We start from the raw sequence: 44,030 nt of genomic DNA, 5'->3' as shown, positions 1-44,030 counted from the left end.
TCAAGCGCGTGGTTTATCGCCATCTGAGCCGTTGAAGGGGGAGGCGCCCAGCCTCCCCATTCATCCTGCGACCGATTCCTGACTTGTCCGTCAAAGGGTGGCAAAGCGGACGGGCATCACCAGAGGAAGCGATCCGATCGGAGTGAAGGCCGTTGGTTGGGGATATCGCGAAAAGGAGGCGTCAGCAGTCTGCCGAAGCCGCTGAGCGTGCCGTTGCCGGTTGTTTCTCGCCGGTTGCTTCTCGACATGATGGGCAAGTTTATGCTTAGGGATGTGTTGTAGCGGTTAGAACATCCTATAAAATTGTGGGTGACTGCTGTCTCAGCCGAATAGGCGCAGATTCGGTCCGAGCCGCGCCATCGCTCACCCTGTCGCTTTTCCCGGTTTGCCGCCCGGCGGCGCGCCGTCGAGCAGGTTGACCAGATTTCGGCGGCGTTCCGGGACGTCGTGGCCGTAGATCATCACGGAACTGGCGTCGAGCCAGCCGCCTTGCGCCATCACGGATCGGATGTCGGCGCCCTTGGCCAGCATGTTGGTGGCGAGCAGGTGGCGGAACCAATGCTGCGTCACCTGATGGCGGAACAGCGGCTCACGCTGTCCGGCTTCAGGCCGGGTGTGCCGACCGATTGGCGGGTCACGTCGGTGGAACACAAGCTGGACAAAGGCGACCACACCTGTTCGCTGGACGCCGAACAATTCAACGAGGGGCAGCGGAACGCCGCCGCCAACGCCGCAAAGCTGGCCAAGGTCGGCGCGGATGGGTCTGTCCCGGACGCGGACGTGGTCCGATTCTGACCGCGACAACAATCCAGACCGCTTATCACTTTCATATAGGAGGATCTACTGTGGGAATCGATGAACTGTCGCAGACGCTTGGCCGGTTGGAGGCTGGTCAAGACCGCGTAGGCGGTCAGCCCTTATGCCGACATCTTATTCCATCGCTACTCGCTCCCCTAGAGCAGATCGCGTTAAATCAGGATCGATTTAACGCGTGAATCTGCTCGATAAATCAAAGATTAGAGCGCCGCACTGTTTCAGATTTAGCGCGCGGCGCTCTAAACCCAGAGGGGGAGCTTTCGCGGATCCAAAGCCCAGCTTTTCAGCAGCTTCCGCTTCCTGGCGTCATCTCATATATGGATGCCGATGTGGAAAATACCCATATTGCCGCAGAAGGGAACGCTGCAATCCTGGGTTTCTCTTGAACGGGGCGCGGCCATGAACCCAGACTGAATTGTTCAAAATCAGCATGGAACCAACCGGAAGCGGCTCCACCACGATGGCTTCACAGTCTTCGAGAGCGGCATGAACCTTCTCGATGAAGGTCGCCTCCGCAATCGTTTCGGGAAGGATGAACTGGTCGACAAACTTGATGCGCCGTTGGCCGCCGACTGTGTCGAGGATGCGCGAACGCCCCCTCTCCATGCTGCTGACCTTCGAAAAAATTTCATACCGGCGATCTTTCTCGTCGAGGCCGAATGAGAAGATCGTGTTGCTGCCATCAAGACGGCAGAGACGCTCAAAAGCGTCGAAGTCGGCCATGTGGAGAAGGCGCGATTCTCCACCGATGGCGTTCTGCTCCTCCAATTTCATCATCATCAACCAATCGACCGGATTGTCCGCAAAGACGCCGTCCGTGTGCAGGCTGAAATAGCGATAAGGATCCAGAATCTTGAGCGATGGCGCGTCATCATGCACGACCGTCGTGATGCCGAAATAACCGCCCGAGGGTTCTGGAATCGGTTTGCTGAGAAGGTGGCTGACGGCGGTCGCGATCAAAACGCAATCCTGCTGGTTGCTCAACTCCCCGAAATGGAGCGCCAAGCATCCTGTTTCATAGTCATCCAAAACCGCGCGCAGGCGATCACCGAAATCATCGCCAAAAGCCGCCAACATTTCGCGCGCGCAAATATACCGCTTGTAGGGAATGCGCTTCAGATCATCGATGGTGATCGCCTCAACCCGTTGCAGAAAGGTCTGAACGGCGCTGGCGGTTGGCCGAATATGAACCATCCGTCCCCGCCGCTCCTCACGCGTGAGCGGATCATGCGCGACCGGCGCCATAGCAAGTGACATCAAAATTCCCCCTCAATTCGCGTATTCGACTGGCGCAAAAATCGTCATGGCGGCGTAGGCGTGATCGACGAAATCCCGGTCGCCGCCGCACAGGACCGTCGTTGTGAAGTCAAGGTTGGATCGGCAGCCTTCGTGCCAATCTCCCTTTGTCGTGTGAGAGCGCATGTCAAGCCGGCCAACCAGATCGTCAGGCGGCGACCGAACCCCCGTCACCCACCCGTGGCCACGGGGATAAACAAGATAGAAGGCGTCTTGCAAAAGCGGTGGTCGGGCGACAGCGGGCGGCATGATGACCGACGCCAAGGCTCCCCCCACATTGGCGGCAAGCGCGAGCGTTAAGATGTTGAGGCCAAAAGCGCGCTCGTACATCTGGGCGACGAGCATGCCGGGCGGGCGGGCGCCGCTTTCGATGAAGGTGATCGCGCCATCGGGGCCGACCATCAACTCGGTGTGTTGGGCGACGCTGGCCACGCCAAGGGCGCGGACGGCGTCCACAGCAAAGTCAATCAGGCGCGAAGACAGCGTGGAATGGGGATTCATCGCCCGTCCGCCAAGCGGAAAACCATTCTGAAATTCGATGGTGGGCGCGACATATTCCGTGCAGGCGGTGAACAGCAACTCATCGCCCGACCAAATTGTGTCGCAGTGATACAGCTTTCCTTCCGCGAAGGTCTCTATTTCATAATCCAGGCTGAGCTGCTGGGATCTCTTGACGGCGTGGGTGAACGCGTCTTCGTCGGCAACAATATGAACGGCGTTCGTGCCTGCGGAATCCACAGGTTTTATCACCATCCGAGGACCGAAACGCGCCGCCAGAGCGGTGTAGGATGGCCAGTCGCCGGGTTGCGGCAGCCGATCCGCCTCGGGGGTTTTCAAACCGGCGGCGCGCACGTGGCGCTTCATCAGCAACTTGTCGCGATAACGCAGAATTTCGTCGGGACGAGCGCCGGGAACGTCGAGTTGAGCGCGCAGATTAGCCGCGAGAAGCGTCGCCCCTTCGTCAAACGTCACGATGGCGGTCGGTTTGCCCGGCAAGGCGCGAATAAGCGCCAGGGCTTCCATCTCATCATATTGCCAGAGAACGCCGTCGTTCGAAGCGATCGGGACATGCTCCACCCGGCTCAACCACGCGCGCGTGGATGGGGGCAAAGCCTCCGCCTCCGCCTTCGACATGATCGCGACAAAATCGACGGTGTGACGGATCTCCGGCGGAATGTTCAGAAAACCCAATTGACGAGACGATAAAAGGACGACCGTGACCATGATCCACACTCACGCGGCTTCGGTGTGTTGACGGATGGAGTCGACGCCGCGCGGAAGAATGGCCTTGAGGCCTTGCGCGCTGCGAACGGATGAATAGAGAAAATTTGGCGTGTAGATCGCGCCCTGCGCGACGGGGCCAAGGGCGTAAATCGGCAACGCCGATTTGACCCTGCCGGTCGCGGCGTCAACATCCACGCCGCCGTCGGCGTTGATTCTCACCAGACGCTTGCGGGCAAGTTCCGCAAGGAAGGGATCGTCGGCGGGACGTCCCAAGCCGGTGGCGTTGATGATGACGTCAAATTGGTTTGGCGCGCCGGGCGGCGGCGCGTCATCGAAACTCGGCCGCCCCGCCTGGTCAAGACCACCGGCGGCAAGCCTCAATTGTCCGGTCGCCAACATCCCCGCCAGAATGCGCGCGTTGCGCAGCGGCATGGCGGAGATGAAGCGCCCAAGCCGGGCGCCGATCCGCTGCTGAAAATCGCCGCGCTCGGCTGCGGGCGTCAAAGGCCATTCCGTGTTGAGGGCGTCGATGGCGAACATCATCAGACGTTCCCACGGGGCCGGCCCAGCCTCGCTTTCCTGCCAAGCGGCCATGAATTCGTCCGCGCCATCCCGAAAGGAAGCGGAGCCGTTCAGGGCCTTCGCCATGGAGGCGCCGCCCTGTTGCGCCAAAACCGGCGCCAGACATTGCAGGCGCTTCACGCCCTGTCGCGCGGCGGCGTTGACGACGGCGCGCTCAGCGTCCCGACCTGCGTCGCTGTGCAACAGGGACCGGCGAACCGCCGGCAGCCTTCCCGAACGGCTGAGGAGCGTGATGGGTCCTCGGTGCTCCTTTGAATGCAGCCACACGCAGGCGTCGATGGCGCTGAGATGAGAGCCAAGAATCAGAACCGCGTCGTCCTGCTCCACATCGTCCAACTGGCAGACGGGATAAGGGCTGACGCATCGCACGGCGGACGCCGTCTCAAGGGTTCGGAACGGAGCGCCCATCGCCAGCACGAGGGCGTCGAACAGAAAACGACTGCCTTCACTCCGAACGGCAAGGTCGGCCTCGGGAGTTTCCTCGACGCATCGGACCTCCATCTGACGCACGCGCAACCGCGAGAACCGGCCGCCAAGACCATTCATCGTCTGTTGCAGATACGCTGCGGCTTCGGTTCGCGCGACAAAATCAGCCGGGTTCGTCGGTCGATGAGTGGCCAGAAAGGAAACAAAGTCGTTGGGGTTTTCGGCGCGAACCGACGTGACGCCCGCGCTGGTGTTGAGGAGCAGGACGGGATCGCCCGTGTTGAAGGTGCGGCCCTTGTAAGGGGCCTGTTTCTCGAAGACGGTCACGTCCACCGGGCTGTGATGAGCCTCGGCGGCGGAGCAGAGGGCGACGGCGGCGGCGCAGCCCGATGGGCCGCCGCCGACGACGCCGATGCGAACAGTCATCGTCAATCTCCTTTGCGCCCATTGGTCGGGCGATGAACAGCAATCAGCATGGCGATCGTCGCCGCCGTCACGATGGCGAGATCCGCCAGCGAAGGAGCGACCGGCGCCGCGACAAAGGACAGAAACGCGCACAAAAGCGGAATCAACGGCATCAGGCGCGCGGTGCGTTCCGGGCCAATCCATTCATTGGATTTCTGCAAAAGGTAGAGGGGGATCACGCTGCCGACGAGGGCGATAAACGCATAGGTCAACCAGGCGCCAAGAGTCAAAACAGGACGAGCGGGTTCTTGGAAAACCAAGGCGCCCGCGAATATTATCGTGCCGATAAAGCGCAGGGCCAGAATATCCGACGTTCCCAAATTGGTTTTGACTTGAAAATCTTTGGAAACGTCAAGATAGCTTGCTCCGGCGATCGCCGAAACGATGCTGAGTCCGACGCCGGTCAGCGACGCCGAAAGCGACGTTTGGGAGGAAACGCAGGCGGCCAGACCAATGCCCCCCGCAAGCCCAACATGCGTGAACCGCCAGGAATCCGCCTTTCCCAAACACTTTCGCAGCACGGCGACGCAAGCGGGCAGCGTGCCGAAAAAAACCAGCACATAGGTGAAGGCCGATACGTTCAGCAGGATGACGTAAACCAGAAACGTGTTGGCGATCGTCAAGCCGTTGATCAGAAGCAGACCCCGCGCGTCCCGTCCGGCGGAGTTGATCCAGTTTGGCGCGCGGCGCAGACCGATGGCGATGAAAAAGGCGCTGGTCATGCCGTAGGTCATCAACGTCGCCAAGGCTGGTCCATCGTGACGCACGATGCCCGACATGACGATGAAAGCGATGGCGAAGGCCAGGCAGAAACCCGCTCCGGGCAGATAGTGGGCAAATGCCGGCCACGCGGCCAGGCTGTCACGTCGCCAAGGGCGGTCAGTGGTGTGTGGCGTCACAAGACATTCCTATTTGGTTGCGCGTCTGCGCATGGGCCAGCCGCCATTCGCGACATGACGCCCATCGACGCTGGGAGGCTTACGCTCTCCAAAGGGGTGTTTGATTTGGTTTTTGCGCGCGATATCCCACAAATCTTAGGCGAAGAAGGAGAGGAAGACGCCAAGCAGGTCTGTCATAATGATGTCTCGTCAATGAAACAACAGGGTTGGAGCGGGGTTTCTGCCAGATTTTGCGGTTTTAGAATTTACAACCATGATAAAAAGATACGCACAAAATAAACAAAAGTTCTTTTATTCTACAATCATAATATTCACCATTATAATTAGATATCTAACTAAATTTATTCTCACGACTACCAGATTGTGATGTCACGGCGATATATAGGAAAAATTTTCCATGATCAATCCAATATTCACTGATAATATCAATGTATGTCTTTCCTTTTCGTTATAGGTGATAAAGCCAATTGGATATGATGAATGGAGGTGCTTCGTAATTGCTCGGAGGGCTGGCGTCGCGAACGTTTAAGCGACGACGAAGGAGCCGTCGACGAGATCGCGGATGGCTCAGCGGAGATGATCGCGGGTTTTGGGCGCGCCTCTATGCTCGGCGCCCCCGATGCCGCCAACTCTCAACGGATTTATGCGCCAACGTCCCTGAGATATCGCCCTGCGCCGGAAGCCCACCGCCATGGCGTCCGCCCCCCGATCCCTGCCATAGTTGAACCTGCGAGCGAAAGCATGGGGGGAGAGGGGGGCATCACGATGGCGGGCAGCGCGGCGCGGCAGGGCGAGTCACCGATCCCGGTGCTGTCGCTCACCCCGGAGGGGATGGCCGGAGAGGCCAGCTTCGTCCAGTGGAGGGAGATCCTGTCGATCTTCTTCGATGTCGAACCGCTCCACCGAGGGGATGAGTCGGTCTTCACCGGGTCGATGACGACCTTTCATCTGGGCGGCCTGCTGATGACGCGCATCGCCGGGTCCGCCGTGTCGTTGCGGCGGACCAGCGCCACCATCGCCCGCAGCGCGGTCGAACATTATCTGGTGCAGGTCCATCTGACCGGCGGCTGCGCCGGACTGGCGGCCGGGCGGGAGTTCGAGCTGCAAGCGGGCGACGTCGGCGTGCTGGACTTGACCCGGCTGCTGGCGGTCGAGACCACCGATTTCGAAACCCTCGCCCTGGTGGTCCCCCGCGAAAGCTTGGCGCCGCTCGTCACCGCGCCGGATGCCCTGCATGGACTGGTCCTGCCTGCGTCCTCCGCCGTCGGCGAACTGCTGGCCGACCATGTGCGCGCCCTCTACGCCCAGCTTCCGGGGCTAAACGTCAGGGCGGCGGCGGCGGTGGCGAGCGGGACCGCCGGGCTGATCGCCGCCTGCGTCGGACCGGCGCTCGATGCCCGCGCCCAGGCCGGGGACCTGCACGGCGCGTTGCTCGACCGCATCAAGCTGTTCATCGAGGACCAGCTCGACAGCCCCGATCTCGGCGCCGATGCGATCTGCGCCGGGTTCGGCCTGTCGCGGTCGAATCTCTACCGCCTGTTCGTGCCGCTGGGCGGGGTGGCCAAGCATGTGCGGGACCGCAGGCTGGTGCGGGCGCTGGAGGATCTGGTCACGCCCCGGCCGGATCGTCCCCGGATCGCCGACATCGCCTATCACTGGGGTTTCGGATCGGAAGCCTCGTTCAGCCGGGCGTTCCGGGTCGCCTACGGCATGGCGCCGGGGGAGGCGCGGGACACGGCGGAGGGCATGCGGCGGCTGCCGACGCAGGACGACGGCGCGGTCGACCGCGTCCTCCGGCGCTGGATCCGCTCCCTGACCGCCCGCTGACCGCACACCGATCAAAGAACGTCAGGCCCGTTTGTCCTCCAGCAATTGGCGGCTTGCCAGGGCACGGAACGGACCGTCCTGGTCCATCAGGTCGCGGTAGGATCCGGACTGCACGATGCGACCGCGTTCCATCACGCAGATCCGGTCAGCCTGGACCACGGTGCTGAGCCGGTGGGCGATGACGATCCGCGTGGCGTTCAGCCGGGCCAGGCTGTCGGCGACGATCGCCTGGGTGCGGTTGTCGAGCGCGCTGGTCGCCTCGTCCAGCAGCAGGACGCGCGGATGGCGGACGATGGCGCGGGCGATCATCAGCCGCTGGCGCTGGCCGCCCGACAGGGTTGCCGCCCCATCCGACAGCAGCGTGTGCATGCCCATCGGCATCGCCCGGACATCCTCCTCCAGCCCGGCCATCCGGGCGGCCTCCCACGCGTCGTCAATCCCGAGCGGGGCGGAGCCGAGGATGTTCTCCAGGATGCTGCCGGGCAGCAGCGCGCCGCGCTGGAGCACCACGCCGAGTTGGCGGCGGACCGAGGCGGGATCGACGTCGGCCAGCGACTGCCCGTCGAACGACACAGTTCCCCGCTCCGGCGTCTCGAACCCCAGCAGCAGGCGGAACAGGGTCGATTTGCCCGATCCCGAGGGGCCGACCACCGCGACGAAGGATCCGGGATCCGCCGTCAGGCTGACATCGTTCAGCACCGGCGGGCCGTCGCCGTAGCGGAAGGTGAGGCCAGTCACCGCGACCGCCCCCTGGAGCGGGGCCACCTCCGGCTTGTCGTCGGTGGTCTCCGGCGTCGCGTCCAGGATCGGCCGCATGCGCTTGAGGATCGGCGCCGCGTCGAGCGAGGCGGTCAGCGCCGTCACCACCTGGAGAGCGGAGCCGAGGAACTGGCCGAAAGCGGCGTTGAAGGCGACGAAGTCGCCGACCGCAACCGGCTTGGCCGCCGAGGCGATGATGAGGAAGAACACCAGCGTCGCCAGCAGCGGCGCCAGCGCGTTCAGCACCGCGAACGCGGCCCCGGCCAGCCCGACCCGATACCCCTCCCGCCGCTGGGCGGAGAACAGGTGCAGCCAGCGGGCGAACAGCCGGTCCTCCGCCCCGTTCACCCGGATGGTCGGCAGCGCGGTCAGCAGGTCGAGCAGCGCCGACGAGGTTTCCGCCGACCGCTCGACCGAGCGCCGCTCGTAGCGAAGCTGGACCAGGCCGGTCGCGGTCAGCAGCAGGGTGGCGACCAGCGCCACCCCCAATGCGGCGACCGCCAGCCGGGCGTCGTAGGTCAGCATCAGCGCGAAATTGACCAGCGAGAACACGCCGGACAGACCGGCGGACAGCAGCGTGTCGGCCACCACCCGGCGAAGCTGGGTCGGGGCCAGCGCCCGCATCAGCAGGTCGCCGGTGTGGAAGCGGCGGAAGAAGGTCGCGGGCAGCCGCAGCAGCCGGTCCCAGATGGCGGCCTGAAGCTGGGCGTCGGCCCGCCCCTCGAACCGCAACAGCAGGAGGGAGCGGACCAGGGCGAACATCGCCCCGCCCACCGCGATGGCGGCAAGCCCCAGCGCCATGTGGACGATGCCCAGGGTCTCGGCGAACGGCACCGCCTCGTTGACCAGAATCCCGGTGGCGACCGGGGTCAGCAGGCCGAGCAGGACCATGGTCACGGTCAACAGAACGGCGACGCCGACGTCCCTCCCCGACCCGGTGAAGGCGGCGGTCAGGATGTCGCGCGGCGACAGCGGGCGGGCGGGCAGCGGACGGTAGAGCGCGATGCCGTCGCGGGCGAGGCCAGCGGCGTACGGCGCCGTCACCGCATGACGGCGGCCATCGGCCTCCACCGCCTCGAACCGACCGGGACCACGGCGCAGCACCGCGCAGGGCGCCCGCGTGTCGGCCCGCCATCCGACGAAGGATGGCGGATCGCGCCGCCACCAGCCGTCCGGCAGGGTGACGACGCGGCAGCGGAAGCCGCTGGCGCGGGCATGACGCTGCGCCACCGCCAGCAGATCGCCGTCCCCCTCCGCGTCCGTCACCGGGCGCAGCGCAATGCCGAGGTCTCGGGCCACCCGGTGCAGCGCGGCGGCGGCGGCTTCATCCGGAACCACGGTCTCGACGGTGGAAAGCCCGCTCAGCAGCCCGGCGGCGTCGCGCACCGCCCCGTCCACCGCAGCGCGGTCCCGGTCCCCGCGCAACCCGATGCGCTCGCGGGCGTCCAACGCGCCGAGGCCCATCTCGGCGGCAAGCCACGGCAGCGCGTCGGCGCACACCGCGTCGAGCGGCCCCCAGCCGTGGCGGGCGAGAATCTCGGCGGTGGACAGGCCGCGAACGCTGCGGTTCGCCGCCACCCTATGCCAGGAGCGCGGCGTCAGCAGATGGGGAACCTCGTCACCCTCGACCACCGCCCAGGCGACGCGATGGCCGACCACCGGCTGGGGATGGTCGAAGCGGCGGACCTCTCCCGGCTGGAGCAGCAGGGCCTCCGTCGGCACGTCGGCCGGGTCGCGCGCGGCGCCGAAGGCGGCGAGCACGGGGTCGAGGCCCGCCGCCGCCGCCGGATCCAGCCGGTCACGGTCGAGCGACACGGCGCGGACCAATCCGACCGCGACGGCGAACAGGCCGACGCCGACTCCCCGCTGCGGCCAGCCGCAGACCGCTTCGCCCTCGCCGATGGTGGCGAGGTGCAGACGGCTGCCGCCCGACCGCCCGGCCGCATCCAACCGCACCGCGAAGACCGACAGGTGGCCTTCGGTCACTCGCAGGAACCGGGGCGTCCCGTCCAGCCGCAGCGGATGGTTGCCCGTCAGGGTCAACGCCTCGGCGTCGATCAAGGCGAGGTCGTCCGGCATTCTCGTCATTCCGCCCCCATCAGGCGGCGATAGTGGCCGTCACGGGCGATCAGCGCGTCATGGCTGCCGCGCTCCACCACCCGGCCACGGTCGAGCACGATGATTTCGTCGGCGTCGCGCACCGTGCTGAGACGATGGGCGACGACGATGCAGGTGCAGCCGCGCCGCCGGATCGCCTCGTCGATGCGCTGCTCGGTCAGGGGATCCAGCGCCGACATCGCCTCGTCCAGGATCAGGATGGAGGGGTTGCGCGCCAGCGCCCGGGCGATGGCCAGCCGTTGCGCCTGCCCGCCGCTGAAGTTGGCGCCAGCCTCGTCCACCAGACCGGACAGGCCGCGCGGGCGCGCGGCGACCGCCTCCATCATCGCCGCATCGGCAAGCGCGGCGGACAGGGCGCGGTCGGACACCGTGCCGTCCCACATCGACAGATTCTCGCGCACGCTGCCCGCCATCAGATGGATTTCCTGACCGACCACACCGACCGAGGCGACCAGCGAGGATCGCGGCGCCGCGTCCATCGGGACCCCGTCGAAGCGGATGGCGCCGCTCCATGGCTGGTGCAGTCCGGCGATCAGCTTCGCCACCGTCGATTTGCCGCTGCCCGAACCGCCGACCAGGGCGACGCGGGCGCCCGGCGCCACCTCCAGGCTGAAATCCTCGATCAACGGCGGGCCGTGGCGCTGGTAGCCGAAACTGATCCCCTCCAACGTCACCCGCCCCGCCAGCCGCCCCGCCAGCCGCCCCGCCAGCCGCCCCGCCAGCCGCCCCTCCAGCCGCCCCCCGCCAGCCGCTTGGCCGGACCGTCTTCGGCCGGTTGGGCGAAAGAATGCGCGCGGGGATGTCGCATCACGTCGCCGACGCGGGCGAGATCGGCCTTGGCCTCGACCAGCGCGCCGAACGCGCCGACCAGCGCCGCCAGCGGCCCCATGAGGCTCTGCACCAGCATTTGGAAGGCGATCAGCGTGCCGACCGTCATGTCGCCCTCGACCACCCGCAGGCCGCCGATGCCGAGAATCGCCGCCGTGGTCAGGCCGGCGATCAGCGGCTCCACCCCGCTGGTGACCAGCCCGTAACCGGCAAGCTGGCGCTGGTTGACGTTGTGGTTGGCCTGCAAACCGGCCCAGCGGGCGAAATAATCATCGTCGGTGGCGGTCGCCTTCAGCGTCTCGATCGCCAGGATGCCGGTGACGGTGGCGCTCTCGAACCGGCCGAGATCCTGGGCGAGCCGACGACCGGCATCCTCGCGCCGACGGGCGACCAGCTTCCACACCGCCAGATTGACCGTCGCCAGCCCGATGCAGGCCAGCGCCAGCGGCACGTCCAAGGACAGCATCACCAGCGCGTAAAAGACCGCAGTCGCCGCATCGACCGCAGCGCCGCCGAGTTGCCCGGCGGCGATTGCGGCCAGCCGGTCGTTGGCCGTCATCCGGTTGGCGACGTCGCCGGGATGCCGCTGGGTGAAGAACTCCACCGGCAGGCGCAGCAGGTGCCAGAGGAAACGCGCCGATCCGCTGATGGCCAGCGCCGTCTGCGCCCGCAGCAGGACCAGCCGCTGGATCCAGGTGAGGACGCCGTAGACCAGCGCGGTCGCGATCATGATGGCGATCATCGGGCGCAGCCAGTCGGTTTTCTCCTGGATCAGCACCTCGTCCACGAAGATCTTGGTGAAGGCGGGGATCAGCAAGCCCGGCACGATCAGCAACAGCCCGATCAGCGCCGACAGCGGCGCCGCCGATCCGGCCTGCCGCAGCAGCGGAATGAACTGGCGCAGGGCGCCGGCGGGCGGCGCGTCGCGGCGGAACTCCGGGCCGGGGGTGACGATCAGGGCGATGCCGGTGAAGGCGGCGTCGAACTCCGCCAGGGTGACGCCGCGCGGGCCGGTCGCCGGATCGTTGAGGAAGACGGTGCGGCCCCGCACCCCCTCCACCACCAGGAAATGGTTGAAGTTCCAATGCGCGATGAAGGGGACGGCAAGCCTGAGCGCGGCGACCGGCTCCAGCCGCATGCCCTTGGCGTCGCAGCCATAGCGGCGGGCGGCGCGCAGGATGTCGCTGGCCTTGCTGCCGTCGCGCGACACGCCGCATTCGACGCGCAACTCCTCCAGCGGCGGATGGCGGCCGTGATGATGCAGCACGATGCCCAGCGCCGCCGCGCCGCATTCCACCGCTTCCATCTGGAGCAGGGTCGGCGTCTGCACCCGCCGCCCCAGCAGCCGGCGCCTCAGGTCGGCGAGCATCCCGACCGCCATGTCACGCCCCGATCAGGGAGCGCAGGAAAGGCAGCACCAGCGAGGCTGGCGATTGTTCGCGCACCGACACGGTCAGCCGGGCCAGCGTCCCCGGCTCGATCCGAAAGTCGGGTCCGTGACCGCCGAGCCAGCGCAGACCGGACACGCCGTCCGGCGAGGCTTCCAGATCGGCGCGCACGATCACCGGCGGCCCGTCCTTCATGAACAGGCGGACCAGCTCGTCGTTGTGCAGCATGGCGGCCAGCGCCTCGCGCGAGGCTGGCAGGTCGGACACCGTGCGCACCCGGCCCAGCACCGCGCCATACTCCTCCTTCTTCGCCACGCCGGGTTCGACCTGCACCACCATGCCGGGGCGGACCTGCTTGGCTTTCAGCGGCGGCAGGAAGACCAGCGCGTCCAACGCGTCCGCCTCCTGCACGATGCGGATGACGGGCGCGCCAGCGGCGACGAGGTCGCCCAGCGACGCGGCCAGTTCGGTGACGACGCCGTCCACCGGCGCCTCCACCGCCGAATTGGCGCGCAGTTCCAGCTCCATCGTCTTCAGCTTGTCCTGCTGGCGCTTGATGTCGTTCTCGTGGTCGAGAAGCTTCAGCCGCCAATCGGCCTGCCGCGACAGCTCGTCGGAGACCAGCGACAGCGATTTCTGCTCCAGCCCGTCGATGCGCTCGGCGAGGTCGTTCAGCTCCCGTTCGATGTCGAGGACGCGGGCGCGGGTGGTGAAGCCGCGCTCCATCAGGGCGCGCTGGTCGGCGGCCTGGATGCGCACCGCCTGCTTCCGCTCCTGCGCGCGGTGGAGCTGGTCCGCCAGCGCCGCCTTCTGGGTGTCCAGAATCTCGGCGCGGCGGAGGCGCTGCTCGCGCTCCTCGGCGACCAGACCTGTGTGGCGGGCCTCCATCAGGGACAGCGTGGCGGCCTCCCCGTCGCGGCGGCGGCGGGTCAGGGTCTGGTCGATCACCGCCAGCGCTTGGCCCGCCGTCACCCGCTGGCCGGGCTGCACCTTGAACTCCAGCAGCGAGCCGGCCCCACGGGCGGGGGCGGAGAACACCTCGCCCCGCGCGCTCAGCAGGATGCCGTCGCCCGCCACCCGCGTCGGCAGCCGTCCGACGACCGACCACGCGATTGCGGCGCCGACCAGCAGGGCGACGGCAAGAAAGGCGATCCAATAGCCGGGCGATGCGGCGACGAAGACGGTGTCGAGCCGTTCGGGGCTGGACAGGCGGTCGAGCGCGCTTTTGCGGAACAGGGACATGCGCTAACCGATCACATGATCTCCAACCATCAGCCGATCTTCACGCCCGCCTTTGTCCGACGACCGACCACGCGATTGCGGCGCCGACCAGCAGGGCGACGGCAAGAAAGGCGATCCAATAGCCGGGCGATGCGGCGACGAAGACGGTGTCGAGCCGTTCGGGGCTGGACAGGCGGTCGAGCGCGCTTTTGCGGAACAGGGACATGCGCTAACCGATCACATGATCTCCAACCATCAGCCGATCTTCACGCCCGCCTTTTGCGCGGCGACCAGCCCGACCGCCACGGCGCCGCTGACCAGCGCCGGAATGGCGCAGAAGGCCGCCACCCCCAACCCGATCCCGACCGTCAGCAGAACGCCGCCCGACACCCGATCAAGGTCGGCGTCGGACAGCTCCGCGCTGCGCTCCAGCCCGCAGCGAAGCGAGGCCTCCACATCCGCCGCCGTGATGTCGTAGCCAGCGGCTTGCAGGCGTGCCGCCATCTCGACGGGAGTGCGGACGTCCATGTGGGGCGCCAGCAACGACGGCGTCGCTTCCACAGCGGCGGTGAAACGGTCCACTTCAGCCTGACTCATCCCAGATCCTCCCGGTTTTTCACAATTGTTTGCGCATATGCGCGAAGATCGCGTCGAGGTTGGCGCGGCCGACCAGCGGCGACGGCCTGGGCAGGGCGAGGCGCAGGCCGACGCCGATGGCGACCACGGTCGCCATGCCGCCATAGCGGTCGAGCGGCACGGGGGCCTTTCCGGCCTCCTCGGCGAATCTCTGGAGTTCGCTGCGGCTCAACCCCGTCCCTCCCCCGCGCGTCAGCTCGGGATCTTGCCGGGGGTCTCGCCGCGAACGCGGCTGACGATGCCGAGCACCGCGACGGCGCCCAGCGTCGCCACCGCCCCGACCGCGATCAGCCCGCCCAGGATCACGCCGATCGATCCGCCCGTGACCTGATCGAGCTGATCGTCGGACAGGTCGCGTCCCTGCTCCGCCGCCGCCGCGATCTCGGTGTCGGTGACGTCGTAACCGTCGCGGCGCAGCAGGGCGGCAAGCTCCGCCGGGGTCGTCGCGTCCTTGTAGGCGTCGAGCAGCGATGGCGCCGCCTGTATCGCGGCGGCGAAACGCTCAAGCCCGGATCCGCTCATGATGGGGTCCTTCCAGTTATGACGGGCTGGTTCCCGGGAGGGGGGACTCACCGCTATACCTGCGCGACAGCGAAGCCCTGAGCGACTCATAACCTGCGCGACAGCGCAGCCCTGAGCGACTCATAGAAGCCGGGGGGCAGGAAGCCTCCGGCGACGCCGTCGAGCTGTTCGTCGGACAACTCCCCAGTGGACGCCGCAGCCTGGCGCAATCCGTCCTGCACCTCGGCCTCGGTAACGTCATAGCCGTCGGCCCGCAGACGGCCTGCCAGATCCGCTGGCGTGGCGGCCGTGCTGTAGGTTTCGGCCAGGGCAGGCGTCGCCTGCATCGCTGTCACGAAACGCTGGAATTCCGTTTGGCTCATGGTTCGGGATCCTTGTCGGTTGGGAACGTCGAGAGAGCGGTCGGCGCTCAGGGAGGATCAGGAGATCGATTCCGCCGGACAGGAACCGCCGCATTCCTGTCGGCTGATTGTGGAGGTCAGTCCCTTATGCGGAACAGAGGCCGCCAGCGCGCGCCGCCGGCGACGCCGTCGAGATCCTCGTCGGACAGTTCGGCGCCATCGGCGGCCTGGTCGGTGATGTCGGCCTCGGTGACGTCATAGCCGTCGGCCCGCAAACGGCCTGCCAGATCCGCTGGCGTGGCGGCCGTGTTGTAGGTTTCGGCCAGGGCAGGCGTCGCCTGCATCGCTGTCACGAAACGCTGGAATTCCGTTTGGCTCATGGTTCGGGATCCTTGTCGGTTGGGAACGTCGAGAGCGGTCGGCGCTCAGGGAGGATCAGGAGATCGATTCCGCCGGACAGGAACCGCCGCATTCCTGTTGGTGGATTGCGGAGGTCAGTTGAAACTCCATCGGATGATCTCCCGCATCGAGCGCACGCGGGAGCCGCCAGCGACGCCGTCGAGATCCTCGTCGGACAGTTCGGCGCCATCGGCGCCATCGGCGAGCCGACCGATGATGTCGGCCTCGGAGATGTCGTAGCCGTCGGCCCGCAGACGCTGCGCCAGTTCCGCCGCATCGGCGGCGGTGTGATAGGAGGCGATCAGATCCGGCGTGGACGTCACGGCGGCGAGGAGCCGCTCAATTTCGCTCTGGCTCATGCGGCGCTCCAGTTGGGCGTTGTACGGCGCTTGGGGGGTGATGCTTGCGGGCAGCTTATCGGCCCGCGCGATCTGCGGCCTGTCGCCGCGTCCCAAAAACTTGCCCTGGCGTCTCAAAGCGACGGAGAGACACCGGCGGCGCTTCTTGCTGCAATTAAAGGGATGAAATATTTTAAGAAATTCCACCAATGAAACAGGGTGCGTTTCCTGTGGTTCATCATGAGAGTCCGACTCAGAATCGGAATGGTTGGATCAAGCCCTGGCGATTTTCCTGGAAAGCAGTTTGACGCTTGCGACCATGAGCCAAGCGGAATATGCCGACAACCTCGGTGCGTCGCTTGATCTCGCCCTTGAGACGTTTGGAGTTGCCCTGGAAAAGTGGAGAGCCTTTGGCTTTGGGCTATGCCGCAGCCTCGAAATCGCATGGGCTTTTGTAACTGAGCGCCGAATGTCGCCGCACAGGATTATAGAACCCGTCGATGTAGCATCCAATGGCGATTTTGGCCGCTGATCTGGAAAGAAAAATTGTTCTCCAGATAAGTTCAGCCTTCAGCGTCTTGAACACCGTTTCAACCATGGCGTTGTCGTAGCAATTCCCCTTTCCGCTCATTGATAGGACAAAGCCGCCATCTTTCAGTATTTTCTGATAATCTGCTGAGCAATATTGGCTTCCACGATCCGAGTGATGGATAACGTCCTTCGGGGGCTGCGCAAAGCGATGGCTCTTCGCAGCGCCCTCATCGCCAAATCTTTCTTCATTCGGTCGCTCGTGGCCCAACCGATGATTCGGCGGGAATGCAGATCCACCACGATGGCGAGATACAGCCAGCCTTCGACCGTCCAAATGTAGGAGATGTCGGCTCCCCATTTTTGGTTCGGCGCGTCGGCGCTGAAATCCTGATCCAGAACATTCGGCGCGACCAAGCCCACATGGTCGCTGTCGGTCGTCTTCTTGTATCGTCTTTTTTGCAGCGCTTTCATGCCGTTGTCCCGCATCAGGCGGGCGATCCGATGGCGACCGCCGCTCACACCGTCAGCCTTCAACTCAGCATGCATTCGGGGGGATCCGTAGGTTTCATGCGATAGAGCAAAATGGTTTCGGACATGAGCGAGCAAGATCATGTCGTCGTATTGACGACGACTGGGCTGGCGACGTTTCCAGGCATAATATCCGCTCATGCTCACCCCAAAAAAGACGGCAACCGCAATGGACGGGTGTTTCAGCCTTCTTCGCGTCGATGGCTTCATAAATCATCGACTTGTTTCCTTGGCGAAGAAGGCCGCCGCGTTTTTTAAGAAATCTCGTTCCTGACGGAGAATTTTATTTTCAAGCCGAAGTCGCGTCAGTTCTTTTTGCACGTCGTCGTGAGGACCAGACAGAATATCGGCTTCTTTGAATTGGGTTTTCCACCGCGTCAGCGTCGATTTGCCGATCCCCAGATCACTGGCGACCTGCGCCACAGTCCGACCGCTCGTCTCGGTCAGCCGCACCGCTTCACGCTTGAACTCTTCCGTAACTTTCCGCTGTTTGGGTGTGCTCATGGTGGCCTCCTGATCCGCCTTGTTGTCTCAAAAGGCTCTCCACTTTTCCAGGGCAACTCCACCAACACCCTGCCCCGCCAAACCACGCTCGACCAGCGGGCCGCTTCCCCTGTTGCGCGGCTGTTACCGGAGCGGGACGCGCTGGGCCAGCGCGAAGCAGGCGCGTTCAAATTCGCGCGCAAAGGCGGGCGCGTTGCACAGGCGCGCGTTCCGCATCGTCGGGCGCAGGCTCTTGCGGTCGTCGGCGAGCCTGCGGGGATCGGCGGCCAGTGCGATGGCCTTGCGGACGAAATCCTCCTCGTCCGCAGCGATCAGGTCGGGCCGGCCGATCACGGTGAGCAGCGAGGCCCCGACACGCGCGGCATGGCGGTCGCCGGGCAGGGTCAGCAGCGGAACGCCCATCCACAGCGCCTCGCAGCTGGTCGTCGTCCCGTTGTAGGGAAACGGGTCGAGCGCCACGTCCATCAGACCGTAGGCGTTGAGGTGGCCGTTGTTGTCGGGAAGCCGCGCCCGCAGAACCACCCGGCCGGGTTCCAGCCCATGGGCGGCGAACAGCGCGTGCAGACGCTTGCGGACGCTGGAGTCGGCCAGCGGGCCGGCCTTCAGCAGCAGACGGCTCTCCGGGATGGCGTTCAGGACCCGCGCCCACAGGGCGGCGACCGCCGGGGTCAGCTTGTTCAGCGTGTTGAAGGAGCCGAAGGTGACGAAGCCGTTCGTCAGGCAAGGGGGCGCCGCCGGGTCCGGCGCCGGGCTGAGCGGGCGGTAGCACAGAAAACCACCGTCGAGCCTGACCAGACGCTCGCTGTGATGGCCGTCGCTGGCTCCCGGCGGGTCGGCGACGGCGTCGGTGAAACGGGCGTCGATCGTCGCCAGCCCGGTGGTCGCCGGATAGCCGAGCCATGAAACCTGCACCGGCGCCGGTTTGCGCGCGAAGACCTCCAGCCGGTTGCGCGCGGTGTGGCCGGTGAGGTCGACCAGCAGGTCGATGGCGTCGGCCCTGATCCGCGCGGCCAGCTCGTCGTCCGAGAGATGGCGGCAGTCCCGCCACCAATCGACCGATCGCCGGACATGGTCGGTGACGGCATCCGGCGTCTCTACGTTGGAATAGGCGAACAGCTCGACTTGGCTGCGGTCATGGGCCTCCAGCAGCGGCAGCAGGAACATCGCCACCGAATGCAGACGGAAATCCGGCGACACGTAGCCAATCCGCAACCGGCGTCCGTCCAGCGGCGACCGCTGCGGGGTGGCCGCCGCGACCGGAACCGTGGCGGCCACTCTGGCCTCCGTCCGGCGCCCCCAGTCGCGATGGGCGCCGAACAGCGCAGCGGCCGACAGCTCCGCGCGGTAGTTGAGCATCATCAGCCGGTTGCTGTCGTTGCCGGGATCGTCGGGGCGCAGGTCCGCCGCCGTGCGATACGCCTCCAGCGCCGCTTGGGAATCCCCCTGCGCGTCCAGCGCGGCGGCCAGCCCGAACCAGGCCTCGGCATAATCCGCCCGGATCGTGATCGCCTGACGGAACATGTGGACGGACTCGCCGATCCGGCCCATCCGGTTCAGCGCGAGGCCCAGATTGTTCAGGATGCCGGGGTCGCGCGGGGTGCGCAGCAAGGCCTGCCGCAGCAGCCGGTCGGCCTCCTCCAGGATATCGGCGGTCAGCGCGGCGGTGCCGGCGAGGAACTGGAAGCGTGGATTGTGCGGGTGGCGGTCCAGCACGTCGCGGTAGACCGCGAAAGCCGCCTGCGGCCGGTTGTTCGCGCCGAGGGTGGCGGCGAGGTTCAACCACGCCTCCACCCAGTCCGGCCGCTCCTCCACGGCACGCTGGAAGGCGGCGGCGGCGTCCTCGCCCCGGCCGCCAGCCGCAAGGGTCACGCCCAGGCTGTGATAGGCCTCGGCGAAGCGGGGGGCGCGCAGGATGGCGGCGACGAAGCCGCGCTCCGCCTCCACCAGATCGCCGGTCTGGTGGAGGGCCAGACCCAGATTGTGGAGCAGCTCGGGCGTGGCGCCGCCGCTGGCGATGCTGCGGCGGAACAGCGGGATCGCTTCGGCCGGCGAACCCGAAAGGGCGGCGGCGCTGCCCAGGACGAACAGCGCCCTCGGCTCGCCGGACGCCACCGCCAGCACCCCTTCGGCCAGACCGCGCGCCCGGTTCAGATCGCCGACGGCCAGACAGCGGGTGGCCTCGTCCAGCACATCCGTGCTCATGGAACGCTCCCCAGGTCCGACAGCCGCCGCGCTGCCTCGGCGACCACGCCATCCCAATCGCCAGCCCGCCGCTGACGGAACAGGGTCATGCCGGGATACCAGGGGCTGTCGTCGCGGTCGAGCAGCCAGCGCCAGTCCGGGCTGAACGGCAGCAGCACCCAGACCGGACGCCCCATGGCGCCGGCCAGATGGGCGACGGCGGTGTCCACGGCGATGACGAGGTCGAGGTTGGCCAGCACCGCCGCCGTCTCGGAGAAGTCGTGCAGCATCCCGTCCAGCGGAACGATGCCGGGAGGCGCTTCGCCCGGCGGATGACCGCCGTCGTTCTTGTGCAGGCTGAAGAACTGGATGTCTGGAACCTCCAGAAGCGGCGCCAGGGCCGCCGCCGGCATGGAGCGCTCGCGGTCGCGGGTGTGCAAGGGCCGCCCGCGCCACGCCAGCCCGACCCGGCGTCGCGGGCCGGCGGCGGCGGCCAGCCGGTCGGCCCACAGCGCCTGACGGGTCGGCTCGGCGAACAGGTAGGGTTGCTGTCCCGGAAGGTCCGCCAAGGTGGAGCCGAACCGTTCGGGCAAGCTCATCAGTGGGATGTGGTGGGCGAAGGGCAGGTCGTCATGGACGCGGGTCGGCGATTCCGTGCGCGGCGCCACCCGCACGCCATGGCGCCCCAGGCTGTGCCACAACAGGGTGAACAGCGGCGCCTGCGCCTCGAACACCACGTCATGGCCCTGTTCGGCCAGCAGCGGCAGATAACGGGCGAACTGGATGGTGTCGCCGAACCCCTGCTCGGCGGTCACCAGCAGGGTTCCGCCGGTCGCCGACGGCGGCCCGCCCTGCCAGACCGGCTGGGTGAATGGCCGGTGGACCTCGCCGAAACCGTCCCACCGCCAGCGCCATTCATACTCCTTCCAGCCCTGCCGGAGATCGCCTTGCAGCAGCAGGCAGAGTCCCAGATTCCAATGCGCCGCCGGGAAGTTCGGCCGCAGGATCAGCGCCTTCTCGTAGCAGTCGCGGACGCTGGGCGGAGGGGCCGGGCGCGACGGGGCCGGACTGGCGGAGTCCTCAACAATCCCGTCGGGCCGGCGCATCGCCAGGGCAAGGCCAAGGTTGCTGTAGGCCTCGAAATAATCCGGGCCGAGGGCGATCGCCCGCCGGTAGCTGGCGATGGACTCCTCGACGGCGCCGCCCCCCATCTGGGCGTTGCCCAGATTGTTGTGGGCTTCCATTTCGCCGGGACTGGCCGTCAGCAGCGCGGTCAGCCGCTCGACCGCCTCGCGATGGCGGCCAAGCGACTGGAGCGTGGCGCCCAGGTTGGCCCCGGCTCCCAGATGGCCGGGGAGGATCGCCAGCGCCTTCCCGAACAGCGGGACGGCGTCGTCGTGGCGACCGGCGGCGTACATCTGCGTGCCGAAGCGGTTCCAGACCTCCGCCGCGTCCGGCAACCGTCCGGCCAGCTCCAGCGCGGTCGCCAGATTGTTCAGGGTTTCCGGGCTGTCGGGCGCCAGCCGGTCGGCCTGGGACAGGAAGACGATGGCCTCCTCCAGCCGACCGAGTTGGGCCAGCACGGCGCCGAGCAGGCTGTTGGCGTCGGGATCGTCCGGCCGGGCGGCCTGCAACGGGCCGTAGAGCGCCAGCGCTTCCGCCAGTCGGCCTTCCCGATGGTGGATCGCCGCCAGGGTGGCGGCATCCTCGACGCTCAGGGCTTGGGGATTGGTTTTGGTCATGACGGCGGTCAGTAGGAGACGGTGAGACCGATGTGCGGTCGGGCCACCCGGTTCTCACCGGCGTTGGCATGGCGAAGCTGGAAGCCCCAGTCGGCCTTCAGCGAGAAATAAGGCGGAAGATTGTAGCGCAGGCCCGGCCCGACGCTGAGCACCACGGTGTGACGGTCGTCGCCAACTTGCCGGAAGCGCTGGGCCGCGACGCCGGAATCGAGGAAGACCAGCCCTTGCAGGCTGTCCCCCAGCTCCCGTTCGCCGAACAGCCGCGCCAGGCTGGTTTCGGGCGAGCGCAGTTCGGTCGACAGCAGCACGCCGCGGTCGCCCAGCACTTCCGATTCCGCATAGCCGCGCACGCTGCCGTTGCCGCCCAGGCTCAGCTGTTCCGAGGACAGCAGGTTGGCGCTGGACAGCTGCCCCTGCAACCGGACCACCCAGGACAGATCCTGCGGCAGCCGGGTCATCCGGTCCAGCCCGAAGCGGGCGTAGGTGTAGTGGGAGTCGGCGCCGGCGCGGCTGCCGGCGAACACCGCATCGCGGTTGCGCTCGCCGATGCCGCCGGGGCTGTGGAACACGCTGGCGGACAGGGCGGTCGTCCCCAGATCGTCCGGGAGGGTGGCGCTGTAGCCCAGCATCGCCTGGGCGATGTCGGTGCTGTTGCGGAACACCGAATCGCCGCCGAACTCCAGATTGCTGTTCGAGCGCTTCCAGTCGACGCCGCCCTGCAATTCGTGGCGGATCACCCCCAAATTGCCCAGGCCCAGATTGCCCAGGGGCGCGACATAGCGGGCGGAAAGCTGGGACGAGCGGCCGGTCTGGTTGAAGTCCTGGCCGAGGTCCGGGTGGGTCACGGAATGGCTGCCGAAGATCGACACGGTGTGCCGCCAGGGCAGCGGGATGCTCCAGCTTCCGGCGTGGATGATCGACCGGGGGGCGCCGCCGGGGCCGCGCAGCTCGCGGTCGAACAGGTCGGGGCTGGCGGAGAGCTGGTAGGAGATCTGCTGGTCGGACCAGAAGGCGTTGCCCCAGTTGAAACCGGCGAACAGCCGGTCGCGGCCGGTGGAGGCGGTGCCGGTGTTCTCATACCCGCCGAACACCCGCACCGGAAAGCGGTCGATGGTGCGCAGCGCGATGTCCGTGGCGCCCGGCTGTTCGCCGCGCTGGTAGACCAGGTCGGTGTGGCGGAACGGATTGCGGTTCAGCCATTCGATGTCCTCCAGCATGGCGCTGGAGCTGACGCGGTCGCCGGACCGCACGCGCAGGCGCGACAGCAGCAGGGAATCGCTGAACCACTGGTTTCCCTCGGCGGCCAGCGCACCGACGCGGAACTCGATCACCACGATCTGGACCGTGCCGTCGGTGACGTCCTGTTCGGGGACGACGACATCGACCAGCGGGCGATCATGCTCCCGATACCACAGGACGGTGGAGCGGATGATGGCGTTCAGCCGGTCGAAGGTCAGCGGCTTGCCGAGGTTGGGTTGCATCGCCGCGCGGAAGGCCGGATCGTCGAGCAGGTCGAGGCCGGGGGCGGCGATGCCGTGCAGGTCAAGCCCGGTCCGCTTCACCCCGGCGGGGTTCGGCGTAAACAGCAAGCCCTTCAACGCGGAGACGATCTCCCGGTCGCCCGGTGGGACCGCCGGCGCCGGCGTCGGCAGGGCCGGGGCTTCCGTCGGCGGGTTGGCCCGAGGCTGCTTGGGGGAGACCCGCCCCCAATCCTGGGCCATGGCCACCGGAGTTCCAAGCGACAGGATCAACCCGAGAAAAGACAGGACGCTGTTGTGTAGAGCAACCTTAAGGCGATTCATTCTGCTGTCTTTTCGTCGTTGGCTTGACTGCCGCTCGCCGGGGGTTGGGTTCCCTGGGCATTGCGGTCCGGGACGATGGCGACGGCGGGTTTCTCATCGGCGCGGAAGGTGGTGAAGCTGCTCGCGGTGGCGATGGTTCCCTGCGTCTGCGCGGCGCCGGACCCGGCGGCCGTGCGGCCCGTCGCGCTGCCGGTGCCGGTGCCGGGCAGCGCGCTGGTCGGCTGGCTGTAGACGACCTGGAAGGCGCCGGTGCTGACGGAGGCTTCCATCCGCCCGCCGCCCGCTTCCGGCTGGCCCTGGGATTGGCCCTGGGATTGGGGGCCGGAGACGCCCGCCGTAGCGGAGGCGGTCACTTGAACGGTGATGGCGCCGGCGCCGACGCTCGTCGTGGCGATCACGCCGCTGCCGGTGGAGGAACCGGCAGCGGTCGGTGGCGGCGTGGTCACAAGCGGGGCCACGGCGCCGACGACCACGCCGCCGCCGGTCAGGCCGCCCGTCGTGCCGCCGCCGGTGGAGGTGCCGCCGATCACCGTAGTGGTCTGGACGGGGGGGGGCGAAACGACCACTGGTGGCGGTGGCGGCGACACCACGACGGGCGTTTCGACCATGACAGGCGGCGACACCACCACCGGCGTTTCGACCACGACCGGCGGCGACACCACGACGGGCGCTTCGACCACGACCGGCGGCGACACCACGACGGGCGCCTCGACGACGACCGGCGGCGACACCACCACCGGCGTTTCGACCACGACCGGCGGCGACACCACGACGGGTGGCGGCGGAGGAGGAGGAGGAGGCGGGCTGGTGGCGTAGATGATCCGGTTCCCACTCTCGGTCACCGAGCCGGGGCCATAGTTCGCATAGGTCATGCCGTTGACGACACCCGGCGTCAGGTTGCCCAGGAGCGTGGTGGCCTCGTCGGCGGAATAGATCAGATAGCGCCCGCTGCCGACGTTGATGCCTGCGGAATTGCGGTTGTCGAAGATGCCGGTGTCGGCGGCCAGCACCAGCGCGGCGCCGCCGCCCGACAGGGTCAGGGAGCCGCCGTTCAGCGTGATGCCGCTGCCGGCGGTCAGCCCCAGATTGTGCACGGAGAGCGAGCCGGCGGTGACGTCCTGGAGCGTGATGGCGCCGCTGGCCGTGTTGGTCTTGCCGGCGCCGGTGCGCAGCTCGATGGTGACGGTCCCGGTGCCGGCGTTGATCTGCGTGCTGCCGTCCATGGCGATGACGGCGGTTCCGACGTCGCGCTGCGCATCGACCACGCCATTGGCGAGCAGGTCGTTGCCGATCAGCGTCAGGTTGCCGTTGTCGGTGGTGATGTCGGCGTTGATCAGGATGCTGCGCCCGGCCTGGAGCGTCAGGGCGCCGCCGTTGCCCGCCGGGTTGTTGGCGGTGATGGCGCTGTTGACCGTGATGTCGTTGCTGGCCTGGAGCACCACCGCGGTGCCGGCGTTCAGCGTCGCGGTCAGGTAGCTCGGCGCCAGGGTGAAGGATCGGTCGGACGCCAGCGCATAGGTCAGCTGCGATGGGTCGGTCAGGCCGACGGCAACCCGCCCGCCGGTCCCATCGGTGGTGGAGGAGACCAGGAAGCGGTCGCCAAGGGCGGTAACGGTTCCGAACCTGGCCGATGCCTTGCTGCCGACCAGGCTGTTGGACGCCGAAACCACGCCGGTCAACCCGCCGGTGCCGCTGCCCCAGGTCACCGCTCCGGCGCTGGCGGCGGTGCCGTTCTTCCAGGTCGAACTGGCGACGATATAGTTGCCGTTGGTCAGCGCGGTGATGGTCGAGCCGACCGCGTCGTTGGCGCTGGCGCCGACGAGGCTGTTGGACGCCGAAACCACGCCGGTCAGCCCACCGGTTCCGCTGCCCCAGGTCACCACCCCGACTCTGGTGACGCTGCCGTTGTTCCAATAACTGCTGCCAACGACATAGTTGCCGTTGGTCAGCGCGGTGACGGTCGAGCCGACTTGGTCGCCGGTGGCGGTGCCGACGAGGCTGTTGGACGCCGAAACCGCGCCGGTCAGCCCACCGGTTCCGCTGCCCCAGGTCGCCGCTCCGGCGTTGACGACGCTGCCGTTCCTCCAAAAATAGCTGCCAACGACATAGTTGCCGTTGGCCAGGGCAGTGACGACGCTGGAACCCACGGCATCGGACGTGGTCGTCCCGACGAGGCTGTTGGTTGCGGAGACGGCTCCGGTCAGCCCGCCGGTCCCGCTGCCCCAGGTCACCGCCCCGGCGATGGTGGCGGTGCCGTTGCTCCAGGCGCTGCTGCGAACGACGTAGTTGCCGTTGGTCAAGGCCGTGACGCCGGCGGAGCCGACCTTGTCGGATGCGGCCGTCCCGACGAGGCTGTTGGTTGTGGAGATGGCTCCGGTCAAGCCGCCGGTTCCGCTGCCCCAAGTCACCGCGCCGACATTGGTAACGGTGCCGTTCTTCCAGTATTGACTGCTGGCGACATAGTTCCCGTTGGTCAGCGCGGTGACGGTCAGGTTGGTCCCGTCGCTGGCGGAGGTGCCGACGAGGCTGTTGGACGCCGAAACCGCGCCGGTCAGTCCGCCGGCGCCGCTGCCCCAGGTCACCGCCCCGGCGCTGGTGGCGGCGCCGTTCTTCCAGTTTTGACTGACGACGACATAGTTGCCGTTGGTCAGCGCCGTGATGCCGGTGTTGCCCACCCGGTCGTTGGCGGAGGTGCCGACGAGGCTGTTGGACGCCGAAACCGCGCCAGTCAGCCCGCCGGCGCCGCTGCCCCAGGTCACCGCCCCGACGTTGGCGGCACTGCCGCTCCAGAAGTAGCTGCGAACGACATAGTTGCCGTTGCTCAAGACCGTGATGCCGCCGTAACTCACATTATCGCTGGTGGAGGTGCCGATGAGGCTGTTGGTTGCGGAGACGGCTCCGGTCAGCCCGCCGGTCCCGCTGCCCCAGGTCACCGCCCCGGCGGCGGTGGCGGTGCCGCTCTTCCAGTTTTGACTGCTGACGACATAGTTGCCGTTGGGCAGCACCGTGATGCCGCTGGTGCCAACCCGATCGTTTGTGGACGTGCCGACGAGGCTGTTGGACGCCGAAACCGCGCCGGTCAGCCCACCGGCGCCACTGCCCCAGGTCGCCGCCCCGGCACTGGCGGCGGTGCCGTTCTTCCAGTTTTGACTGACGACGACATAGTTGCCGTTGGTCAGCGCCGTAACACTGTATCCCACCTGATCGCCACTGGAGGCGCCGACGAGGCTGTTGGTTTCGGAGACGGCCCCGGTCAAGCCGCCGGTCCCACTGCCCCAGGTCGCCGCCCCGGCACTGGCGACGGCGCCGTTCTTCCAGTTTTGACTGCCGACGACGTAATTGCCGTTGGTCAGCGCCGTGACGCCTCCGGTACCCACCTGATCGCTGGTGGCGGTGCCGACGAGGCTGTTGCTGGCGGAGACGACACCGGCAACCCCGCTGGTGCCGTTGCCCCAGGTCACCGCTCCGGCGCTGCTGGCCGTGCCGTTCTTCCATTTGCTGCTGGCGATGACGTAATTGCCGTTGCTCAGAACCGTGACGCCCCTCGACCCCACCGCATCGCCCGCCGACGTGCCGTTCAGGGTCGAGATCAGCGCCCCGGTGGCGCCGTTGAACAGATAGACCGCGCCGGCCCCCGTCCCGCCCGTGCTGTCGCCGGTGGCGGTCACCACGATGTTGCCGCCCGACAGCGCGGACACGGATCCGCCAAAATTGTTGCCGGAGGCCGCGGCCGGGTCGATCAGCTCGAACTGCGGGTAGGACGCCGCGTCGGAAATCGTGATGTTCTTGGGGTCGAGCAGCAGCGTTCCCGCCAGGCCCGCCGTGGCCCCGGCGTCCACCGTGCCGGCGAACAGCAGAGAGTCCTTCGACGACACCTCGACCAGCCCGCCGTCGCCCCCCGCCGCCCCGCCGCGCGCCGAGGCGGCGCCGGCGAAGGTGGTCTCGCCGTCCGACCACACCACGATCCGCCCGCCGGTTCCGCTGTCGCGGGCGTCGGCGGCCAGGCTGGTCGCCGGGGTCACCAGCGTCAACTGCGCGTGCGGGGCGTCGCCGCTCCCCTGATAGTCGCCGCCGACCCGGATGCCGCCGCCGCCGGTCCCGCCCGAGGCGTCCACCGTTGCCCCGACCAGCCGGATTTCGTCGGCGAACAGATCGACCCGCCCGCCGACCGTCGTCCCGGTCGCCTCGAACTTGCCCGAGGCGTACAGCGTGCCCAGCCCGGTCAGCGACACGGCGCCCCCGGCCCCGTCCTTGCCGTTGGCGCTGGTGCGGGCGCTGCTGGTGTCGATGTAGCGCGTCGTCGCCGTCACCGCGACCCGGCCGCCCTTCCCGCTGCGCCCGTCGGCGGAAATCCGGCCCTGGTTGACCACCCGGTCGGCGGTGATCGACACCGTGCCGCCGCTGGCGCCGCGCGCCGCCAGGGCGCCGGTGTGCATCAGCATGCCGTCCGGCGCCGAAACGTCGATCCGCCCGCCGCTGCCGTCGGCGTTCTTCGCGGTGATCTTGCCCTCGGTGACGATGGCGCCGCCGTTGTCCGCCGCCGCGCTCGCGCTCAGCCACACCCGCCCCTCGCGCGTCACCGTCCCGGTCGCCCGCACCAGCCCGCCATTGTTGCCGGCCAGCGCATAGACGTTGCCGCCCGCCGCCTTCAGCTCGACCTGGGCGGCCTTGATGCGGCCAGAGGTCTCGACCTTGCCGCCGCCGTCGGCGTTGGCGACCCGGACGAACACCCGCTCGCCGTCGCCGCTTTCGTTCAGCAGGACTTCGTTGGCCGAGGCCAGGGCGACGGTCCCCTTGGGGGCTTCGATGGCGCCTGTGTTGACCACCTCGCGGGCGATCAGGACGACGTCGCCGCCGGTGGCGCTGATCTTGCCGAGATTGGTGACGCTTCCCGTCGACGCGCCGCCCTGGCTTTTGAACAGCAGGCTGCCGCCAGCCAGGAAATGGGCGTCGGCGACGTCGCGGGTGGAGGCGACAAAGGAGCCGCCGGTGACCACGGCGCCCGAACGGCCGATCACCACGCCCTGCGGGTTGATCAGGTAGAGGGTGCCGGTGGCGTTGAGGCTTCCCAGGATCTCCGACAGGGAGCCGCCGGTGACACGGTTGAGCGTGGCGCCGGAACCGTTGTCGAAGCGGACCGTGCCGCCCGCGCCGATGGAGAAGTCCCGCCAATGGACGATGCCGCGTGTCGATCCCTGGGTGATCGTCAGGGTGGCGCCGGACTGCGCGATGGCGCCGCTGCCCGCCACGAAGGCGCCGCCGCTGGGCAGCGCCGGGGTCTGGGCGAGGGCCGGGGCGGCCACGATCAGCGGCCAGAGCAGCGCCGTGGTCGACAACAGGGCGGAACGGATCCGATGGGCGGTCGGCATATCGTTACTCTTGTGAACACATAATGTTCCAAGCTAGCCGCACTGTTCCTGTTCGAACATCCCAACAACGTGTGACCCCCCGTGCCGCCCGGCTCCGGCTGGTGCGGTTCAGCCCGGCGTGGCGGCGGGCAGTCGGGCGGGAAGGTCGAGCGTGACCGTCGTCCCGGAGGCGTTCGACGCGACGGTGAGGATGGCGCCGAGGCCCTCCGCCCGGCGCCGCATGTTGCCCATGCCGTAGCTGCCGGGGCGGTCGGCGGCGCCGCCCTGTCCCCGGTCGCCGAGACGCAGGCGGACGCCGCAGTCGGCCACTGGCGACAGGTCGGCCTCGAAGCGCACCTCCTTCGACCCGCTGTGGCGCAGGGCGTTGTTGGTCGCCTCCTGAAGGATGCGGAAGATGGCAAGGGCCGCTCCCGGATGGAGTCCCTTCAAGTCCGGCAGAGGGCCGACCCGCCAAGCCAGCCCCACGCCATGAGCCGCCACCTGCGGTTCGATCCGCTCGCGGAACAGGGCGAGCATCACCCCCAGATCCTCGCCGTAATCGTCGAGCGAGGCCACGATCAACCGGAGGTCGGCCAGGGCCGCGCGGACCGTTTCCGCCACCTCGCTCTGGCTGACTTTCCGCAATTCGCACAGCGACAGGATGGACACCAGCTGTCCGGCGATGCCGTCGTGCAGGTCGCTCATCAGGCGGACCCGCTCGGCTTCAAGGGTGGCGGTTCGGGCATGGATGCGCTCGCGCTCGAAACTGCGCAGCAGCGTCTCCTCGGCGGCGGCGACCTCCTGCTTCAGGCGGTTGTTGAACTGATCCAGAATGTTCATGGTGACGGCGAAGCGCCACATGAACACGGCGCTGAAGGTCGTCAGCAGGAAGGGCGCGGCAAACCGGCGGAGGATGACGCGGAGGTCGCTGGATGTGGTCTCCACGTTCACCAGATCGCAGGTGGTCAGGATCACGATGAAGAGAAAGGCGCTGAACAGCGGCAGCGCCTCGCTGTTGCGCTCCTTGATCGCGGCGCGCGACATCACCAGGGCGGCGCAAAGCAGGTTGAGGATGCCGACCGGGGTGAAGACCCGGAACAGCAGCCATTGGTGAATCTCCGGCGGCAGCATCGTCAGGCTGGCAAAGACGAGCGCCGGCAGCAGCAGGAACACCGAGATGGGAGCCGGTGGCCGCCGGCCGACGAACAGGCAGGCCAGCGGCAGGATGAAGCAGACGCTGACGAACCGGGCATGGTTGGCGAGTTGCAGGATCCTCTCGTCAAGCGCATCGCCGACGATCGCCGGCAGGGAGGTGAGCGCCTGCGACAGCAGCATCGCACTGACCAGCAGGAAGATCTTCTCCCTGGGACGGGCGATCCACATGATCAGCATGCCCACCCCCAGGGCGATCTGCCACCCGTCGACCAGCCGGATCAGGGTGGAAAACAGGAAGGTTCGGCGGTTGTAGTCGGCCCGGAGCACGGTGTCCGGCCCGATCGCGACACGGCCGAGAAAGCCGAATTTCGCGCCGCCCGAGGTCAGGACGATCCGGAAGTCGTTGGGACCCAGCCGCAGCAGCGGAGCCGGCAGCGGAATCAACACAGGGGACGTCGACCAACTGTCGGTCTCGGACTGTTCCCAGTCGCTGGTGGCCAGGAACACCCCGTTCAGGAACACGGTGACGCGGCCTTGGTAGGACGGGACGTAGAACGAAATCAGCCGACCGTCGTCCCCCTGCCGGGAATAGGAAAGGCGGAAGGCGGCCTGGCACGGGCTGCCCACCTGGAACAGGGGGCAGCGGTAGGGCAACGCCGCCATGTCCGCCGCTGTCGCCTGTTCCGCGCCGTGCCCGGAAACACCGTCGGCGTCGAGGCGGACGTCCTCGACGTACAGGGCGCTGACGTCGGTCGGCAGGTCGAGGTTCTGGAAGACGAACCAGGCGAAGGCCGACGGCAGGAGGAGGGACAGGATCAGGAGACCGTACCAGGACCGGGTCGGTTTGCCCGGCCCGGCATCCAGGCCTGCGTCCGCGCTGTGCGGGAGATCGATCACGGTCTGGAACCCGTCTGAGCCTCAAGAACCAAGATTGATGATCTTCTGGTTGATCGCGGTGAAGACCGCCTCGCCACGGGAATTGACCTCCAGCTTGCGGTAGATGTTCTTGACATGGGTCAGGACGGTGTTGCGCGAGATGCCCAGCTTTTCCGCGATGTCGCTGAAGGTCAGGCCCTTGGCCACGCCCCACAGGATGTCGGTTTCCCGTTCGGTCAGGGACGGCAGGGACGACGGCGCGTCGTCGGCGAACGGCTTGCCCTGGATCCGGCGGACGATGGTCCGGGCGATCGAGGTCGAGATCGGCGAGAGGCCGGCCACCAGATCCAGGACCGAGCCGACCAGATCGACGGACCGGGAATCCTTCAGGATGTAGCCGGCCGCCCCGGCCTCCACTGCGGCCAGCACGTTGCGCTCGTCGCCAAGCGCTGAAACCACCATGATTTCCATGGCCGGATAGAGCCGCCGGTTCTCCCGGATGAGGTCGAGGCCGTTGCCGTCGGGCAGTTTCAGATCGGTGACGAGCACCGCCGGAAGCCGTTCGGCGCACAGGGAGCGGGCCTGTTGCAGGGTTTTGGCGACGGCGACCAGGTCCAGGCTGTCGGCGGCGCCCAGGATGGCGGTCATGCGCTCGCGGATCGGGGCGTCGTCTTCGACCAGCATGACCCTGATCCGGCGTGCCGCCGGACCAGTTGCACCCTCTGCGTATTCCGACATGCTCGACTCTCCTCACTCTCGACGGCGATCGTATCTCGTCGGCCCGTGACGCGTGCGTCGTTCCTGGTGGGAGCCGGAACCAGCACAATACCCAACAATTTCGAGTGGGCCAGCACTGATCGTCAGGGCGCCGATTACCAACCGCCGGAAGCCTCCTGAATAGGTGTTGGTGCAGCGAGGTCGGCGCGGAGGCGCCGAAGCCTGACACGACCTTCGATCAGGCGGCGCGGACGGAGTTCGGGCGTGCTTGATCGATCATGCGGTTGAGGACGGCGACGCCGATGGCGGCTTCAGCCTGCTGGCCAGGAAGCGTGCGGGTACGAAGCTGGCCGCCGAGGATGCGCTTATAGCGCGCCATCGCGGTTTCCGCCTTGCTCCGCTTTCCATACTCGGCCTGTCGTCGCCATCCGAGGCGACCGCGCTCGGCGATGCTCTGGATGTGCTGATCCCGCTGGGTTGGCTCCTCGGCACGGTGGCGCTCGACCGTTCGCGCCGACAGGTTCAGAGTGTCGCAGGCGGGACGCGCCACAGCGATCTGTTGGGCGATCATATGAACGGTCGCCGGATCGATCTCCGCCAAGCGCCGGGGAAACCGTCCATGGTCACGGAAGAATATCAGGAGCATGGCGAAGCCCAGCCGGTTCGCCGGGTGTTGGCCCGATAGCGTCCACGGACGTGGTGGAAATTTGCTGATCGTCCTGGGGGTGGGGCATGCCCCACCTCCAGGACGGCGGCCTGTGCGAAAGAGGTGGTCATTGGATTGGTCGGCTAGAGTGGAGTTGCAACGCTTCAGCTCGAACCGAAGGATGAACCCAATGACCGATGACAGTATGGCGCTGGCAGACCTGCTCCAGAAGGCCGGAGACGGCGACTTCCTACGCAGCGTCGCGGAGACGGTGTTGCAGATGCTGATGGAAGCCGACGTCGAGGGCCAGATCGGCGCTGGGCGTCATGAACGCTCCGCCGAGCGGCTGACCCACCGCAACGGCTATCGCGACCGGGCGCTGGACACGCGGCTTGGCACGCTGAACCTGCGTATCCCCCCAAAGCTGCGCCAGGGCAGCTATTTCCCGCCCTTCCTGGAGGCCCGCAAGACCAGCGAGAAGGCGCTGGTGGCGGTGATCCAGGAAGCCTGGATTGGTGGCGTCTCGACCCGGCGCGTCGACGAACTGGTCCAGGCGATGGGCCTGTCGGGGATCTCGAAATCGACGGTGTCCAAGCTGTGCCGGGACATTGACGAGCGCGTCGGAGCCTTTCTCGACCGCCCGCTGGAGGGCGAGTGGCCCTACCTGTGGCTGGACGCCACCGACCTCAAGCAGCGCGAGGGCGGGCGCATCGTCTCGGTCGCCGCCATAATCGCCGTGGCCGCCAACACCGAAGGCAAGCGCGAGATCGTCGGCCTGCACATCGGCCCCTCCGAAGCCGAGGTGTTCTGGAGCGACTTCCTGAAAAAGCTCAAGGGTCGCGGACTGAAGGGCGTCAAGCTCGTGATCTCCGACGCCCACGAAGGGCTCAAGGCCGCCATCGCCCGCATCATGGGGGCAACTTGGCAACGTTGCCGGGTCCATTGGATGAGGAACGCGCTCGCCTACGTCCCCACGGGAATCGCTTGAAGACATTCATGGCTTTCCATGAATGAGGGCGCGGAAGTAATTCTACTGTGTCATAAAGTGCGCAATTGATGGCAGCACGGACATCGCTGGAGTGTTCGGGCGAGCCTTCTGGCGATGTTGATGCGCAGGGTGGCGATGGAGGTCGGGACGTGTCGTTCAGGGCGCGATGGCGGAACCGCGTGGCCGGAAGCCTTCGGGAAGGTCAGGCGTTTCGATGCGCCCGGAGGGGGATGGTCCTGAGGGGGGAATCGCCGCCCGTTCCCTGATTAGGAAGCCGTAGGCGGTGATGCACAGCGTGGCATGATGGTGGAATCCACGCCATCCTCGGCCCTCGTAATGGCCCAGGCCAAGCTCCTGTTTGAGTTCCAGATAATCGCGTTCGATGCGCCACCGCAACTTGGCGGTCTCCACCAAGGCGTCGAGCGTGGTTGTCTGCGACAGCGTCGACAACCAGTACTTGGTCGGCTTCTCCTCGTCCTCGGGCCACTCGATCAGCAGCCACTCCTCCGGGCGGCGCTCAGCCCGCTCCTCATCGCGATGGGCCGGGTGGACGCGGACGGCGGCGAAGCGGGAGGCGAGCGGGGCGTTCGTGCCTTCGCGCCATGTCACGGGCCGCCACATCTCCGGCGCCAACCCTTCGGCCAGAGCCTTCACCGACACGGGTTCATGTCCAGGGGCGCGGCGCAAACGCTTCGGCGGCCGTCCTCTGCCACTCCAGGGCTTGGGCGGCAAGGGTTCCACCCCGGGCGGCCAGACGGTCAGCGAGGACTCGACCCCGGCGACATAGGTCAGTTCCAGTGCGGTCACGCCGTCGCGCAGGGCGGTGTCGTTGCCATAGCCCGCATCCATCAGGACCACCCCCGGCGGCAGACCCGCCGTCATGGCCGTGCGGATCTGGTCCAGCGCGATGGCGGGCTTGGTCTGGAAGCAAACACCGTCCGGGACGCCGGCCCGCGCCCGGCGTTCAGCGTCACCGGCCCATGCCTCTGGCAGGTACAGCCGGAAGGCGACGGGAAGGCTGGCGTGGTCGGTCGCCAGCGACAGCGAAACGGCGACTTGGCAGTTGTCCTGCTTGCCGATTTGGCCGCAATACTGGCGCGCCACGCCAACGGAATGGCGGCCCTTCTTCGGCATGCCGGTGTCGTCGATGATCCACGCGCGGATCGGGCCGCGCTCCAACAGCGCCGGAAGCACCAGATCGCGCACCCCGGCCAGCACGGCGGCATCGTCCCACGCCGCCTTGGCGACAAAATGATGCAAGGATTGATGGGCTGCGCCGACACGGCCAGGCTCTACCCGCGCCGCCATCGGCTCAACGCTCTTGCGCTCGCCTGGAAGGAGCAATCCCGTGCAATAGGCGCGAAACGGCACGCCGCGATCAGCGTGACCCAAAGTCGTCGCCAGACGCTCGACATACGCCGAAAACCGTGATTCGATGCCGCCTGCGGTTCCAAGGGGGGCCATACCGCCTCTCCGAACGAAGCATGAATCCCCCTTCTACAACAAACCGTTATACCAGTCCATATTTTATGACACAGTAGAACTAAAGGTCAGCGCTTCCTGCTCGCGTCGGCGGCGCGCACGCTATCGCTGGCGACGGTGATGCGACTGTCGCCCCGTGAGGCGGAAACGCTGTCCGCCGCGATCCGGTGGTCGGCGACCGGCGGACGCCCGGTGTGTCCGGGCTGCGCCTGCGATGCGGTGTATGATTGTCGGCGGGCAACCAGCGCGCCCCGCTGGCGCTGCAAGGCGTGCCGCAAGGATTTCTCGCTCACACAGGGCCGACGCCCGCACCACCGAGGTCGCGATCGCCGTCGCGGTCCTCAATCGCATGCTCGACCTGGGACGCCCGAACTCCGTCCGTAGCGCCTGAGCGAGGGAAAGGACGAGGGGGCATCATCGCCAAAATCACCTCCATGCAACACGCCTCCGGGAGTTCGATCCGGTTCAGCCCTGCGCGTCATGCAGCCGCCGATAGGCGCCGCCATGCATCAACTGGTCGTGCGGCCCCTGCGCCAGGATGCCGCCGTTGCCGATCACCACGATGCGGTCGGCGTTGCGGATGGTGGTCAAGCGGTGGGCAATGACCAGGGAGGTGCGGCCACGGGCCAGCTCCTGCAAGGAGGCCTGGATCGCCCGTTCCGTCTCGGTGTCGAGCGCCGAGGTCGCCTCGTCCAGGATCAGGATCGGCGGGTTCTTCAGGAAGATGCGGGCGATGGCGACCCGCTGCTTCTGCCCGCCCGAGAGCTTGACCCCGCGCTCGCCGACGATGGTGTCAAGCCCGTCGGGGCAGTCGGCGATCAGCCCGTCCAGCCGGGCGCGGCGGGCGGCCTCCCGGATCTCATCCTCGCTGGCGTCAAGGCGTCCATAGGCGATGTTGTCGCGCAGAGTGCCGGCGAACAGGAAAACGTCCTGCTGCACGATGCCGATCTGCCGACGCAGGGAGTCCTGGGTCACATCGCGGACGTCGTGCCCGTCGATGGTGACGCGGCCCCCCGTCACCTCGTAAAAGCGCGGCAGCAGCGACAGCAGCGTCGTCTTGCCAGCCCCCGACGTGCCGACGAAGGCCACCGTTTCCCCGGCGCGGATCGACAGCGACACCCCTTCCAGCACCGGCCGTTCCGGGTCGTAGCCGAAGGTCACGTTCTCGAACGCGATGTCGCCCTTCAGCGGCGGGGCGGCGACGGCGCCGGGTCGATCGACGATCTCCGGCACGACGGCGAGGAAATCGCAATAGCGGCGGAAACCGGCAATCCCCTTGGGGTAGTTCTCGATCACCGCCGCGATCCGCTCCAGCGGCTGGTAAAAGACGTTGATCAGCAGCAGGAAGCCGACGAAACCGCCGATGGTCAGTTCGCCCTCATAGACGAACCAGGTGCCCGCGACCAGAACCACCACCTGCACCAGCCGCATGCCGAGATAATTCAGCCCCAGGCTGATCGCCATGATGCGGTAGCCGTTCAGCTTGGCCCGCTTGTAGAGTCCGTTGTCCTCGGCGAACAGGGCGCGCTCGTGCGGTTCGTTGGCAAAGGCGCGGACGACACGGGCGCCGCCCACCACCTCCTCGATCCGGGCGTTGAAGGCGCCGACCCGCTCGAACTGGGCATGCCAGTTGGCGGTCATGTCGCTGCCAAAGCGCAGGATCAGCACCATCACCACCGGCACGATCAGCAGCGTCAGCAGGGCAAGCTGCGCATGCACCGACAGCATCAGCGCCAGCGCGCCCAGGAAGGTCATCACCGCGATGAACACATCCTCCGGCCCGTGGTGGGCCAGTTCGCCGATCTCCTCCAGATCCTTGGTCAGGCGGGCGACCAGATGGCCGGTTTTCTGCCCATCGAAGAAGCGCAGCGGCAGCCGTTGCAGATGGTCGAAGGCGCGGCGGCGCATCTCCGTCTCGATCTCGATCCCCAGCACATGCCCCCAGTAGGTCACGGCCGCGATCAGCCCGGTGTTGGCCAGATAGATCAGCAGCAGGCCCAGGCTGGCCAGCAGGATCAGCCCCCAGTCGCCGCCTGGCAGCAGCCAATCCACATACGCCGTCACCGCAAAGGGAAACCCCAGCGACAGCAGGCCGGACAGGATCGCCCCACCGAAATCGATGATGAACAGCCCCTTGTGCGGGCGGTAATAGCTGAAGAAGTCCTTGACCACGAAGGAAGCCCCTGATTGCGCCGATGCCGGACCGCCGGTGAAAAGCGGCGGCCATCTCTCTGACGCGCCGGAGGGCGCGGCCTCGCAAAAATTCCTGAATTCAGAGCGCCGCGTCCTGAGCATGGAACATGCGCGCGCCGCTCCGAGTCTTGATGGATCGAGCGGATTCGCCCGGCGCATCGATTCCGACGCAACGCGATCCGGGTTAGCGGCGGTCGGCGCGCGACAGGGCGTCCACGAAATGGCCCATCGCCAGCTTCATGTCGTTGAACACGGTCCCCGGCGACACGCCGAGATGGGCGGCGATCTGCGGGTAGGACATGCCCTCCACCCGGTTCAGCACCCAGACGCGGCGGGCGCGCTCCGGCAGGGCCTCCATCGCGTCCATGAACTGGGCCAGCCGTTCGCGGTGGAGAAGCCGCTCCTCCACCGATGGGGCGTCGCAAGCGACCTCCAGCGGGTCGCCGGTTTGCGAAGCGGGGGCCTCGAACCGTTCCTGGGTGCGGCGGCGGCGGATCTGATCGAGAGCAAGATTGTGGACGGTGCGGTGCAGAAAGGCCCCAATGTTGTCGATCGGCCCCTTCTGCGCCGCGTTGCAGGCCCGCAGGTAGCTTTCCTGGATCACATCCTCCGCCGTCGGCACATCACGGACGATGCGCAGGGCGCGGCCCAACAGGGATTGGCGGTGATCCAGATAAATGGCGGTCAGACTTGCGGGCATGGTTGGCCTATCCGTCGCGCTGAGCGCTTCCTCGGGGTCGTCAGCGATTGATAATGATTCTTATTTGTGACTGTCAAGCCACGCCGAATTTTTCTGCGGCGCTGTGTGTGGCCGTTCCACCTCTCGAACGTCTAAGATGCAAGCGCAGACGGACAGAGGACGGGCGACACGGGTGGTTCAGAACAAGCCAAACGGAAAGACGGCGGAAACCGACGGCCGCCATGCCGATCCGGTGACGGATGCGGCGCTCGACTGGTTCGTCCGGCTGCTTGACACGCCGACCGATCCGGCGACGCTGGCCGCCTATCGGGCGTGGCGGGAAGGCGATCCACGCCACGCCCGCGCGTTCGACCGGCTGACCGAGATCGGGGGCATGCCGGAACTGCGCAGCGTCACGCTGGCGCATCGGTCGACGCCTCCGGCGCCAGTGCGGCAGGCCCGGCAGACGCGGCGCGCCTGGCTGGGCGCGATGGCGGCCTCGGCGCTTCTGGCCATGGTCGGAGCGCACCTCTATCCCGACCTGAAAACGCGCTGGAGCGCCGACCACCGCACCGACACCGGCGAACGGCGCGAACTGGCGCTGCCCGACGGGTCACGCCTGCTCCTGGACAGCGACAGCGCGGTGACGGTGGCCTTTGACGGCAGGGAACGCCGCGTGACCCTGTTGCGCGGACAGGCCTGGTTCGACGTGGTGCGGGACACCGCCCGTCCCTTCCGCGTGGCCGCTGGCTTCAGCGAGGTCGAGGTGACGGGGACCGCCTTCTCCGTGCGGTCGGACGACCAGGAGGATTCCGTGTTCCTGGAACGCGGACGGGTGACGGTTCGTCGGCCGGACGATCCCGGCCGGGCCATGGTGTTGGCTCCGGGCGACCGCCTGACCGCCACGGCGCTGGGCCTGACCATGCAGCCCCGGCCCAATCCGGCCGAGATTCTGTCCTGGCGCGATGGCCGCTACGCCTTCCACAACGAACCGCTGGCCGCCGTGGTGGCGACGCTGCGGCGCCACCACCCCGCCCCCATCCTGCTGCTGGACGACCGCATCGCGGCGGAGCGGGTCAGCGGCAACTACCGGCTCGACGATCCGCTCGGGGCGTTGGCGGCGCTCGCCGGGATGGTCGGGGCACGGATGACCGTCCTGCCGGGCGGCATCACCGTTCTGCGCTGATTCCCAATGAGCTGAGAATCGCTCGCATCTTTTTTTGTGAGGGTCCGCGTCCCCACACGTCTGGCGAAGAGGGGGGGTAGGCTTGACCGCCTGCGATTGATCCCCCTGCACCAGATTGAGACGGGAGTTGCAGGACATGGTCGGCCGTACGGCATCGATAGTCGGAGTTGGGGAGTTCAGCCGGTCGCGGGTCGCCGGGCGTTTGTTTGCCGCATTGATGACCTCCACGGCGCTTGGCGCCACGCTGGTGGCGGTCCCCGCTGCGGCCCAGCAGGCGACAGCGCCAGCCGAACGTCCCGCCGCCTTCGCGCTGCCCGCACAGCCGCTGCGCGGCGCGCTGGACGCCTTCAGCCGACAAACCGGCTGGCAGATCGGTTTTCCCGGCACGCTGACCGACGGGCGCACCTCCCACGCGGTCAGCGGTTCCATGGCGCCGGCCCAGGCGCTGGAAAGCCTGCTGACCGGCACCGGCGTGACCTACCGCCTCAGCGGCCCGGCCACCGCCACGCTGGTCCCGGCCCCCGCCGCCTCTTCCGCAGGCGAGACGATGGCGCTGGGTCCGGTGTCGGTCACGGCCGCCGCCCCGGCTCCCAGCGGTCCCGCGCAAATCCTGATCACCAAGGAGGATCTGGACCGCAAGAACCCCGGCGACATCCGCGACGTCTTCGCCAACGAGCCAGGGGTGCGCGTCGGCAGCTCGGTGCCGATGTCGCAGAAGGTCTATGTGAACGGCGTGGAGGAGACCAACCTGTCCGTCAGCATCGACGGCAGCCGACAGAACAACAAGGTGTTCCACCACAACGGCACCACCCTGATCGATCCCGCCTTTCTCAAGACCGCCCGCGTCGACGCCGGGGTGGCCCCGGCTGATGCCGGGCCGGGGGCGCTGGCCGGATCCATCGCCTACGAGACCAAGGACGCCCGCGACTTCCTGGAGGGCGACGGCGTCGGCGCGTTCGTCAAGTCCAGCTTCGGGACCAACGGCTCGGTCTTCACCAACAGCCTCGCCGGTTACGGTCGTCACAAGGGGCTGGAGGGGCTGGGCTATGTCACCTACGCCAAGGGTGGCCGGTTCAAGTCGGGCGATGGCGGCAAGGTCGAGGGGACCGAGACCGACCTGAAGAGCGGCTTGGCCAAGCTCGCCTACGAGTCCGACGTCGGCCACCGCGTCCAGGTCAGCTACGAGCGGGTCTATGACGACGCGCCGCGCCCGTTCCGCGCCAATGTCGGATTCATCTCCGGCCGTCCGGCCTGGGAGCCGAGCGTGCGCGACTACACGCTGGACCGCCAGAACCTGGTCTTCACCTACACCGACAGCCAGCCGACCGACCTGTGGAACCCCAAGGTCGTGGTCGCCTATGGCCGCACCGACATCGAAACCCCGATCTACACCCGCCCGGTCGGCGCCAGCACGGTTCCCGGCAGCTATCCCGGCAAGGGAGCCACCAGTTCGCTGAACGGCAAGCTGGAGAACGTCTTCACCGTCGGATCGGGGACCATCACCACCGGAACCGACTTTTACGTCGATCACGCCAAGTATGAAGACCGGACCATGACGGCGGCCGAAAAGGCCCGCAATGTTGGGATCTATGGACAGGCGCGGCTGACGCCGGTGGAGCGGGTCCGCCTGTCCTTCGGTCTGCGCGGCGATCAGCAATGGTTCGAAGGCACCACCGGCGAGGAGTGGGCCAACAGCGGCGCCAGCCACAACATTTCGGGCGAGGTGGACATCCTGCCCGAGCATCTGACCGCCAAGGCCGGCTATTCGCGAAGCTGGGGCGGCGTTCAACTGGCCGAGAACTTCGTGATGAATCCGGCCTGGCGCTATGGCGCTGGCCCGCAGCCCGTGACCGCGACCAACCTGACCGCCGGACTGGTCGCCCGCTATCAGGGCTTCACCGCCGAAGGCCGCGTTTTCCGCACCGATCTGGATGACGTGCGCGCGCCACGCTACGCCGTCGGCAGCGGCACGCTGTTCCGCGATGTCCGGTCGAAAGGGTACGAGCTGGGCTTGGGCTACACCTGGGACACCGGCTATGTCCGCGCCAAATACGCCAACATCGACGTCACCATCGACGGGCTGCCCGCCGATTCTGACACCGGCACCTACATCGCCACCCCGGTGGGCCGCGTCTACACCATCGGCGGCGCCCACACCATCCCCAAATGGGAGCTGACGGTCGGCGCCGACGTCGAGATCGTGCTGGACCACAACAAGGTCCAGGCCGGTCAGAAGCCGCTGAAAGGCTATGAGACCGTCAACCTGTTCGTCGAACACAAGATTCCGCACCTGTCCAACCTGACGCTGCGCGCCGACGTCCGCAACCTGTTCGACGAGACCTACGCCGACCGCGCCACCTATGGGCAGGAGTTCGGGACCGTCACCCCGCTGTACCAACCGGGCCGAACCGTCCTGCTGACCGCGTCGGCGAAGTTCTGACCCTTTCACCACAATCGGGAGCCTCCCCGCATGCTGCATTCAACCGCCCATTTCGAGACGGAGCACGGCAAGCGCTACGCCACCCAGCTCTGCCGCCACTTCGCCCACAAGATCGAAACGGTGGAGACCGCAGAGGGTGGGGAATGCCGATTCTCCATCGGCGCCGCCCGGCTGCGGGCGACTCCCGACCGGCTGACCATCGAGGCCAGCGCCCCCACCCCGGCGGAGTTGGCCGAGCTTCAGTCGGTGGTGGAAAGCCACTTGCTGCGCTTCGCCTTCCGCGAAGGCGACCGGCGGCTCGACTGGGCGGCGTAAGGCCGCCGCCCTCACAGCCGCCCCTACAGCCGTCATGTCCGAAGCCCTTCAGGATCGGCAAACCATGCGTTCCACCCAGCAGATCGCCGAACACGCGACCTTTCAAAACTTCGCGAACTGCTATTGGCGGGAGATCGACACCGGCCGGACCGTCCGGCACGGCCCGGAGGCCGGGCCGGTTGTCGAGTGCGTCGAATGGCTGCTGCCGTCGCAGCGGACCGCGCTGCGGGCGGAAATCGTTTCGCGCTCGCTGTGCGGCCCCTGCGGCTTCGGGCGGATTTGGAAACGCGCCCTGCCCGACGCCCCTGCCGACACGGCGCCCACAGATACGGCCCCCAGCTCTCCCTGGCGGCAGACCGAACCCTTCACCGCGCTGTGCGGTCTGGCCAGCGAGAGCTATCGCCGGATGGAGGGGAAGAACGCCGGGGCCGACCTGCGCGGCAGCGAGTTGGAGCTGCTTCTGCGCGTCCTGCAAAGCTACCAGTCGGTCCAGCGCTATCTGAACGCCACCCCGGCGGCGGACCGCGACGAGGACGAGTTCATCGCCGCCGAACAATCGCTGGTGTTCGGCCACTGGCTGCACCCCACCCCGAAAAGCCTTCAGGGAATGACGCCGTGGCAGCAGCCGACCTACGCCCCGGAACTGGGCGGGCGGTTCCGCCTGCGCTGGTTCGCCGCTCCGGCGTCGCGGGTCAGCCACCGTTCCGCCATTCGCCAATCAGCGCCGGAGATGATCGCCGCCATTCTCGGCGCCTCCTCCTCCCGGCTCGCCCTGCGGGAGGGTGAGCAGTTGATCCCGATGCACCCGCTCCAGGCCGAAGCGCTGGCGCTCGACCCGGCGGTGCGGACGATGCTGGACAGCGGCGCGCTGCGGGCGCTGGGAGAGGCCGGGCCGGAGTTCACCGCCACCTCGTCGGTGCGGACGGTCTACAGCCCGGACAGTCCTTGGATGCTGAAATTCTCGCTGCCGGTGCGCATCACCAACTCGATCCGGATCAACCGGCGGCACGAGTTGGACGCGGGCGTCATCATGGCCAAGCTGATCGGCGCAATCGGGCCGGGGTTGAGTCCGCGCTTCGGTTTCGTGCTCGATCCCGCCTACATCACGCTGGACGCGGCGGACGGTTGCGAAAGCGGGTTCGAGGTGATCCTGCGCGAAAACCCCTTTGCCAACGGTCGCCAGCGCGGCGTCGCCACCATCGCGGCGCTGACCGCCGACCCGCTGCCCAACCGCCCCTCCCGCCTGGAACGGATCGTGCGCCGCGTCGCGACGGAGCGTGGCGGCAGCGTGGGCGAATCGGCCCGCCGCTGGTTCGACGCCTATCTCGACTGCGCGCTCGATCCGGTGCTGCGCCTGTACGACACCCACGGCGTGGCGCTGGAGGCGCACCAGCAAAACGGGTTGCTTGAACTGCGCGACGGGATGCCCGCCCGCTTCCTCTACCGCGACAACCAGGGCTTCTACCTGTCCGCCGCCTACCGCGACCGGCTGCGCCGGTTGATCCCGGAGGCCGACAACATCCGCTCCCTCTATTACGAGGAGGGGGAGATCAACCGGCGCTTCTCCTACTACGTGATCGTCAATCAAATCTTCTCGGTGATCGCCCGCCTGGGCAAGGACCGGCTGGCCGAGGAAGACGATTTGCTGCGCCTTCTGCGCGCCCGGCTGGAACGGCTGGCCCTGTCGTTGACCGGGGCGGGGCGGCGCTTCGCCGAAGGGGTGCTGGACAGCCCGACCATCGGGGCCAAGCTGAACCTGACCACCCGCCTGCTCGACATCGACGAGCTTGAGACCGCCAGCGAAGCCGATCTGTACGCCCAATGGCCCAACCCGCTGTGCCGAACCGGCGCGGCGGCGGTCGAACGGGGGCATCATGCCTTTTCCGCGTGACCTGCCCGGCCGCCCGGAGGAACGGGTGGTCCGCCAGCTTGCCGCCGCCCTGCTGTTCGAGGGAATCGTCGAACCGGCCGCCACCGGAAACGAGGGGCTGCTCTGGCGCTCCGGCGGGCGGGAGTTCCGCTGCCGCGCCGCCGCCGGGCCGTTCGGGCGTCCGCGCGTCCAAACGGGATCGGTCGAGATGCGGGACGAGGACGGCGTCTGGCGCGCCGCCCCGCTGGACCGGATGGTCGTTGGCCTCGACGCGACCGAGGCGAGCCGCGCCGGTCTGCTGGCCGAGTTGGAGCGCACGGTGACGCTCTGCCGCTGGAACGCCGCCAACCTGCCCGCCACGCCGCGCCACGGCCTGCCCTTTCCCGACTTGGAAGGTCGGCTGGAGGAAGGGCATCCCTACCACCCCTGCTTCAAGGCGCGGCTGGGCTTCGACGAGGCCGACCATGCCGCCTTCGGGCCGGAGGTCGGGCGGCGCTTCCAACTGGTTTGGCTGCTGGTCGCCCGTTCGTGCCTGCATCAGGCCCTCCCCGCCGCGACCCTGGCCGAGGAGGAGGCGTTCTGGCGCGCCGAACTCGGTCCGGTCGCTTGGGCGGAGGTTCAACAGCAACGAGCCGCGTTGAACCGCCCGGCCACCGATTTCGGGCTGCTGCCGCTGCACCCCTGGCAATGGTGGGCGCTGCGCGAGGGGGAGTTGGCCCCAGTGTTCGCCCCCTGGCTGGCCGATGGGCGCGCGGTCTGTCT

36 protein-coding genes and 2 pseudogenes (1 of these 38 running past the window's edge) are annotated in these 44,030 nt (G+C 67.3%); 11 read left to right on the top strand and 27 right to left on the bottom strand.

Features of this window, described 5'->3' with window-relative positions:
• Positions 1 to 363: 363 nt before the first annotated feature.
• Entirely contained in the window at positions 364 to 570 is a 207-nt protein-coding gene (locus D3877_RS30030) for a tyrosine-type recombinase/integrase (protein ID WP_158599974.1), read from the bottom strand.
• On the opposite strand from D3877_RS30030, the gene D3877_RS30025 reads away from it, so the two are divergent.
• Positions 559 to 795 (top strand): hypothetical protein, encoded by a 237-nt coding sequence (locus D3877_RS30025; protein ID WP_158599973.1) that lies wholly within the window; start codon positions 559 to 561, stop codon positions 793 to 795. The two genes, D3877_RS30030 and D3877_RS30025, sit on opposite strands and share 12 nt — an antisense overlap.
• 327 nt (positions 796 to 1,122) lie before the next feature.
• On the opposite strand, the gene D3877_RS25570 is transcribed toward D3877_RS30025, so the two are convergent.
• Genes D3877_RS25570 through D3877_RS30020 form a run of 4 tightly spaced genes read right to left on the bottom strand, consistent with a single transcriptional unit; the run spans position 1,123 to position 5,708 of the window.
• Complete coding sequence (locus D3877_RS25570; RefSeq protein WP_119833197.1) at positions 1,123 to 2,073, bottom strand: carbon starvation induced protein CsiD; 951 nt, start codon at positions 2,071 to 2,073, stop codon at positions 1,123 to 1,125.
• A 12-nt stretch (positions 2,074 to 2,085) separates the two neighbouring features.
• Positions 2,086 to 3,336 carry an ATP-grasp domain-containing protein gene (locus D3877_RS25565; protein WP_147395298.1) on the bottom strand — a complete coding sequence of 417 codons (1,251 nt, stop codon included), beginning with the start codon at positions 3,334 to 3,336 and terminating at the stop codon, positions 2,086 to 2,088.
• A gap of 9 nt (positions 3,337 to 3,345) precedes the next feature.
• Positions 3,346 to 4,770: an FAD/NAD(P)-binding protein gene (locus D3877_RS25560; protein ID WP_158600009.1), complete on the bottom strand. Its 1,425-nt coding sequence runs from the start codon at positions 4,768 to 4,770 to the stop codon at positions 3,346 to 3,348.
• Positions 4,771 to 4,772: 2 nt separating this feature from the next.
• A complete protein-coding gene (locus tag D3877_RS30020; protein ID WP_158600008.1) occupies positions 4,773 to 5,708 on the bottom strand; it encodes a DMT family transporter in 936 nt (311 codons plus the stop codon).
• Positions 5,709 to 5,762: 54 nt separating this feature from the next.
• Between D3877_RS30020 and D3877_RS29635 the strand changes: the two genes are divergently transcribed.
• Positions 5,763 to 5,987, top strand: coding sequence for a hypothetical protein (locus D3877_RS29635; RefSeq protein ID WP_147395297.1), 225 nt, complete (start codon positions 5,763 to 5,765; stop codon positions 5,985 to 5,987).
• A gap of 486 nt (positions 5,988 to 6,473) precedes the next feature.
• A complete protein-coding gene (locus D3877_RS25555) occupies positions 6,474 to 7,535 on the top strand; it encodes an AraC-like ligand-binding domain-containing protein (protein ID WP_158600007.1) in 1,062 nt (353 codons plus the stop codon).
• 21 nt (positions 7,536 to 7,556) lie between these two features.
• On the opposite strand, the gene D3877_RS25550 is transcribed toward D3877_RS25555, so the two are convergent.
• The 11 genes from D3877_RS25550 to D3877_RS25515 form a co-directional block, all read right to left on the bottom strand.
• Positions 7,557 to 10,373: an NHLP bacteriocin export ABC transporter permease/ATPase subunit gene (locus D3877_RS25550; RefSeq protein WP_158600006.1), complete on the bottom strand. Its 2,817-nt coding sequence runs from the start codon at positions 10,371 to 10,373 to the stop codon at positions 7,557 to 7,559.
• Positions 10,374 to 10,378: 5 nt separating this feature from the next.
• On the bottom strand, positions 10,379 to 11,086 hold the full coding sequence (locus D3877_RS30330; protein ID WP_199720967.1) for an ATP-binding cassette domain-containing protein: 708 nt from the start codon (positions 11,084 to 11,086) through the stop codon (positions 10,379 to 10,381).
• A complete protein-coding gene (locus D3877_RS25545) occupies positions 11,083 to 12,609 on the bottom strand; it encodes a cysteine peptidase family C39 domain-containing protein (RefSeq protein WP_199720966.1) in 1,527 nt (508 codons plus the stop codon). Before D3877_RS25545 ends, D3877_RS30330 begins: the two co-directional genes overlap by 4 nt.
• Before the next feature lie 13 nt (positions 12,610 to 12,622).
• Positions 12,623 to 13,870 carry an NHLP bacteriocin system secretion protein gene (locus D3877_RS25540; RefSeq protein WP_119833591.1) on the bottom strand — a complete coding sequence of 416 codons (1,248 nt, stop codon included), beginning with the start codon at positions 13,868 to 13,870 and terminating at the stop codon, positions 12,623 to 12,625.
• Positions 13,871 to 13,910: 40 nt separating this feature from the next.
• The gene (locus D3877_RS30015) at positions 13,911 to 14,075 is read right to left on the bottom strand and encodes a hypothetical protein (protein WP_158600005.1); all 165 of its coding nucleotides are present in this window, start codon (positions 14,073 to 14,075) and stop codon (positions 13,911 to 13,913) included.
• Positions 14,076 to 14,104: 29 nt separating this feature from the next.
• Positions 14,105 to 14,446 (bottom strand): Nif11-like leader peptide family RiPP precursor, encoded by a 342-nt coding sequence (locus D3877_RS25535; protein ID WP_158600004.1) that lies wholly within the window; start codon positions 14,444 to 14,446, stop codon positions 14,105 to 14,107.
• A 19-nt stretch (positions 14,447 to 14,465) separates the two neighbouring features.
• Positions 14,466 to 14,657 carry a hypothetical protein gene (locus D3877_RS30010; RefSeq protein WP_158600003.1) on the bottom strand — a complete coding sequence of 64 codons (192 nt, stop codon included), beginning with the start codon at positions 14,655 to 14,657 and terminating at the stop codon, positions 14,466 to 14,468.
• Positions 14,658 to 14,677: 20 nt separating this feature from the next.
• Positions 14,678 to 15,007, bottom strand: a complete 330-nt coding sequence (locus tag D3877_RS25530; RefSeq protein WP_158600002.1) for a Nif11-like leader peptide family RiPP precursor — start codon at positions 15,005 to 15,007, stop codon at positions 14,678 to 14,680.
• Between the two features lie 86 nt (positions 15,008 to 15,093).
• Positions 15,094 to 15,369, bottom strand: coding sequence for a Nif11-like leader peptide family RiPP precursor (locus D3877_RS25525; RefSeq protein WP_119833588.1), 276 nt, complete (start codon positions 15,367 to 15,369; stop codon positions 15,094 to 15,096).
• A gap of 116 nt (positions 15,370 to 15,485) precedes the next feature.
• Positions 15,486 to 15,728 carry a Nif11-like leader peptide family RiPP precursor gene (locus tag D3877_RS25520; RefSeq protein ID WP_119833587.1) on the bottom strand — a complete coding sequence of 81 codons (243 nt, stop codon included), beginning with the start codon at positions 15,726 to 15,728 and terminating at the stop codon, positions 15,486 to 15,488.
• Between the two features lie 114 nt (positions 15,729 to 15,842).
• Positions 15,843 to 16,106: a Nif11-like leader peptide family RiPP precursor gene (locus tag D3877_RS25515; protein ID WP_147395296.1), complete on the bottom strand. Its 264-nt coding sequence runs from the start codon at positions 16,104 to 16,106 to the stop codon at positions 15,843 to 15,845.
• A 247-nt stretch (positions 16,107 to 16,353) separates the two neighbouring features.
• On the opposite strand from D3877_RS25515, the gene D3877_RS30325 reads away from it, so the two are divergent.
• Positions 16,354 to 16,617 carry a hypothetical protein gene (locus tag D3877_RS30325; protein ID WP_199720990.1) on the top strand — a complete coding sequence of 88 codons (264 nt, stop codon included), beginning with the start codon at positions 16,354 to 16,356 and terminating at the stop codon, positions 16,615 to 16,617.
• On the opposite strand, the pseudogene D3877_RS25510 reads toward D3877_RS30325, so the two are convergent.
• From D3877_RS25510 to D3877_RS25475, 8 genes and pseudogenes are all read right to left on the bottom strand, one after another.
• Positions 16,507 to 17,648, bottom strand: a pseudogene (locus D3877_RS25510) (IS3 family transposase). The gene D3877_RS30325 and the pseudogene D3877_RS25510 overlap by 111 nt on opposite strands.
• A 123-nt stretch (positions 17,649 to 17,771) precedes the next feature.
• Complete coding sequence (locus tag D3877_RS25505; protein WP_119833585.1) at positions 17,772 to 19,850, bottom strand: O-linked N-acetylglucosamine transferase, SPINDLY family protein; 2,079 nt, start codon at positions 19,848 to 19,850, stop codon at positions 17,772 to 17,774.
• On the bottom strand, positions 19,847 to 21,571 hold the full coding sequence (locus D3877_RS25500) for a tetratricopeptide repeat protein (protein WP_119833584.1): 1,725 nt from the start codon (positions 21,569 to 21,571) through the stop codon (positions 19,847 to 19,849). Before D3877_RS25500 ends, D3877_RS25505 begins: the two co-directional genes overlap by 4 nt.
• A gap of 8 nt (positions 21,572 to 21,579) precedes the next feature.
• On the bottom strand, positions 21,580 to 23,373 hold the full coding sequence (locus D3877_RS25495; RefSeq protein WP_119833583.1) for a ShlB/FhaC/HecB family hemolysin secretion/activation protein: 1,794 nt from the start codon (positions 23,371 to 23,373) through the stop codon (positions 21,580 to 21,582).
• Positions 23,370 to 28,742 carry a beta strand repeat-containing protein gene (locus tag D3877_RS25490; RefSeq protein WP_119833582.1) on the bottom strand — a complete coding sequence of 1,791 codons (5,373 nt, stop codon included), beginning with the start codon at positions 28,740 to 28,742 and terminating at the stop codon, positions 23,370 to 23,372. Before D3877_RS25490 ends, D3877_RS25495 begins: the two co-directional genes overlap by 4 nt.
• Positions 28,743 to 28,850: 108 nt before the next feature.
• Positions 28,851 to 30,773 carry a sensor histidine kinase gene (locus D3877_RS25485; protein ID WP_119833581.1) on the bottom strand — a complete coding sequence of 641 codons (1,923 nt, stop codon included), beginning with the start codon at positions 30,771 to 30,773 and terminating at the stop codon, positions 28,851 to 28,853.
• Between the two features lie 21 nt (positions 30,774 to 30,794).
• The gene (locus D3877_RS25480; RefSeq protein ID WP_199720964.1) at positions 30,795 to 31,436 is read right to left on the bottom strand and encodes a response regulator; all 642 of its coding nucleotides are present in this window, start codon (positions 31,434 to 31,436) and stop codon (positions 30,795 to 30,797) included.
• Between the two features lie 271 nt (positions 31,437 to 31,707).
• Complete coding sequence (locus D3877_RS25475; protein ID WP_274379648.1) at positions 31,708 to 32,184, bottom strand: DUF4158 domain-containing protein; 477 nt, start codon at positions 32,182 to 32,184, stop codon at positions 31,708 to 31,710.
• Between the two features lie 121 nt (positions 32,185 to 32,305).
• Here D3877_RS25475 and D3877_RS25470 point away from each other — a divergent pair.
• Positions 32,306 to 33,088: pseudogene (locus tag D3877_RS25470) on the top strand (IS256 family transposase); the annotation flags it as partial.
• A 171-nt stretch (positions 33,089 to 33,259) separates the two neighbouring features.
• Here the strand turns inward: D3877_RS25470 and D3877_RS25465 are convergent.
• Positions 33,260 to 34,567 carry an IS701 family transposase gene (locus tag D3877_RS25465; RefSeq protein ID WP_119833578.1) on the bottom strand — a complete coding sequence of 436 codons (1,308 nt, stop codon included), beginning with the start codon at positions 34,565 to 34,567 and terminating at the stop codon, positions 33,260 to 33,262.
• 138 nt (positions 34,568 to 34,705) lie between these two features.
• On the opposite strand from D3877_RS25465, the gene D3877_RS31100 reads away from it, so the two are divergent.
• The gene (locus tag D3877_RS31100) at positions 34,706 to 34,969 is read left to right on the top strand and encodes a transposase (RefSeq protein ID WP_119833645.1); all 264 of its coding nucleotides are present in this window, start codon (positions 34,706 to 34,708) and stop codon (positions 34,967 to 34,969) included.
• Between the two features lie 81 nt (positions 34,970 to 35,050).
• On the opposite strand, the gene D3877_RS25455 is transcribed toward D3877_RS31100, so the two are convergent.
• Together D3877_RS25455 and D3877_RS25450 are read right to left on the bottom strand one after the other, a co-directional pair.
• The gene (locus tag D3877_RS25455; RefSeq protein ID WP_119833577.1) at positions 35,051 to 36,757 is read right to left on the bottom strand and encodes an ABC transporter ATP-binding protein; all 1,707 of its coding nucleotides are present in this window, start codon (positions 36,755 to 36,757) and stop codon (positions 35,051 to 35,053) included.
• Between the two features lie 205 nt (positions 36,758 to 36,962).
• Positions 36,963 to 37,478 (bottom strand): RNA polymerase sigma factor, encoded by a 516-nt coding sequence (locus tag D3877_RS25450; protein ID WP_119833576.1) that lies wholly within the window; start codon positions 37,476 to 37,478, stop codon positions 36,963 to 36,965.
• A 136-nt stretch (positions 37,479 to 37,614) separates the two neighbouring features.
• Here D3877_RS25450 and D3877_RS25445 point away from each other — a divergent pair, with 136 nt between their 5' ends.
• The 5 genes from D3877_RS25445 to D3877_RS25425 all read left to right on the top strand — a co-directional run.
• On the top strand, positions 37,615 to 38,643 hold the full coding sequence (locus D3877_RS25445) for a FecR family protein (RefSeq protein ID WP_238475075.1): 1,029 nt from the start codon (positions 37,615 to 37,617) through the stop codon (positions 38,641 to 38,643).
• Positions 38,644 to 38,860: 217 nt separating this feature from the next.
• A complete protein-coding gene (locus tag D3877_RS25440) occupies positions 38,861 to 41,083 on the top strand; it encodes a TonB-dependent receptor (protein ID WP_119833574.1) in 2,223 nt (740 codons plus the stop codon).
• A 30-nt stretch (positions 41,084 to 41,113) separates the two neighbouring features.
• Positions 41,114 to 41,398: a DUF2218 domain-containing protein gene (locus D3877_RS25435; protein WP_119833573.1), complete on the top strand. Its 285-nt coding sequence runs from the start codon at positions 41,114 to 41,116 to the stop codon at positions 41,396 to 41,398.
• Positions 41,399 to 41,462: 64 nt separating this feature from the next.
• Positions 41,463 to 43,289, top strand: coding sequence for an IucA/IucC family protein (locus D3877_RS25430; RefSeq protein ID WP_119833643.1), 1,827 nt, complete (start codon positions 41,463 to 41,465; stop codon positions 43,287 to 43,289).
• On the top strand, positions 43,273 to 44,030 hold the beginning of the coding sequence (locus D3877_RS25425; RefSeq protein WP_238475074.1) for an IucA/IucC family protein. 1,000 nt of this gene lie beyond the right edge of the window; 758 of the gene's 1,758 nt are visible here — the first part of the coding sequence; it begins with the start codon at positions 43,273 to 43,275; its stop codon lies off the right edge, out of view. Before D3877_RS25430 ends, D3877_RS25425 begins: the two co-directional genes overlap by 17 nt.

It is taken from the genome of Azospirillum cavernae (genome assembly GCF_003590795.1).
Lineage (GTDB): Bacteria > Pseudomonadota > Alphaproteobacteria > Azospirillales > Azospirillaceae > Azospirillum > Azospirillum cavernae.
The sequence above is the reverse complement of the archived record's forward strand: the minus strand, read 5'-3'. Positions and strand labels throughout refer to the sequence as shown.

Bases quoted from the DNA above. Each gene is read 5' to 3' on its own strand.
- D3877_RS29635 (WP_147395297.1), top strand. From the start codon at position 5,763: ATGACGCCCATCGACGCTGGGAGGCTTACGCTCTCCAAAGGGGTGTTT.
- D3877_RS25570 (WP_119833197.1), bottom strand. From the start codon at position 2,073: ATGTCACTTGCTATGGCGCCGGTCGCGCATGATCCGCTCACGCGTGAG.
- D3877_RS25550 (WP_158600006.1), bottom strand. From the start codon at position 10,373: ATGCCGGACGACCTCGCCTTGATCGACGCCGAGGCGTTGACCCTGACG.
- D3877_RS25490 (WP_119833582.1), bottom strand. From the start codon at position 28,742: ATGCCGACCGCCCATCGGATCCGTTCCGCCCTGTTGTCGACCACGGCG.
- D3877_RS30015 (WP_158600005.1), bottom strand. From the start codon at position 14,075: ATGTCCCTGTTCCGCAAAAGCGCGCTCGACCGCCTGTCCAGCCCCGAA.
- D3877_RS25440 (WP_119833574.1), top strand. From the start codon at position 38,861: ATGACCTCCACGGCGCTTGGCGCCACGCTGGTGGCGGTCCCCGCTGCG.
- D3877_RS25520 (WP_119833587.1), bottom strand. From the start codon at position 15,728: ATGAGCCAAACGGAATTCCAGCGTTTCGTGACAGCGATGCAGGCGACG.
- D3877_RS25540 (WP_119833591.1), bottom strand. From the start codon at position 13,870: ATGTCCCTGTTCCGCAAAAGCGCGCTCGACCGCCTGTCCAGCCCCGAA.
- D3877_RS25505 (WP_119833585.1), bottom strand. From the start codon at position 19,850: ATGAGCACGGATGTGCTGGACGAGGCCACCCGCTGTCTGGCCGTCGGC.
- D3877_RS25560 (WP_158600009.1), bottom strand. From the start codon at position 4,770: ATGACTGTTCGCATCGGCGTCGTCGGCGGCGGCCCATCGGGCTGCGCC.
- D3877_RS25450 (WP_119833576.1), bottom strand. From the start codon at position 37,478: ATGCCCGCAAGTCTGACCGCCATTTATCTGGATCACCGCCAATCCCTG.
- D3877_RS25480 (WP_199720964.1), bottom strand. From the start codon at position 31,436: ATGCTGGTCGAAGACGACGCCCCGATCCGCGAGCGCATGACCGCCATC.
- D3877_RS25430 (WP_119833643.1), top strand. From the start codon at position 41,463: ATGCGTTCCACCCAGCAGATCGCCGAACACGCGACCTTTCAAAACTTC.
- D3877_RS25465 (WP_119833578.1), bottom strand. From the start codon at position 34,567: ATGGCCCCCCTTGGAACCGCAGGCGGCATCGAATCACGGTTTTCGGCG.
- D3877_RS25500 (WP_119833584.1), bottom strand. From the start codon at position 21,571: ATGACCAAAACCAATCCCCAAGCCCTGAGCGTCGAGGATGCCGCCACC.
- D3877_RS25565 (WP_147395298.1), bottom strand. From the start codon at position 3,336: ATGGTCACGGTCGTCCTTTTATCGTCTCGTCAATTGGGTTTTCTGAAC.
- D3877_RS25525 (WP_119833588.1), bottom strand. From the start codon at position 15,369: ATGAGCCAAACGGAATTCCAGCGTTTCGTGACAGCGATGCAGGCGACG.
- D3877_RS25555 (WP_158600007.1), top strand. From the start codon at position 6,474: ATGGCGGGCAGCGCGGCGCGGCAGGGCGAGTCACCGATCCCGGTGCTG.
- D3877_RS25495 (WP_119833583.1), bottom strand. From the start codon at position 23,373: ATGAATCGCCTTAAGGTTGCTCTACACAACAGCGTCCTGTCTTTTCTC.
- D3877_RS25435 (WP_119833573.1), top strand. From the start codon at position 41,114: ATGCTGCATTCAACCGCCCATTTCGAGACGGAGCACGGCAAGCGCTAC.
- D3877_RS25530 (WP_158600002.1), bottom strand. From the start codon at position 15,007: ATGAGCGGATCCGGGCTTGAGCGTTTCGCCGCCGCGATACAGGCGGCG.
- D3877_RS31100 (WP_119833645.1), top strand. From the start codon at position 34,706: ATGCGACTGTCGCCCCGTGAGGCGGAAACGCTGTCCGCCGCGATCCGG.
- D3877_RS25535 (WP_158600004.1), bottom strand. From the start codon at position 14,446: ATGAGTCAGGCTGAAGTGGACCGTTTCACCGCCGCTGTGGAAGCGACG.
- D3877_RS25445 (WP_238475075.1), top strand. From the start codon at position 37,615: ATGCAAGCGCAGACGGACAGAGGACGGGCGACACGGGTGGTTCAGAAC.
- D3877_RS25515 (WP_147395296.1), bottom strand. From the start codon at position 16,106: ATGAGCCAGAGCGAAATTGAGCGGCTCCTCGCCGCCGTGACGTCCACG.
- D3877_RS25545 (WP_199720966.1), bottom strand. From the start codon at position 12,609: ATGCTCGCCGACCTGAGGCGCCGGCTGCTGGGGCGGCGGGTGCAGACG.
- D3877_RS30025 (WP_158599973.1), top strand. From the start codon at position 559: ATGCTGCGTCACCTGATGGCGGAACAGCGGCTCACGCTGTCCGGCTTC.